This is a genomic window from Enterococcus sp. 9D6_DIV0238 (assembly GCF_002174455.2).
GTDB lineage: Bacteria > Bacillota > Bacilli > Lactobacillales > Enterococcaceae > Enterococcus_L > Enterococcus_L dunnyi.
The window spans coordinates 461,374-519,044 of the sequence record NZ_CP147246.1 but is presented as its reverse complement, the minus strand read 5'-3'; the positions used below and the strand labels follow the sequence as shown (position 1 = coordinate 519,044).

General features: G+C 38.0%; 53 protein-coding genes (2 of these 53 only partly in view). 40 read left to right on the top strand and 13 right to left on the bottom strand.

Features of this window, described 5'->3' with window-relative positions; all coding sequences use genetic code 11:
- From purH to A5889_RS02370, 3 genes are all read left to right on the top strand, one after another.
- Positions 1-1,473, top strand: the 3' portion of a protein-coding gene (purH, locus tag A5889_RS02380; RefSeq protein WP_176372780.1) for a bifunctional phosphoribosylaminoimidazolecarboxamide formyltransferase/IMP cyclohydrolase. It extends 69 nt beyond the left edge of the window; only the last 1,473 of its 1,542 coding nucleotides appear in the window; its start codon lies off the left edge, out of view; it ends in the stop codon at positions 1,471-1,473.
- 12 nt (positions 1,474-1,485) lie between these two features.
- The gene (gene purD / locus A5889_RS02375) at positions 1,486-2,757 is read left to right on the top strand and encodes a phosphoribosylamine--glycine ligase (protein WP_087640271.1); all 1,272 of its coding nucleotides are present in this window, start codon (positions 1,486-1,488) and stop codon (positions 2,755-2,757) included.
- A 103-nt stretch (positions 2,758-2,860) separates the two neighbouring features.
- Positions 2,861-3,349: a type II toxin-antitoxin system Phd/YefM family antitoxin gene (locus A5889_RS02370; RefSeq protein ID WP_087640270.1), complete on the top strand. Its 489-nt coding sequence runs from the start codon at positions 2,861-2,863 to the stop codon at positions 3,347-3,349.
- A 98-nt stretch (positions 3,350-3,447) separates the two neighbouring features.
- On the opposite strand, the gene A5889_RS02365 is transcribed toward A5889_RS02370, so the two are convergent.
- From A5889_RS02365 to A5889_RS02355, 3 genes are all read right to left on the bottom strand, one after another.
- Positions 3,448-4,194, bottom strand: coding sequence for a TIGR03915 family putative DNA repair protein (locus tag A5889_RS02365; protein WP_087640269.1), 747 nt, complete (start codon positions 4,192-4,194; stop codon positions 3,448-3,450).
- Positions 4,184-5,497, bottom strand: a complete 1,314-nt coding sequence (locus tag A5889_RS02360) for a putative DNA modification/repair radical SAM protein (protein WP_087640268.1) — start codon at positions 5,495-5,497, stop codon at positions 4,184-4,186. Before A5889_RS02360 ends, A5889_RS02365 begins: the two co-directional genes overlap by 11 nt.
- 157 nt (positions 5,498-5,654) lie before the next feature.
- Positions 5,655-6,467, bottom strand: coding sequence for a Cof-type HAD-IIB family hydrolase (locus tag A5889_RS02355; protein ID WP_087640267.1), 813 nt, complete (start codon positions 6,465-6,467; stop codon positions 5,655-5,657).
- Positions 6,468-6,651: 184 nt separating this feature from the next.
- Here A5889_RS02355 and A5889_RS02350 point away from each other — a divergent pair, with 184 nt between their 5' ends.
- The 4 genes from A5889_RS02350 to A5889_RS02335 all read left to right on the top strand — a co-directional run bounded on the left by A5889_RS02350 (position 6,652) and on the right by A5889_RS02335 (position 12,712).
- The gene (locus A5889_RS02350) at positions 6,652-7,230 is read left to right on the top strand and encodes a DUF1361 domain-containing protein (RefSeq protein ID WP_087640437.1); all 579 of its coding nucleotides are present in this window, start codon (positions 6,652-6,654) and stop codon (positions 7,228-7,230) included.
- 89 nt (positions 7,231-7,319) lie between these two features.
- Complete coding sequence (locus A5889_RS02345) at positions 7,320-9,596, top strand: 5'-nucleotidase C-terminal domain-containing protein (protein WP_087640266.1); 2,277 nt, start codon at positions 7,320-7,322, stop codon at positions 9,594-9,596.
- A 300-nt stretch (positions 9,597-9,896) separates the two neighbouring features.
- Entirely contained in the window at positions 9,897-11,303 is a 1,407-nt protein-coding gene (locus tag A5889_RS02340) for an NCS2 family permease (protein ID WP_087640265.1), read from the top strand.
- Positions 11,304-11,515: 212 nt separating this feature from the next.
- Positions 11,516-12,712: a multidrug efflux MFS transporter gene (locus A5889_RS02335; RefSeq protein ID WP_087640264.1), complete on the top strand. Its 1,197-nt coding sequence runs from the start codon at positions 11,516-11,518 to the stop codon at positions 12,710-12,712.
- Between the two features lie 281 nt (positions 12,713-12,993).
- Here A5889_RS02335 and A5889_RS02330 read toward each other — a convergent pair whose 3' ends face one another.
- Entirely contained in the window at positions 12,994-13,185 is a 192-nt protein-coding gene (locus A5889_RS02330; protein ID WP_087640263.1) for a YjzD family protein, read from the bottom strand.
- 108 nt (positions 13,186-13,293) lie between these two features.
- On the opposite strand from A5889_RS02330, the gene dnaE reads away from it, so the two are divergent.
- The 15 genes from dnaE (at position 13,294) to A5889_RS02255 (ending at position 31,172) form a co-directional block, all read left to right on the top strand.
- Entirely contained in the window at positions 13,294-16,626 is a 3,333-nt protein-coding gene (dnaE, locus tag A5889_RS02325) for a DNA polymerase III subunit alpha (protein ID WP_087640262.1), read from the top strand.
- Between the two features lie 171 nt (positions 16,627-16,797).
- Positions 16,798-17,760 (top strand): 6-phosphofructokinase, encoded by a 963-nt coding sequence (gene pfkA, locus A5889_RS02320; RefSeq protein WP_087640261.1) that lies wholly within the window; start codon positions 16,798-16,800, stop codon positions 17,758-17,760.
- Between the two features lie 80 nt (positions 17,761-17,840).
- Positions 17,841-19,598, top strand: a complete 1,758-nt coding sequence (gene pyk / locus A5889_RS02315; protein WP_087640260.1) for a pyruvate kinase — start codon at positions 17,841-17,843, stop codon at positions 19,596-19,598.
- 185 nt (positions 19,599-19,783) lie between these two features.
- The gene (gene adhP / locus A5889_RS02310) at positions 19,784-20,803 is read left to right on the top strand and encodes an alcohol dehydrogenase AdhP (protein WP_087640259.1); all 1,020 of its coding nucleotides are present in this window, start codon (positions 19,784-19,786) and stop codon (positions 20,801-20,803) included.
- A 328-nt stretch (positions 20,804-21,131) separates the two neighbouring features.
- Entirely contained in the window at positions 21,132-21,644 is a 513-nt protein-coding gene (locus tag A5889_RS02305; protein WP_087640258.1) for a GNAT family N-acetyltransferase, read from the top strand.
- A 27-nt stretch (positions 21,645-21,671) separates the two neighbouring features.
- Positions 21,672-21,827 (top strand): hypothetical protein, encoded by a 156-nt coding sequence (locus tag A5889_RS02300; protein WP_207114542.1) that lies wholly within the window; start codon positions 21,672-21,674, stop codon positions 21,825-21,827.
- Positions 21,828-22,032: 205 nt separating this feature from the next.
- A complete protein-coding gene (locus A5889_RS02295; protein ID WP_087640257.1) occupies positions 22,033-22,335 on the top strand; it encodes a YlaN family protein in 303 nt (100 codons plus the stop codon).
- A gap of 3 nt (positions 22,336-22,338) precedes the next feature.
- Positions 22,339-23,532 carry an FtsW/RodA/SpoVE family cell cycle protein gene (locus A5889_RS02290; protein WP_087640256.1) on the top strand — a complete coding sequence of 398 codons (1,194 nt, stop codon included), beginning with the start codon at positions 22,339-22,341 and terminating at the stop codon, positions 23,530-23,532.
- A 73-nt stretch (positions 23,533-23,605) separates the two neighbouring features.
- Positions 23,606-27,034 (top strand): pyruvate carboxylase, encoded by a 3,429-nt coding sequence (locus A5889_RS02285; RefSeq protein ID WP_087640255.1) that lies wholly within the window; start codon positions 23,606-23,608, stop codon positions 27,032-27,034.
- A gap of 19 nt (positions 27,035-27,053) precedes the next feature.
- Positions 27,054-28,178: a CAP-associated domain-containing protein gene (locus tag A5889_RS02280; protein ID WP_087640254.1), complete on the top strand. Its 1,125-nt coding sequence runs from the start codon at positions 27,054-27,056 to the stop codon at positions 28,176-28,178.
- Between the two features lie 2 nt (positions 28,179-28,180).
- Positions 28,181-28,612: a YlbF family regulator gene (locus A5889_RS02275; protein WP_087640253.1), complete on the top strand. Its 432-nt coding sequence runs from the start codon at positions 28,181-28,183 to the stop codon at positions 28,610-28,612.
- Positions 28,602-28,952, top strand: a complete 351-nt coding sequence (locus A5889_RS02270; RefSeq protein WP_087640252.1) for a YlbG family protein — start codon at positions 28,602-28,604, stop codon at positions 28,950-28,952. The genes A5889_RS02275 and A5889_RS02270 overlap by 11 nt, the downstream gene beginning before the upstream one ends.
- A 109-nt stretch (positions 28,953-29,061) precedes the next feature.
- Positions 29,062-29,607 carry a 16S rRNA (guanine(966)-N(2))-methyltransferase RsmD gene (rsmD, locus tag A5889_RS02265; RefSeq protein WP_087640251.1) on the top strand — a complete coding sequence of 182 codons (546 nt, stop codon included), beginning with the start codon at positions 29,062-29,064 and terminating at the stop codon, positions 29,605-29,607.
- A 10-nt stretch (positions 29,608-29,617) separates the two neighbouring features.
- Positions 29,618-30,118 (top strand): pantetheine-phosphate adenylyltransferase, encoded by a 501-nt coding sequence (coaD, locus tag A5889_RS02260; RefSeq protein WP_087640250.1) that lies wholly within the window; start codon positions 29,618-29,620, stop codon positions 30,116-30,118.
- Positions 30,111-31,172 (top strand): SepM family pheromone-processing serine protease, encoded by a 1,062-nt coding sequence (locus A5889_RS02255; protein WP_087640249.1) that lies wholly within the window; start codon positions 30,111-30,113, stop codon positions 31,170-31,172. Before coaD ends, A5889_RS02255 begins: the two co-directional genes overlap by 8 nt.
- 48 nt (positions 31,173-31,220) lie before the next feature.
- On the opposite strand, the gene A5889_RS02250 is transcribed toward A5889_RS02255, so the two are convergent.
- Positions 31,221-32,009, bottom strand: coding sequence for a hypothetical protein (locus tag A5889_RS02250; protein WP_087640248.1), 789 nt, complete (start codon positions 32,007-32,009; stop codon positions 31,221-31,223).
- A 29-nt stretch (positions 32,010-32,038) separates the two neighbouring features.
- Positions 32,039-32,557: a sigma-70 family RNA polymerase sigma factor gene (locus tag A5889_RS02245; RefSeq protein ID WP_087640247.1), complete on the bottom strand. Its 519-nt coding sequence runs from the start codon at positions 32,555-32,557 to the stop codon at positions 32,039-32,041.
- A 98-nt stretch (positions 32,558-32,655) separates the two neighbouring features.
- Between A5889_RS02245 and A5889_RS02240 the strand changes: the two genes are divergently transcribed.
- The 5 genes from A5889_RS02240 to A5889_RS02220 all read left to right on the top strand — a co-directional run bounded on the left by A5889_RS02240 (position 32,656) and on the right by A5889_RS02220 (position 37,744).
- A complete protein-coding gene (locus A5889_RS02240) occupies positions 32,656-33,273 on the top strand; it encodes a helix-hairpin-helix domain-containing protein (RefSeq protein WP_087640246.1) in 618 nt (205 codons plus the stop codon).
- Between the two features lie 170 nt (positions 33,274-33,443).
- On the top strand, positions 33,444-33,950 hold the full coding sequence (locus tag A5889_RS02235; protein ID WP_207114543.1) for a ComE operon protein 2: 507 nt from the start codon (positions 33,444-33,446) through the stop codon (positions 33,948-33,950).
- Positions 33,913-36,252 (top strand): DNA internalization-related competence protein ComEC/Rec2, encoded by a 2,340-nt coding sequence (locus A5889_RS02230; RefSeq protein ID WP_242585269.1) that lies wholly within the window; start codon positions 33,913-33,915, stop codon positions 36,250-36,252. Before A5889_RS02235 ends, A5889_RS02230 begins: the two co-directional genes overlap by 38 nt.
- A gap of 49 nt (positions 36,253-36,301) precedes the next feature.
- Positions 36,302-37,333, top strand: coding sequence for a DNA polymerase III subunit delta (gene holA, locus A5889_RS02225; protein ID WP_087640244.1), 1,032 nt, complete (start codon positions 36,302-36,304; stop codon positions 37,331-37,333).
- A gap of 24 nt (positions 37,334-37,357) precedes the next feature.
- Positions 37,358-37,744: an ester cyclase gene (locus A5889_RS02220; RefSeq protein ID WP_087640243.1), complete on the top strand. Its 387-nt coding sequence runs from the start codon at positions 37,358-37,360 to the stop codon at positions 37,742-37,744.
- Between the two features lie 297 nt (positions 37,745-38,041).
- Here the strand turns inward: A5889_RS02220 and rpsT are convergent, their stop codons facing one another.
- Positions 38,042-38,296 carry a 30S ribosomal protein S20 gene (gene rpsT / locus A5889_RS02215; RefSeq protein WP_069662814.1) on the bottom strand — a complete coding sequence of 85 codons (255 nt, stop codon included), beginning with the start codon at positions 38,294-38,296 and terminating at the stop codon, positions 38,042-38,044.
- Positions 38,297-38,509: 213 nt separating this feature from the next.
- Between rpsT and A5889_RS02210 the strand changes: the two genes are divergently transcribed.
- From A5889_RS02210 to A5889_RS02200, 3 genes are all read left to right on the top strand, one after another.
- Complete coding sequence (locus A5889_RS02210) at positions 38,510-39,544, top strand: inorganic phosphate transporter (RefSeq protein ID WP_087640242.1); 1,035 nt, start codon at positions 38,510-38,512, stop codon at positions 39,542-39,544.
- Positions 39,545-39,608: 64 nt separating this feature from the next.
- Positions 39,609-40,232 (top strand): DUF47 domain-containing protein, encoded by a 624-nt coding sequence (locus tag A5889_RS02205; protein WP_087640241.1) that lies wholly within the window; start codon positions 39,609-39,611, stop codon positions 40,230-40,232.
- Between the two features lie 73 nt (positions 40,233-40,305).
- On the top strand, positions 40,306-40,944 hold the full coding sequence (locus A5889_RS02200) for an HD domain-containing protein (protein ID WP_176372778.1): 639 nt from the start codon (positions 40,306-40,308) through the stop codon (positions 40,942-40,944).
- Between the two features lie 68 nt (positions 40,945-41,012).
- Here the strand turns inward: A5889_RS02200 and A5889_RS02195 are convergent, their stop codons facing one another.
- Entirely contained in the window at positions 41,013-42,947 is a 1,935-nt protein-coding gene (locus tag A5889_RS02195) for a heavy metal translocating P-type ATPase (protein WP_087640240.1), read from the bottom strand.
- Between the two features lie 307 nt (positions 42,948-43,254).
- A complete protein-coding gene (locus A5889_RS02190; protein WP_087640239.1) occupies positions 43,255-44,085 on the bottom strand; it encodes an undecaprenyl-diphosphate phosphatase in 831 nt (276 codons plus the stop codon).
- A 180-nt stretch (positions 44,086-44,265) separates the two neighbouring features.
- On the opposite strand from A5889_RS02190, the gene A5889_RS02185 reads away from it, so the two are divergent.
- The 5 genes from A5889_RS02185 to A5889_RS02165 all read left to right on the top strand — a co-directional run bounded on the left by A5889_RS02185 (position 44,266) and on the right by A5889_RS02165 (position 49,429).
- Positions 44,266-44,757, top strand: coding sequence for a PTS sugar transporter subunit IIA (locus A5889_RS02185; RefSeq protein ID WP_087640238.1), 492 nt, complete (start codon positions 44,266-44,268; stop codon positions 44,755-44,757).
- Between the two features lie 171 nt (positions 44,758-44,928).
- Positions 44,929-45,993 carry a DUF871 domain-containing protein gene (locus A5889_RS02180; protein WP_087640237.1) on the top strand — a complete coding sequence of 355 codons (1,065 nt, stop codon included), beginning with the start codon at positions 44,929-44,931 and terminating at the stop codon, positions 45,991-45,993.
- Between the two features lies 1 nt (position 45,994).
- On the top strand, positions 45,995-46,882 hold the full coding sequence (murQ, locus tag A5889_RS02175) for an N-acetylmuramic acid 6-phosphate etherase (protein ID WP_087640236.1): 888 nt from the start codon (positions 45,995-45,997) through the stop codon (positions 46,880-46,882).
- Between the two features lie 24 nt (positions 46,883-46,906).
- Positions 46,907-48,337, top strand: coding sequence for a PTS transporter subunit EIIC (locus A5889_RS02170; RefSeq protein ID WP_087640235.1), 1,431 nt, complete (start codon positions 46,907-46,909; stop codon positions 48,335-48,337).
- A gap of 234 nt (positions 48,338-48,571) precedes the next feature.
- A complete protein-coding gene (locus tag A5889_RS02165; protein WP_087640434.1) occupies positions 48,572-49,429 on the top strand; it encodes a MurR/RpiR family transcriptional regulator in 858 nt (285 codons plus the stop codon).
- 45 nt (positions 49,430-49,474) lie between these two features.
- On the opposite strand, the gene A5889_RS02160 is transcribed toward A5889_RS02165, so the two are convergent.
- Positions 49,475-50,176, bottom strand: coding sequence for a histidine phosphatase family protein (locus A5889_RS02160; protein ID WP_087640234.1), 702 nt, complete (start codon positions 50,174-50,176; stop codon positions 49,475-49,477).
- Positions 50,177-50,200: 24 nt separating this feature from the next.
- On the bottom strand, positions 50,201-50,827 hold the full coding sequence (locus A5889_RS02155) for an MBL fold metallo-hydrolase (protein WP_087640233.1): 627 nt from the start codon (positions 50,825-50,827) through the stop codon (positions 50,201-50,203).
- A gap of 313 nt (positions 50,828-51,140) precedes the next feature.
- Between A5889_RS02155 and guaD the strand changes: the two genes are divergently transcribed.
- The 5 genes from guaD to A5889_RS02130 all read left to right on the top strand — a co-directional run bounded on the left by guaD (position 51,141) and on the right by A5889_RS02130 (position 56,590).
- Positions 51,141-52,517: a guanine deaminase gene (gene guaD / locus A5889_RS02150; RefSeq protein WP_087640433.1), complete on the top strand. Its 1,377-nt coding sequence runs from the start codon at positions 51,141-51,143 to the stop codon at positions 52,515-52,517.
- A 1-nt stretch (position 52,518) separates the two neighbouring features.
- Positions 52,519-53,904 (top strand): uracil-xanthine permease family protein, encoded by a 1,386-nt coding sequence (locus A5889_RS02145; protein ID WP_087640232.1) that lies wholly within the window; start codon positions 52,519-52,521, stop codon positions 53,902-53,904.
- 182 nt (positions 53,905-54,086) lie between these two features.
- The gene (gene guaC / locus A5889_RS02140; RefSeq protein ID WP_087640231.1) at positions 54,087-55,064 is read left to right on the top strand and encodes a GMP reductase; all 978 of its coding nucleotides are present in this window, start codon (positions 54,087-54,089) and stop codon (positions 55,062-55,064) included.
- Between the two features lie 198 nt (positions 55,065-55,262).
- Positions 55,263-55,583, top strand: coding sequence for a PadR family transcriptional regulator (locus A5889_RS02135; protein ID WP_087640230.1), 321 nt, complete (start codon positions 55,263-55,265; stop codon positions 55,581-55,583).
- A gap of 26 nt (positions 55,584-55,609) precedes the next feature.
- The gene (locus A5889_RS02130; RefSeq protein WP_087640229.1) at positions 55,610-56,590 is read left to right on the top strand and encodes a permease prefix domain 1-containing protein; all 981 of its coding nucleotides are present in this window, start codon (positions 55,610-55,612) and stop codon (positions 56,588-56,590) included.
- Between the two features lie 93 nt (positions 56,591-56,683).
- On the opposite strand, the gene A5889_RS02125 is transcribed toward A5889_RS02130, so the two are convergent.
- Both A5889_RS02125 and thiD read right to left on the bottom strand, forming a co-directional pair.
- Positions 56,684-57,232, bottom strand: coding sequence for an ECF transporter S component (locus A5889_RS02125; RefSeq protein WP_087640432.1), 549 nt, complete (start codon positions 57,230-57,232; stop codon positions 56,684-56,686).
- Positions 57,233-57,248: 16 nt separating this feature from the next.
- On the bottom strand, positions 57,249-57,671 hold the 3' portion of the coding sequence (thiD, locus tag A5889_RS02120) for a bifunctional hydroxymethylpyrimidine kinase/phosphomethylpyrimidine kinase (protein ID WP_087640228.1). It continues 402 nt past the right edge of the window; only the last 423 of its 825 coding nucleotides appear in the window; the start codon falls outside the window, past its right edge; it ends in the stop codon at positions 57,249-57,251.

Here is a 57,671-nt window from a genome sequence, read left to right as displayed (position 1 = left end):
ATTGCACAGGGGATCGAAATTATTTCTACTGGAGGGACGAAAGCAACTCTTGATCAAGCCGGTCTTCCAACTCTCTCGATCGATGAAGTAACTGGTTTTCCAGAAATGATGGACGGACGTGTCAAAACATTGCACCCTAACATTCATGGCGGATTATTAGGACGTCGCGACATGCCTTCTCATATGGAAGCGATGGAGCAGCATGATATTCGACCGATCGATTTTGTATGTGTGAATTTATATCCGTTTAAAGAAACGATTCTAAAGGAAAATGTTACAGAAGAAGAAGCAATCGAAAATATTGATATTGGTGGTCCTAGTATGTTACGAAGCGCTGCTAAAAATCATCAGGCAGTCACTGTTGTTGTTGATCCCGCAGATTACCCATTGATTTTGTCTGAGCTGAAAGAAAATGGACAGACAGCTCTTTCTACCAGAAAAAAATTGGCTGCCAAGGTTTTTCGTCATACGGCTGCATATGATGCATTGATTGCGGAATATCTGACAGAGTTAGTCGGTGAGGTAGAACCTGAATCACTTACGTTGACTTATGAATTAAAGCAGTCATTACGCTATGGTGAAAACAGTCATCAACAAGCAACCTTTTATCAAGATGCTTTGCCAACGGCTTTTTCGATCGCCAGCGCAAAACAGCTGCATGGAAAAGAATTATCCTATAATAATATTCGGGATGCGGATGCAGCGATTCGAATTTCTAGAGAATATTCTGAGCCAGCAGTTGTAGCGGTGAAACATATGAACCCTTGCGGAATAGGGATCGGTCAAACGATCGATGAAGCATACCAATATGCGTATGAAGCTGATCCTGTGTCGATTTTTGGTGGGATCATCGTATTGAATCGTGAGGTAGATACACCAGTAGCTGAAAAGATGCATCAGCTGTTTCTTGAGATCATCATTGCACCTAGTTTCTCTGAGGAAGCGCTGGAACTGTTATCAAAGAAAAAAAATCTACGCTTGATGACATTAGACTTTTCTAAAAAAGATCAAGCGCTAAAAGATGAAAAAATCTCTGTTTTAGGTGGTTTGCTGATTCAAAATCAAGACGTTATTAGTGAAACAAAGGGCGATTGGCAAGTTGTAACAAAAAGAGCACCTAGTGAAAAAGAAATAGCTGCTCTTGAATTTGCTTGGAAAGCTGTAAAACATGTAAAAAGCAATGCTATCGTTGTGGCAAATAATCATCAAACACTTGGGATTGGTGCAGGTCAGATGAATCGCGTTGGTTCTGTTCAGATTGCGATCGAGCAGGCAGGCACAGCGATCGAGGAAGCAGTTTTAGCCAGTGATGCGTTTTTCCCGATGGGAGATAGCGTTGCTTATGCTGGAGATCATGGCATCAAAGCAATCATTCAACCTGGTGGAAGCATCAAAGATCAAGAGTCGATCGACATGGCTGATAAATATGGAATTGCAATGGTCTTTACAGATGTTAGACACTTTAGACATTAAAAGGAGAGTAACATGGGATTAAATATTTTAGTGATCGGAAGCGGCGGTAGAGAGCATACGATTGCTCAAAAATTGTATCAAAGTCCAAAGGTTGATTCTGTTTTCTGTGCTAAAGGGAATGCAGGGATGAAAAAAGATGGGATTCAACTTGTTGATATTGCTGAAGATGATCATGTCAGCTTAATCGAATTTGCGAAAGAACAAAAAATCGATTGGACGTTTGTTGGTCCTGAGATCCCTCTTTTAAATGGGATCGTTGATGATTTTACCGCGGAGGGGCTGTTGATTTTTGGCCCGACAAAAGCAGCAGCATTGATTGAAGGGTCTAAGGATTTCGCAAAAGAGCTAATGAATCGATATAACATTCCGACAGCAGAGCATCAGACATTTTCTGACTTCGAACGAGCAAAAGCATATGTTCTTGAAAAAGGGGCGTCGATCGTAATAAAAGCAGATGGATTAGCTGCTGGAAAAGGAGTCGTTGTTGCAGAAACAACTGCTGAAGCAATTGAGGCACTTGAAGATATGCTTAAGGAAAATAAGTTCGGACAAAGTGGCGCCAAAGTTGTTGTAGAGGAATTTCTTGAAGGAGAAGAATTTTCGCTATTGGCTTTTGTTCGTGATCAAGAGGTTTATCCAATGGTGATTGCTCAGGATCACAAGCGTGCATATGATGGCGATTTAGGCCCAAATACTGGCGGAATGGGTGCGTATGCTCCCGTACCGCAAATTCCTCGATCTCTCATAGAAAAAGCAGTATCAACGATTGTACGACCAGCAGCACTTGGAATGATCGAAGAGGGAAAACCTTTTACGGGTATTTTATATACTGGTTTGATCGCTACTTCCGCAGGGCCTAAAGTGATTGAATTTAATGCGCGCTTTGGTGATCCGGAAACACAGGTGGTTTTACAGCGCTTGAATAGCGATCTAGCTCAAATCATTGATGATCTATTACATGGAAAAACACCAGAAATTGAATGGAAGCAAACAGGATATAGCTTGGGTGTTGTCGTTGCAGCAAAGGGATATCCGGGAGAGTATCAAAAAGATCACACAGTTCCAGCTGCTTTTGATGCTTCGGATGAACATATCTATTATGCAGGAGTAAAAGAGACATCAGGCCAGCTTCTTTCGAATGGCGGGCGTGTGTATCTAGTTGAAGCAAGTAGAGATACGTTAAAAGAAGCGCAGGAAGCAGTTTATGAACGGCTGGAAAAAATGGATACGACTGGCTTGTTTTACCGCAAAGATATCGGCTTTAAAGCAATTGATTCAATCTGAAAAAAGACACGATCGACATTTTTCATTCGTACAAGCAATTCATAAAAAGCTCTTCACACAGTTTTTCTGTATGATATAATCGTCTAGGAAGGGAAGTTGACGAATGAAAAGTGAAAAAGAAATTTCTGTCTCGATTACAGATGTGAAGCAATCGCCGATGACCGTTTTTGCTACAGCCAAGAAAGAAGAAACAGGCGTCTATATCTATAATAGAAATAGAGTTGCAGGGGTCATGCTGACAGTAGAGCAGTATGAAGATTTATTAGAAAAACAGTCTGCTCAACAAGATCCAAAGGTGAAAATCGCTCAATTGAACCAGACGATTCGCAAAAAAATTGCTTTTGGTTCATTGATATCAGCCAAAAATTTAGATGAACAGCTGGTTGGTCTAGGTTTCATTACGAAAAAAGCAGAATCTGATAACTACAATGAAATGATGAATGAGCTGAACGAGACAGGAAAAATTGACTATCAGCTTCAGAAAAAAGAGGACCGCACTAATATCTTTGCTGAAGTTATTGGGGAACAAAGCAATCAATCACAGTTACCAGATAAGTTGATCGTGAAAAAGATCCATCTTAGAATCGATTGAATAGAATAGAAAAAGGACTGGGATGTAACTCTACGAGTTACGACCCAGTCCTTTTTAAAACGAATAAACGGTGGAAGCAGAAGTAACTCCTTTTATTCTCAAAAATCAACCATATTTCCGCGAAAACGTTTAGGGAGGTGAGATAATTGGACTTGTTCATTTTTACGTTCTTCGATCGTCACGGCTCGAAGAAACGTTCGCCAATTGTCTTGAACTTCTTGTTCGCAAGACTGAGCGTGAAATACTGGGGGATCTGTATTTTCGATAAATCGAATCTGAGCTTGTTCGATGATTCCCAGTAAACGGTGTGTTTCATCGTAGATCATGAGCGTTTCATTTGGGTATCTTTGAGCAAAGTGCGGACATAAGTAGGGTAAAGAAAAATGTTTAGGTGCGATTTGACTGTACAAGAATGCTCCCACATATTCAAAACGAACAAATCCTGTAAATAAGTGGACTTCACTAAACAAAGCTTTTAAGGATTTTTGTAAAGCGAGGATCGATGGATGCCCCAAATGGTTGGTCAGCGAATCTTTTGTTGATAATGCGATTTGGATCGCATCCAATAAGCAGCGTTCCTTTTCTTTTAACGAACAATAAAAGCCATCAATAATAAACAGAAGATTTTCTTTTTTTAGACGCTGTTCTAGTCGTTGATAGATTTTTTTTGCCAGTTCTTCATCTGTTTCGAACCATTCACTGATAAAGAGTGTTTCAACTGAATTTTCAGGGGTCAAAATCATTTCTGGAAAACAGTTCTTTTTGAATGCATGATAAACAATGGTCAAAAAGCCATAGTAACTGCCGTCATATTCCCAAACTTCATTTGTTTCTTCAATTGACATAACGCATCTCCTTGTGTTTGGTCGCTTCAAAGCGTTCCACATCAAATAAAGACAATTGTTCATGCCTGGATTGCGTATTTACTTTTTTCAATGTGTCATACTGTTTAGAGGAGATCAAAGAAGTGATTATCCATTCAGGCTCTTGAATCAAACCTGCTTGAACGGCTCCGTTACAGCTGATAAAATACTGTGCTCGTTTGACAACGACTCCTAATTTTTTTAGGTCAGACAAGTGTAATTTGTAGTATTTTCTTGCTTTTAAGATATTTTGGGCACTCTTTGGTCCGATTCCTGGTATTCGTAATAAACGCTCGTATGAGGCTGTTTGAACATCAATGGGAAATTGCTCGTAATTTTGAACAGCCCAGTTTGCTTTAGGGTCTAAATATAAATTAAAATTAGGTTTTTCTGGCGATAAAATTTCATCTGCAGAAAAGCGATAAAAGCGTAAAAGCCAGTCTGCTTGATATAAACGGTGTTCTCGTAACAAAGGTGGATCAGTCGTGACGGCGGGTAATAACGAATCTTGATTTACGGGTATATAAGCAGAGTAATAAACGCGCTTCAAGTCATACTTTTGATAAAGATTTTCTGCAATTTTAACGATGGAATGATCGCTTTCCGGAGAAGCACCAATGATCATTTGGGTAGACTGTCCAGCGGGCACAAAAGAACTTGCTCTCTTTAAAGCTGGAACCAAGGATAGCTCCTTTTTCTTATGGGTAATTTGCTTCATAGGTTTGTATAAAGCGAATGGGTCTTTATCCGGTGCTAAAAGCTTGAGACTTTCGCGTGAAGGCAATTCAACGTTCACGCTCATTCGATCAGCAAGAAAGCCAAGCTCTTCGATCAATCGTTCATCAGCTCCTGGAATTGCTTTCACATGGATATACCCTTTAAATCCTTTTTCATGACGTAAGATCTTTAGCGTTTTGATCAAAAGCTCACTTGTGTAGTCAACATTTTTTATAATAGCAGAGCTTAAAAATAAGCCTTCGATATAATTTCTCATATAAAAATCCATTGTTAGATCGGCGACTTCTTGAGGTGTAAAAGTCGCCCGCGGGATCGCGTTGGATTTTCTATTGATGCAATAGTGACAATCAAAAATACAAGCATTTGTAAATAATAGTTTTAGTAAGGAAACACAGCGTCCGTCGCTTGTGAATGAGTGACAAATCCCAGCTTTGGCTGTGCTGCCAACGCTGCCTGTCCGCTGATTATCAGCAACACCACTGCTGGAGCAAGAGACGTCATACTTGGCTGATTCAGCAAGAATCTCAATTTTTCTAGATAAATCCATAGTTATTCCTCTTTTCTAAATTTAACGAGAACGTATGTTCTTATTTTATCAAGAAGAATAAGAATTGTAAAGGTAAAAAAAGATGACTGCACACATTTGGATTCTGCAGTCATCTTATAAAATTTGTAGTTAGCCGATCGATACAGAAAAAGTCATATTAATGATCGTTCAGGTCCAAATACTGAGTTAAATAATCAGCTAAACCATCTTCATCATTCGTCTTTTCTGTGATATCATTTGCGACCGATTTGATTTTATCTGTCGCGTTTTTCATTGCAACGCCCCAGCCAACGTAATCAAGCATTTCTTCATCGTTATGTTCGTCACCGAATGCTAAAATATCAGCGCGTTTAACATTAAGGAAGCTAGCGACCTGTTCAACGCCTTTCGCTTTTTGGATGCCTTTTGAAACGATTTCCAAGATCGGTGTTGGACCTCCCCATGTTCTGACATCGACGTATTCACCGTATTGTTTTATTAAAGAATCCGAAACATTTTTTGCTTGATCGTGTGTTGTACGAACCATCATAGATGTTGGATCAGTTACTAAATTTTTCGTCGTAAGCAAATTGCTTGGTGTTGCCTCGGATGCGAAGAAAGCTGGGTCGAAATAATCTAATGTGTCGATGTAGAATGTTTCTTTATTTTCAGCTGCAACAAAATCAAGGTTCAGCGCTTGTTTCTGCGCTAAAATATCAAATACTAAATCTCTTTTGATGCCTGTTTCTTTTTCATTCGCCCATTTCTTTTCAGGTAAATGAACGAGTGCGCCATTAAAATTGACCATTGGAGTTGTTAAGCCTAATTGGCGGTAAAATTGGCTGCTCATACGGTATGGGCGTCCTGTCACGATACTCACATAGTGCCCATGATCGATCGCTTTTTTCAATGCTTTTTCTGTTGTCGGACTGATAAGGGATTGATTATTTAAAGTAGTGCCATCCAAATCGATTGCAATTAATTTTTTCAAGTTGATTCCTCCATGATATTTTCTTAAAGATAGTCTAGCATAAAATAGGAGAATAACAAGTTTTCAAGAAAATTTTCTATAAATTTACGAGTATGATACACTTGATGAGAAAAGGTGGGTGAAGTAGTTGAGTCAAAAACTTCGTTGGACGATTCGAATTGGGACGGTCTTTTATTGCGTATATATGCTGCTAGTTGCAAATAGCTATCAGTTTATGGCGCTCAATGTATTTCTTGCATATATCCCGATTGAAATTAGTTTTTATTTTGGGCGGGTCAATCGAAAGTCGTTTTATTTTATTGCAGCTTTCTGGCTGATCTTTTATCCGAACGCGCCATATTTATTTACTGATTTCTTTCATTTAGCAGAGCTGACGATCTATCAAGGACAGAATCAGATTTTTCTTCAGTCGATCCATGATTGGAGTAAATTTGTTCTTTTAGCTACGGGCATTTTGGTATACGGTATTTTGGGGATGAGTACATTATTTACGTTAAATTATGAAGCAAGAAAAAAGGGGCTCGTGACTAAAAACTGGCAATTTGGACTGGTCACATTCCTTATCTCTGGTTTATCAAGTCTAGCGATTTTCGTCGGGCGTTTTGATCGTCTACATAGTGCATACCTATTTACCAAGCCAGTTAACACTTTACAGATAATTTTTTTTCAATGGTCACAAGAAAAATGGTTGTTTATTTTCCTGCTTACAGTATTCCAACTGATTTTATTGGGAATGATTTTTACCATAAAACAGCAAAAATAGAATTGATAGAAGTCATTGACAGCGTGTTTGGAACTTGTTACTCTTTAATTAAGTAATTATTAGGGAATAAAAGCGAAGGAGTATACGGAATGAAAAAGTGGCATAATTCTTTAGTAACAATTTTCTTTGTTATTGGAGGAATCAGCAGCGCAATTGTGTGGGGCAATGGAGCAGCGCAAGCAGAAACAACAAACGAACAAGCAAAAGCTGAACAGATAGAATTATCTAATCAAGAAGAACTGATTCCTTTTCAATTATTAGGGATCAATGATTTTCATGGTGCATTGAATACGACTGGATCATTTTATGACGATTTAGGAAATAAAGTTGAAAAAGCTGGAACTGCACCGTTATTAGCAGGGTATCTCAATCAAGCTCAGGAACAGTTTTCAAAAAATAATAAAGGTGGACAAACCTTACGTGTTCAAGCTGGTGACATGGTAGGAGCAAGTCCGGCGAGTTCAGGTTTACTTCAAGACGAACCAACGATCAAAGTCTTGAATCAAATGGACTTTTCAATAGGGACGCTTGGCAATCATGAATTTGATGAAGGTCTGGCAGAATTCAACCGAATCATGACGGGTACAAAACCAGTTGATGATCCATATGGTATTTTGACGGTATACCCAAGAGAAGCCTCTAAAACGCAAATAGTCATTGGGAATGTGGTCAAAAAAGGTACCGAAGAAATTCCATTTGGCTGGCAGCCATATACGATCAGGGAAGTCGGTACTGAGGCTAATAAAGTCAAGGTTGGTTTTATCGGCGTGGTTACAACAGAAATTCCTAATTTGGTGTTGCGAGAGCATTATGAAGCCTATGATTTTTTAGATGAGGCACAAACGATAGCCTACTATTCTAAACAACTGAGAAATCAAGGAGTAAACGCGATCGTTGTTTTAGCTCATATTCCAGCAACAAGTAAAGCAGGAAAAGTGGAAGGCGAAGCAGCAGAAATTCTAAATGAAGTCAATAAAATCTATCCTGAAAATAGTGTCGATGCTTTTTTTGCTGCACATAATCATCAATATACTAATGGTGTAGTCAATAATACAAGAGTCGTTCAATCAACGTCGCAAGGGAAGGGCTATATCGATCTTCAAGGAACATTAGATCCAAAGACCAACGATTTTGTAAAAACGCCGGATGCAACTGTCTCAGCGGTTGACCCTGCAGGGAAAGCAACCCCGAAAGTGGATGAAGCTGTCGATAAAACAGTAAAAGACGCGCAAGTTCGAGTTTCTATTGTGACAAACAAGAAAATCGGAACAGCTAAGGGAAGTCAGTCGATCACTCGTGAAGTCAATGAATGTAAAGAATCACCGTTAGGTAATTTGATCACAGACGGACAAGTGGCAATGGCTAAAGCACAAGGGATCGATGCTGACTTTGCGATGACAAACAATGGCGGTATCCGTGCAGATTTGATCGTAGGTGCCGATGGTGAAATCACGTGGGGAGCTGCACAGGCAGTTCAGCCATTCGGAAATATCCTGCAAGTCGTAGAAATGACTGGTGCGCAGATCCAACAAGTGCTCAACGAGCAATATGACGAAGAAGAACGCTACTTTTTACAAATTTCAGGTTTAAAATATACTTTTGCTGAAACAAGGGATGCGAATCAGCCCTATGCAGTGAAAGAGATGTATAAAAGTGATGGAACACCGATTCAAGCAGAGCAGCCTTATTTGGTTGTGATCAATGATTTTTTATTTGGCGGAGGAGATGGCTTTTCAAGTTTTACTGAGAGCCGGTTAGTCAACGCGATTCAGCCAGATACAGAAACGTTTATTAGTTATATCGAAAGTAAAGAAGCGGCAGGAGAATTGATCGAGGCGTCGATCGAAGGACGTAAAGCATTGGCTGATCCAGTTGAACCAGTCGAACCAACACCTGAGCCGACAGACAATGATCGATTGGAAAAGGCAACGATTTTTGATCCTTTGTACGAAGACGATGAGCTTTTAAGAGGAGTAACATTACCGAATGCTACGATTGTCATTTTTACTGGCGATCTACCTCAAACTGCAACAAGGACATCGGAGATTCCGACAGGTGATCTTCAAGGCCAAGCAGATGGTGAAGGGCTCATCAAATTGAATGTGGCACCATTGAAGCTTGCAGGTAAAGAAAAGCTAACAGCTTTAGTGATTGACAATGAAAATAACCAAGCAGTTTTTACGATCCCTATCTTACCGAAAAAGACTATTTCCGACTCGTCTACAGAAATTTCTACTAAATCTTCTGAGGCCGGTGGAAAAGGTGAATTGCCAAAAACAGGTGAACAATCAACTTCATTTATTGCTGTTGTAGGTTGGTTATCAGTCAGCTCAGGCTTTGTCGTTTTCTTAAAAAAGAGAACGTAGCTTATTATAAATAGAAAAAAGGTACGTGGTAGCAAAAGATACCATGTGCCTTTTTTGTGACTTCCTAAAAACACGAACATTAAAAATAAAAACAGGGTTTAAAGTTAATAATTTGTTGAAAAATGAAATTTTCTAGCTTATACTTTATAAGTATTCATCAGGAAACAAGAACGAGCACTTATTATATTGATCAGCTTTATCGTCTGATTTAATCATTTTCCTGAGATATATTGAGTAAAGAGAAAAGCCTTGACTGAAAAGTGAAGAACTTGGATCGAGAAAAGGGAGAGACATAAGTAAATGGAAAAGTTTTTCAAATTGAAGGAAAACAAGACAAACGTTTCAACTGAAATGATGGCTGGGGTAACGACATTTTTTGCAATGAGCTATATCTTATTTGTAAATCCATCCATTTTATCACAAACAGGAATGCCGTTTCAGGCAGTCTTTTTAGCGACGATCATTGCATCGATCATTGGTACTTTGATCATGGGACTTTTTGCAAATGTTCCATATGCACAAGCACCGGGAATGGGTTTAAATGCGTTTTTTACATTTACAGTTGTTTTTGGATTAGGTTATACATGGCAGCAAGCATTAGCAATGGTCTTTATTTGCGGGCTGATTAATATTTTGATAACAGTGACCAAGATCCGCAAATTGATCATCAAAGCAATTCCAGAAAGTATGCAGCATGCAATCGGTGGCGGGATCGGTATTTTTGTGGCTTATGTGGGAATCAAAAATGCGAAATTATTGGATTTTACTGTACAAGCTGAGCCAAAAAATGGTGCAGTGAATGGAGATAGTATTGTTCCTGCATTAGGAAACTTCAACAATCCTGAAATTATCTTAGCCGTTATTGGTTTGGTTTTAACAACTGTTTTAGTTGTGTTGAATGTTCGCGGTTCTATTTTGATCGGAATTGTTGCAACAACGATCATTGCAATTCCGTTAGGTGTGGTTGATTTATCTGCCATCAACTGGCAGCAAAATTCTTTAGGCAACTCATTAGGGGAACTGAAGACAACATTCGGAGCCGCGTTTGGTTCAGAAGGGATGCAGTCTTTGTTTAGTGATGCTTCAAAAATTCCTCAAGTATTGATGACTGTGATCGCATTTAGCCTGTCTGATACTTTTGACACGATCGGAACATTTATTGGTACCGGACGCCGCACGGGAATTTTCTCAAAAGAAGACGAACTGGCTTTAGAAGACAGCAAAGGATTCTCAACGAAAATGGATAAAGCATTGTTTGCGGATGCTGTTGCCACATCGATCGGTGCAGTTTTCGGGACATCAAATACGACGACTTACGTGGAAAGTGCAGCTGGGATCGGTGCTGGCGGACGGACTGGCTTGACATCAGTAGTAGTTGCTGCAATGTTTGCTTTGAGCAGTTTGTTTTCACCACTGATTGCGATCGTTCCTGCCCAAGCAACAGCGCCAGCGTTGATTCTTGTTGGGGTAATGATGTTAGCTTCCTTCAAAGATATTGAATGGACTAACTTAGAAGAAGCAATTCCTGCATTTTTCGCTTCGATCTTCATGGGTTTATGCTATAGCATTTCATATGGTATTGCAGCTGGTTTTATCTTTTATGTGGTTGTAAAAGTAGCAAAAGGAAAGATAGCAGAAATCTCGCCGATTCTTTGGATCGTAAATGCATTATTTATTTTGAACTTTATTATTTTAGCGATTTTGTAGTCTTGATTTAGAGGCTAAGACAAAAGTCTTTAGCTCCAAGAAATAAGAAGGAGCTGCTTTTTTCCTGCCGTTTATATGGATTTAGAGAGCGAAACAAAACTGATTTTTAGTTTTGTTTCGCTCTTTTGCTTTTTATTTGCTGAAATTTTTTTGAGAGATTACACTTTTTGGAGTATAGTTAATAGTGAAGAACTTGTGAGGTGTAAACGGATATGAAAATTGATTGGAAAAAGAACTTGATGGTTGCTTGGTTGGGGTGTTTCTTTACGGGTTCCAGTATTAGTTTGGTCATGCCTTTTATTCCTGTTTATGTGGAACAACTTGGCACTCCGAAAAGTCAGATAGAATTATTTTCGGGACTTGCGATTTCGGTTACAGCTTTTGCTGCTGCGATCGTGGCGCCGATCTGGGGGAATTTAGCAGATCGTAAAGGACGGAAGTTGATGATGATCCGGGCTGCGGCTGGTATGACGATCACGATGGGGGCGTTGGCTTTTGTACCAAATGTTTATTGGCTATTGATTTTGCGTTTTTTTAATGGGATTTTATCAGGGTATATCCCAAACGCGACAGCAATGATCGCCTCGCAGGCGCCTAGAGAAAAAAGCGGCTGGGCTTTAGGAACGTTGTCGACTGGTGCCGTAGCTGGAACATTGATTGGTCCTTCGTTTGGCGGCGCATTAGCTCAATGGTTCGGTATGGAAAATGTCTTTATCATTACAGGAGTTGTCTTGCTGATCACTACGTTGTTGACCGTTTTTATGGTAAAAGAAGATTTCAAGCCAGTAGAGAAGAAAGATCTATTGAGCACAAAGGAGATTTTTGCTCAAATGGATCATGTATCTGTGTTGATTGGCTTATTTATTACAACACTGATTTTGCAAATTGGTGTAACTAGTATCAGCCCTATTTTAACGTTGTATATTCGTTCGTTGAGCAGCAATACAGGGAATATTTTGTTTGTCAGTGGTTTGATCGTTTCAGTAGCGGGAGTGTCTGCTGTGATTTCATCACCGATCCTAGGGAAGCTGGGAGATAAGATCGGTAATCATAAAGTTTTATTAGCAGGTCTGGTTTTGTCACTGCTTTGCTACATCCCAATGGCCTTTGTTAAAACACCTTTTCAATTAGGACTGCTCCGTTTCATTTTAGGATTTTCAACAGGTGCTTTAATGCCGTCGATCAATACACTGATCAGTAAGCTTACACCGTCTGAGGGTGTGAGCCGTATTTATAGCTACAATCAAATGTTCAGTAATTTTGGTCAAGTATTAGGTCCGATGATTGGATCAACTGTGGCGCACGGGATGGGCTATAGTTCTGTTTTCATTGTGACCGCCTGCTTTGTCTTTGGAAATATTTGTCTATCTTTATTTAATTTTCGAAAAATTTTAACGAAGAAATTGTAACTATCAAGAAGTGGTTTTTGAAGAAAAATGCATAGATGAAAAAAAGATGAATCAAAACAGCCTAGATAGTTGATTAAGTAGTCTGATTGTTGGGCTGCTTATTTTTATCACAACGAAAAATTAAGTAAAAAACCATTCCGTTAGCGAGTAGATCATTGAGAATGAGGATACAAAAAATAGACGACAGAGCCAATCAAACAGTGTATAATCGAGAGTATACTTTACTATTTGGTTGGATCGATCGTCTATTATCGATTGATATCAAAAGAATAAAAAATAATTTATTGCACTTGTTTTGTCGTCTCTTTTTTCGGTAGTGCAAATTGGCCGATCAACAGAATAACAAAACCGCAAATCAATGATATAATAGTTGTTAACATGAAATCATAGGTTCCGTTTGTTAAGGCACCGCCGATATAACCCACGACTTGACCTAGTATAAAGGACCACAACAATACAAGAATGTAACGCATGGCTCACACCTCTTTTCTAGCTTTTAGTTTAGCACAATTTTTCTAAATGTAAAGAATTTGAAAGTGACAATGTTGATTTAAAATGACAATATGAAAAGGAGATGTCTTATGCGCTTTCCACAGTTAAATACGATTACTTCTTATTCCTTGCTTTCTAGTACCATACGTATCCCGGAACTTGTTCGACAAGCTAAAAAGCTAGGGTACAAGACCTTAGGGATCGCAGACATCAATGTGCTGCACGGAGCCATTGAGTTTTATGAAGCGTGTAAAAAAGAATCCATCAAACCGATCATCGGTTTAACTTTAGAATATACTCCCCAAAAAGCAGAACAAGCAGCTAGACTTCTTTTGTATGCAAAAGATCTTCAAGGATATCAAAATCTAATGCAAATTTCAACGGCCAAAATGACAGGCGAAAAAGTTTTTTATATAGAATCAGTCAGCGACTATTTATCTCATTTGTATGCGGTGATGCCTTCAGATACTGGTGAAGTCACTGCAGCTTTTAAAAGAGGTGAACAAGAAGGGACGGAAACGCTGGCACAATTAGTGCAATTATTTGATGATGATTCTTTTTATATAGGAGCATCATTTACCAGCAATCCAGAATCAGATCCTGAACTGTTCGAATTCTATACAAATCAAAAACAACCGCTGATCGCTTTACAAGAGACACGCTATTTACATCGTGAAGACGGCTTTGCTCTAAATGTTTTAGCGCATATCGATGAAGGACAACAGATGTCGTTGAATGTGGAAGAAACAAAGATCGATGGTCCATATTTCTTAAGAAACCAAGAAGATGCGGCAAAACAGCTTGAGGTGAAAAGTGGTAGAACTGCTCTTGAAAATGCAGAACATATCGCTGCCTCATGTTCTTTAGAAATACCTTTACATCAACGATTGTTACCACATTATCCAATTCCTGATGGACAAGATGCTGGGGTGTTTTTAAGAGAATTGTGTTTAAAAAAGCTTCCGGAGAGAGTACCAGGATTTTCTTCTGTCTATGAAGCACGTTTAGAAAAAGAGCTGGACATTATTCATACAATGGGCTTTGATGACTATTTCCTGATCGTATGGGATGTTATGGCATTTGCCCATGAAAGAAAAATTGTCACGGGCGCTGGCCGTGGATCGGCTGCTGGCTCACTTGTTTCATATGTATTGTCGATCACAGACGTTGATCCAATCAAATATGATTTGCTTTTTGAGCGTTTTTTAAATCCTGAAAGACATTCGATGCCCGATATCGATTTAGATATTCCAGATAATCGCCGAGAAGAAGTACTGCTTTATGTTCGGGAAAAATATGGACATTATCACATGGCACAAATCGCGACCTTCGGTACAATGGCAGCAAAAATGGTCTTAAGAGACGTTGCCAGAGTTTTTGGGCTTTCGCAAAGTGAATCGAACCGTTGGTCAAGTGCAGTGCCAAATGCATTGAAAATGACATTGAATACTGCCTATGAAGAATCGAAGAAATTAGTTGAGCTGGTCAATTCATCTGAAACGAACCGCTTGTTATTCGATACAGCTAAACGATTGGAAGGACTTCCGCGTCACGTATCGACTCATGCGGCCGGAGTAGTCATCAGCGATTTGAATTTACTTGAATTAGTTCCGTTACAATCTGGAACAAACGATATTTTGCTTACCCAATTTACGATGAATGATGTTGAAAAAATTGGTTTGTTGAAAATGGATTTTCTTGGATTGAGAAATTTGTCCATTCTGGATGATACGATCAAAACAGTTAAGCGAGTCTATCGAAAAGAGATCGTACTGAATCAAATTCCTTTGGATGATGAAAAAACATTAGCACTTTTCAGACGTGGGGAAACAAGTGGTGTTTTTCAATTTGAATCAGCAGGAATTAGAAATGTATTAAGAAAATTAGGACCGACAAGTATTGAAGATATTGCTGCCGTCAATGCATTGTATCGACCTGGCCCCATGCAGAATATTGATCTGTTTATTCGCAGAAAGAAAGGGTTGGAACCATTAACTTATCCTGATGCAAGCTTAGAACCAATTTTAAAGAATACCTATGGAATCATTGTTTATCAAGAACAAATCATTCAAGTTGCTTCCCAAATGGCTGGTTTTAGTTTAGGGCAAGCAGATATTTTACGTCGAGCTGTTAGTAAAAAGAAGAAAGATGTGTTGGATGAAGAAAGAAAACATTTTGTAGATGGTGCTATCGATCAAGGACACGATGAAAAAACGGCAAATATGATCTATGACTATATTGAACGTTTTGCAAATTATGGGTTCAACCGGTCTCATGCCTTTGCTTATTCTTTTATTGGGTTTCAAATGGCTTATTTAAAAGTTCATTATCCTGGAGCTTTCTATGCTGCAATCTTGCATTCTGTTCGGCACAATCCCAATAAAATCAAAGAATATATTGGAGAAGCAAGAAAGAATAAAGTAACGATACTACAGCCGTCGATCAATACGAGCCAATATAGTTTTTATTTGACCAAAGACGATCAGATCATGTTTGGTTTCAGCTCTCTAAAAGGTATACGAAGAGATTTCATTCAAAATATTTTACAGGAACGCAAAGAACGAGGTGTCTTTCAATCATTCGATCAGTTCTTATTACGTATCGATCGTAAGTGGCTGAAGGCAGAAAATATTCAACCTTTGATCGCAATTGGCGCCTTTGACGAACTGCAGCCAAATAGAAGGCAGCTAGCGGTCGGCTTAGATAGTGAAATTCAAAATATTATTTATAGCGGCGGGAGCATGAATCTTTTAGAAGAAACACTAAAATTGAAAGAAGTAGAAGTAGCCGACTATACACTTGAAGAAAAATTAGAGCAGGAAGAACAATATTTAGGTGTTTATTTGTCAGGACATCCAACAGAAGAATTCAAAAAGACTCGAATTGCTAAACAAACAATGCAAATCAGTGATGTCGTAGAAAATCAAGCTGCCCGTTTGCTGATTTATGTCAAGGATGTTCGTGTGATTCGGACGAAAAAGGGTGAGCAGATGGCTTTCGTTGAAGGGGATGATCTGACGGGGTCATTGTCTCTGACCTTGTTTCCAACTGTTTTTAGATCGTTAAGGCAAAATGTGGAGCAGAATCAGGTCTATTTTGTTGAAGGAAAAGTAGAAAAGAGTAACTATAATCAAGAACTGCAGCTGCTAGTCAATAGGATCGAAAAAGCCAGTGAGATCGAACAAAGTATCAGTGCAACAACCTGTTATCTGAAAATAACAAAGGAAAAAGATCAAAAAGACATCTTGTTCAATGTGAACCAGCTGCTCAAACAAAATAAAGGAAACGTACCTGTAATTATTTATTTTGAAAAAGATGGGAAAAAATTGGTTCTAGGAGAAGAAAATTGGTTGACTGAGACGATTGAGGTAAAAGAACAGCTGATAGAGATTTTAGGAGCTGAAAATGTCGTTTTCAAATGATTTACGGTAAATAATACTAATTGTTTTCATCTTTTTTCAATTTTTTCTTCTTAAATCAAGACATTTTGCACTATTAATGGTAAAATGAGTGACGTAATATTTTTGAGTATTAATAACTGTGACAAAACCTGTTGCAGCTTAAAAGTATATTATTATGAGGTGAAAGAACGAATGAAACGTATCGGTATTTTAACCAGTGGGGGAGACGCCCCAGGAATGAACGCTGCAATTCGTGCAGTGGTACGTAAAGGGATTTATGACGGAATCGAAGTTTATGGGATCAACTACGGTTTTGCAGGCTTAGTGGCTGGTGATATCCGCCGTTTGGATATTGCAGATGTTGGCGATAAAATTCAGCGTGGGGGAACATTTCTTTACTCTGCCCGCTATCCAGAATTTGCAACAGAAGAAGGCCAGCTAAAAGGGATCGAACAATTGAAAAAATTCGGCATTGAAGGTTTGGTCGTTATCGGTGGTGACGGTTCTTATCATGGTGCGATGGCGCTGACAAAACGCGGATTCCCTGCTGTTGGAATTCCAGGTACGATCGATAATGATATTCCTGGGACTGATTTTACGATTGGATTTGATACAGCAATCAATACTGTATTGGAATCAATCGACCGTATTCGTGATACTGCTACCTCTCACGTACGTACATTCGTGATCGAAGTAATGGGTCGTGGAGCAGGAGATATCGCGCTATGGTCTGGAGTTGCCGGTGGTGCAGACGAAATCATCATTCCAGAGCATGACTTTGACATGGTCAATGTAGCTAAACGAATCAGAGAAGGCCGTGATCGCGGGAAGAAACATTGCTTGATCATTTTAGCAGAAGGCGTGATGGGCGGTAATGAATTTGCCGAAAAACTTTCTGAACATGGTGATTTCCATACTCGTGTGTCTATTTTAGGACATGTGGTCCGCGGTGGTTCTCCAAGTGCGCGTGATCGTGTATTGGCAAGTAAGTTTGGTTCATATGCAGTGGAATTATTGAAAGCCGGCAAGGGCGGTCAATGTATCGGTATGCTGGATAACCAAGTCGTTTCAGCTGATATCGTTGATACACTTGAAAACCACAAACATAAACCTGACTTATCACTTTATGATTTAAATCAAGAGATTTCTTTCTAATCAATATTCTAAAGAAACCTTGAGGAAAATAGATAAATCTTCATAATGTACAAACAAAATTGGAATAGGAGCGTTTGGTAATGAAAAAAACGAAAATCGTATGTACGATCGGACCAGCTAGTGAATCCGTTGATATGCTAGTAAACTTAATGAATGCAGGGATGAATGTTTGCCGTTTGAACTTCTCACATGGTGACTTTGAAGAACATGGCAACCGCATCAAAAACATTCGTGAGGCTGCTAAGATCACTGGCAAACGTGTTGCGATCTTACTTGACACAAAAGGTCCTGAGATTCGTACGAACGAAATGGAAAATGGCGCAATCACTCTAAAAACAGGTGATACTATTCGTCTTTCTATGACAGAAGTTTTAGGAACAAACGAAAAATTTTCAATTACTTATCCAGAATTAATCAATGATGTAAACGTCGGCTCACATATTCTTTTAGATGATGGCTTGATCGATTTGGAAGTAACAGATATCGACCGCTCAGCAAACGAAATCGTTACATTAGTTAAAAACGAAGGCGTACTAAAAAATAAAAAAGGTGTTAACGTACCTGGTGTTTCTGTAAATCTTCCAGGAATCACTGATAAAGATGCCGCTGATATCCGTTTTGGTATCGAACAAGGCGTTGACTTTATCGCTGCAAGTTTCGTTCGCCGTGCAACAGACGTTCTAGAAATCACAAAAATTTTAGAAGAAGAAAATGCAACACATATCCAAATCATTCCTAAAATCGAAAACCAAGAAGGGATCGACAACATCGATGAGATCCTAAAAGTTTCTGATGGTTTAATGGTTGCCCGTGGAGATATGGGTGTAGAAATCCCAACAGAAGATGTTCCTGTTGTTCAAAAAGAATTGATCAAAAAATGTAATGCTTTAGGTAAACCAGTTATTACTGCAACACAAATGTTGGATTCTATGCAACGCAATCCTCGTCCGACTCGTGCAGAAGCAAACGACGTTGCTAACGCTATTTATGACGGAACAGATGCAGTAATGCTTTCTGGTGAAACAGCAGCTGGAGATTATCCTTTAGAAGCAGTTCAAACAATGGCTCGCATCGCAGTTCGTACGGAAGAAGCATTGATCAACCAAGATTCATTTGCATTAAAACTATACAGCAAAACAGATATGACAGAAGCAATCGGCCAATCTGTTGGACATACTGCGCGTAACTTAGGTATCCAAACGATCGTTGCAGCGACAGAATCAGGACATACAGCACGTATGATCTCTAAATACCGTCCGAAAGCACACATCGTTGCAATCACATTTACTGAACAAAAAGCACGCAGTTTATCATTATCTTGGGGCGTTTATGCAACAGTTGCAGAAAAACCAGCAAGTACTGATGAAATGTTCAGCTTAGCAACACACGTTTCTCAAGACGAAGGCTTTGCAAGTGAAGGCGATCTAATCATCATCACTGCAGGTGTTCCAGTCGGTGAAAAAGGTACAACAAACCTAATGAAGATCCAAATGATCGGATCAAAATTAGTTCAAGGTCAAGGAATCGGCGAAGATTCAGTTATTGCTAAAGCAGTAGTTGCAAATACTGCTGAAGAAGCAGTGGCGAACGCTGTTGAAGGTTCTATATTAGTTGTGAAAACAACAGATAAAGACTACATGCCTGCAATCGATAAAGCTATTGCTTTAGTGGTTGAAGAAGGTGGATTAACTTCTCATGCAGCAGTAGTTGCTATTGCCAAAGATATTCCTGTTATTGTTGGTGCAGCTGATGCAACAAACCTTATTGAAAATGGTGAATTGATCACAGTTGACCCTCGTCGTGGAATCGTATATCGCGGTGCAACAACAGCAATCTAAAAATTAAAGTATACAATTACAAAAAGGAAAATGAATCGTGCAAAATGATTCATTTTCCTTTTTTATTATGTAGTTTGAACAAAATTTCAAAAATGATGAACAATTTTATCATTTGACTTTTAAATCGATTTCGTACATGGTAAAATGTAAATATTACTATTAATAATAAATGTAGGAGTGATCGTGTGAAAGCAGCTGTTGTAACAAAGGAAAGTAATGGAAAAGTAGAAATCAAAGAAGTAGAATTAAGACCGCTTGAAGCAGGAGAAGCTTTGGTGGATGTTGAATATTGTGGTGTCTGCCATACAGACTTACATGTTGCTCATGGTGATTTTGGCGAAGTGCCAGGACGTGTCATAGGACATGAAGGGATCGGGATCGTTAAAGAAGTTGCTTCTGATGTAGATAATCTAAAAGTCGGCGATCGTGTCAGTATTGCATGGTTCTTTGAAGGATGTGGTACATGTGAGTATTGCATAACCGGTCGTGAAACATTTTGCCGTCAAGTAAAAAATGCAGGTTTTTCAGTTGACGGAGCGATGGCAGAACAGTGTATCGTTAAAGCGAATTATGCAGTAAAAGTGCCTGAGGGATTGGATCCTGCTCAAGCAAGTAGTATTTCTTGTGCGGGTGTTACTTGTTATAAGGCAATCAAGGTGTCGGAAGTTAAGCCTGGCCAATGGATCGCTATTTATGGTATCGGCGGTTTAGGAAATCTGGCTATTCAATATGCAAAGAATGTCTTTAATGCTAAAGTAATTGCAATCGATATCAACGATGATAAATTAGAATTTGCAAAAGAGCTGGGTGCAGATCTAGTGTGTAATCCGCTAAAAGATGGAGACGCTGGTGAGTGGATCCAAGCTAAAATCGGTGGCGCACATGCAGCAGTTGTGACAGCTGTTTCCAAAGTTGCATTCAATCAAGCTGTGAACTCCGTTCGGGCGGCAGGGAAAGTAGTTGCAGTTGGGCTTCCGCCGGAAACAATGGATTTAGAAATCGTGAAAACAGTCTTAGATGGCATTCAAATCGTAGGATCACTAGTTGGAACTCGTAAAGACTTAGAAGAAGCTTTCCAATTTGGCGCGGAAGGAAAAGTTGTTCCTGTTGTAGAAACACGTTGTTTACATGAAGTGAATGATATCTTTGAAGAAATGGAGCAAGGTAAGATCAAAGGTAGAATGGTTGTTGACATGAAAAAATAGAGAGTGACATACTAAGTTCTTTAAATATCGATAAATGATGGAATCAGAAGTAGCACTACGCTATGCTTCGATCATATCAATTTCTAAGTATCAAAGATACTAAGAATTGAAGGACTTGGTTTCCGAAGCTTGACGCTTCTGTTTCATCCACATGTTATATTAGAGATTCTCATAAGTTAGAGCGAATGCTTCTAACTTATGAGAATCTCTTTGTATAAGCTTTTAAATGAATAAAATGGGACAGTGTCTTTGATGGATTCTTAAAATAGATTCTGTTACTATAAGTAGAAAGAATTTAAATACATAACGATTTGAAGGAGGCGATGATATGTTTATTCGTTTGAAGGAAAAACGAGATGTTGATAAGATCGATCGATTCATCAAAGTGGCCTTCGAAACGGCAAAAGTTAAAGATGGTGATGAACATCATTTTGTACAACGTCTGCGACAAAGTTTGGATTATTTGCCTCAATTTGAATACGTTGCTGAGTGTAATGACGAAATCGTAGGACATATCATGCTTACAAGAATTCATTTCGAAAATGAACAAGAGGAAAGCAAATTGCTGCTATTAGCTCCTTTGGCAGTGAGATTAGACCAAAGGAATAAAGGAGTGGGAGCCAGACTTATGGAAACCGCCGAGGCAGCGGCTAAAGATGCGAAAGAGAAAGCGATCATTTTGGTAGGTGATTCTGCTTATGATAACTGCTATGGTTATCAGCAAGCGAGTGAATTTGGTTTGTTGTCGGAACCAGAGATTCCAAGGGAATATCTTCTGATCAAAAAAATCGATGTAAGTGATTGGTTAAAATCAGATGGAAAGATTCTTATTCCATCGTAATAAATGAATAGACTAGGAGGAATCAAGATGAAAGATGGTGCAAAAGCTGGGATATCTTTTGGCTGTGCTTTGGCGATGGTCATTTCTTATGTGAATTGGCATAGTATCATTTGGGCAGTATTTCATGGGCTTTTAAGCTGGATTTATGTAATATATTATGTAATCGTTTATGGATTGAACTAAAATTCTAGAAGAAACTCATTGATTATTTGAGCAAGCTTGATAGATTTGTTGATCTTAGAAAAACAAAGAGAAAAATGAGATTTTTTCCATTCGAATTTGCTAAAAATTAAAAAAAGAGTTAAACAAGTGATTTTCAGAAAATTTCTGTTAATAATCAGCTAAATTATGCTATAATTACATAATTAAGATGGGAGGTTTAGTGCACATGGAATCCATTTCAAAAGAGTTCGCGATTCAGCTGTTAAATGATGACGCACAAAGGATCATGATGCTGATCCGTAATCAAAAAAATAGTTTATGTATTTCCCAATGTAAGGCTTTTGAAGAAGTCGTTGATACGCAAATGTATGGTTTTTCTCGTCAGGTGACTTATGCGATTCGTCTTGGCATTTTGAGTTCGACCCAAGGACACCAATTATTAAGTGATTTAGAGAAAGAACTTAATCAATTATATAGTGATGTTTATGAGGAAACACAAGAAAAAAAAGAGATTGGCAAGGAGGTCTAAACTTTGCCAAACAAGATAAAAAAGCGGCACCTGTTAGATTATAGCATTTTGATTCCATATTTGGTTCTTAGTGCAGTAGGCCTGATCATGGTCTATAGTTCGACTTCTTCACTGTTAGTTACAAAAGGGGAACCGCCGACTAGTATGGTCGTTTCTCAACTGCAGTTTTGGGTTTTAAGCTTAGTGGCAATGTTTTTTATTTACAAAATGAAAACCGCTGTTTTTCAAAATAAAGGCTTCATTATGCTAGCCATCACTGTGATTTCTGTTTTGCTATTGGCAGTTAAGTTTACGCCATTAGGGAAAACGATCAATGGTGCATCCGGTTGGCTATATTTAGGCGGATTTTCTATGCAGCCTGCTGAATACTTGAAAATCATGATCATTTGGTATTTAGCTTACATTTTAGGTAGAAGACAGAAGTATATCGACAAAGAGTTTAAAAAAGCTGTGTTCAGACCAATGCTTTTAGTTGGTTTTTTGATTGCCCTTGTTGCGATCCAGCCCGATCTTGGTAATGCAGCGATTTTGACGCTGATTGCGATCATTATGATTTTAGCTTGCGGTGTGAATTACATGTATACCTATGTGGTTGGAGGAGCAGGGATCTTAGGAAGTATTTTTATTATTGAAGCGTTGATTTTAAGTAAGGGTGCGTTTATTCCTGCGAAATACCAGTATGTTTACAAACGTTTTGCGATTTTTTTAAATCCATTTACGGATGAACGTAATGCGGGACATCAATTAGCGAATTCATACTATGCCATCAACAATGGCGGCTGGTTCGGTAAAGGACTAGGAAATAGTATACAGAAAAAAGGCTTTTTGCCAGAAGCACATTCAGACTTTATATTTGCGATCACAATCGAAGAGCTAGGCTTACTTGTATCGCTGATTATTTTAGCGCTTTTGATGTTCATGATAGCGCGAATTATTTTAGTTGGTGTTCGTTCGAAAAAGCCATTCAATTCTTTAATGTGTATTGGTATTGGTTCGATGTTATTATTACAAGTTTTCATTAACCTAGGCGGAATTACAGGTGTGATTCCACTAACTGGGATTACTTTTCCATTTCTCAGTCATGGAGGAAATAGTCTATTGATCATCTCCATTGCGGTTGCTTTTGTGCTGAACATCAGTGCGGATGAGAAAAAACAAAAAATGACCCAAGAATACCAATTATTTGGGAATCAATAAAAATGAAGGCAGTTAAATAGAATCTATTTTTTATAAATGATGTTTAGCTGAATAAAAAGGTAGGAGTGAAGGAATGAAAAAAGTTTTAGTAGCAAATCGTGGAGAAATTGCAATCAGAATTTTTAGAGCCTGTACGGAGATGCACATCGGGACAGTGGCAATCTATGCAGCAGAAGATGAATATTCAGTACATCGTTTTAAAGCTGACGAAGCTTATTTGGTTGGTAAAGGGAAAAAACCAATTGAAGCCTACCTTGATATGGAAGATATCATTCGCATTGCCAAGAAATCTGGAGCAGATGCGATCCATCCTGGCTATGGTTTTCTTTCAGAAAATCTAGAATTTGCTCGTCGTTGTGAAGAGGAAGGATTGATTTTCGTAGGTCCTTCTTTACATCACTTAGACATATTTGGTGACAAGATCAAAGCGAAAGAAGCCGCAGTTGCAGCAGGTATTGCTTCGATTCCGGGTTCGGATGGTCCTGTTCAAACTGTTGATGCAGTGTTAGAGTTTGGTCGGACACATGGCTTTCCGATCATGATCAAAGCAGCATTAGGCGGCGGCGGTCGTGGAATGCGTGTTGCTCATGATGAAAAAGAAGCGAGAGAAGGTTATGATCGGGCTAAAAGTGAAGCTAAAGCAGCCTTCGGTTCAGATGAAGTTTATGTTGAAAAATATATCTCTAATCCTAAACATATAGAAGTCCAGATTCTAGGCGACAGCCATGGTAACGTTATTCACTTATTTGAGCGTGATTGTTCTGTTCAGCGTCGTCATCAAAAAGTAGTCGAAGTTGCACCGTGTATCTCGATGAACGAAGAACAACGATTGAAAATCTGTGATGCTGCTGTCCAATTGATGCAGCATGTCGGATATATCAATGCAGGTACGGTTGAATTCCTAGTTGAAGGGGATCAATTTTACTTTATCGAAGTCAATCCTCGTGTTCAGGTGGAACATACGATTACAGAAATGATCACGGATATTGATATCGTAGTTTCTCAACTGCAAATTGCACAAGGACTTGATTTGCATAAGGATATGAAAATTCCTCAACAAAAAGATATTGCATTGAACGGCGCAGCGATTCAATGTCGAATCACTACAGAAGATCCGTTGAATCAATTTATGCCTGATACAGGTAAAATCGATACGTATCGTTCGCCAGGCGGATTTGGTGTGCGTCTAGATGTAGGGAATGCATACTCTGGTGCGGTGGTAACACCTTACTTTGATTCACTTTTAGTAAAAGTTTGTACGCATGGTTTTACCTTTGATAAAGCGATTCAAAAAATGGAGCGTTGCTTACGTGAATTCAGAATTCGCGGAGTCAAAACAAATATCCCGTTCCTTCATAAAGTTATTGGTCATCCTGAATTTCAATCGGGGGAAGCAAAGACGACTTTTATTGACAACACACCGCAATTATTCGAATTTCCTAAGTTGAGAGACCGTGGAAATAAAACGATGAAATATATTGGAGAAGTAACAGTCAATGGTTTCCCAGGTGTAGAAAAATCGACAAAGAAATACTTTGATGCACCGCGGATTCCAACTGACTTAGAATTACGTGAAAACTACGTCACAGCTAAAAATATTTTAGATGCAAAAGGCGCTGCTGGTGTGATCGATTGGATCAAGGCACAGGAAAATGTACTATTAACAGATACAACCTTCCGTGATGCCCACCAAAGCTTACTGGCGACTCGTGTGAGAACACAGGACTTTAAAGAAATTGCTCGTCTGACAGGAGAAGGTCTACCTGAATTATTCTCAAGTGAGATGTGGGGGGGCGCGACCTTTGATGTTGCTTATCGTTTTTTAAATGAAGATCCGTGGCAAAGACTTCGCAAGATTCGTAAATTGATGCCGAACACATTACTGCAAATGCTCTTTAGAGGTTCGAATGCAGTAGGATATCAAAACTATCCAGATAATGTGATCGAAGAGTTTATCAAAGAATCAGCAAGACAAGGAATCGATGTTTTTCGAATTTTTGACAGCTTGAACTGGCTTCCGCAAATGGAAAAAAGTATTCAAGCAGTTAGAGATACTGGAAAAATCGCTGAAGCTGCTATTTGCTATACTGGCGATATCAATGATCCTTCAAGAGCAAAATATAACGTTGAATACTATAAAAACATGACGAAAGAGCTTGAACAAATGGGCGCTCATATCATCGCAATCAAAGATATGGCTGGATTACTAAAACCACAAGCTGCTTACCGTTTGATCAGTGAATTGAAAGCAACAACGGATCTTCCTATACATTTGCATACCCATGATACTAGCGGGAATGGTATTATCACGTATTCTGCAGCAACAAAAGCTGGTGTTGATATTGTGGATGTTGCGACTAGTGCAATGAGTGGCGCAACAAGTCAACCAAGTATGAGCAGTCTGTATTATGCCTTAGTTAATGGTGAAAGAACACCTGATATCAATGTTGATAATGCTCAAAAAATCAATCATTACTGGGAAGATGTTCGTATGTATTACAAACCGTTTGAAAATGGATTGAATGCACCGCAAACAGAAGTATACATGCATGAAATGCCTGGTGGACAATACTCTAACTTACAACAACAGGCAAAAGCAGTTGGGTTAGGTCATAAATGGGATGACATCAAAAAAATGTATCATACAGTGAATCAAATGTTTGGCGATATCGTCAAAGTAACACCTTCTTCAAAAGTTGTTGGAGACATGGCGCTATTCATGGTACAAAATGATTTAACAGAAGAGGATATTTTTTCTAATGGAGAAAGCTTGAGCTTCCCTGAATCAGTAGTCACTTTTTTCCAAGGAGACTTAGGTCAACCCGTTGGTGGTTTTCCAAAAGAGCTTCAGAGTATCATTTTAAAAGGACGTCCAGCGTTTACAGAAAGACCCGGAAGCTTAGCGGCACCTGTAAAATTTGATAAAGTTAAGGACGAGCTGGCTGAACTGATTGGCTATGAACCTAAATTGGAAGAGATTTTAAGCTATTTGATGTATCCGCAAGTATTTTTAGATTATCGTACATCTTATCAAAACTTTGGGGATGTGACGTTGTTGGATACGCCAACCTTCTTCCAAGGTATTCGTCAAGGTGAATCAGTAGAAGTCCAAATTGAAAAAGGAAAAACGTTGATCATTCGTCTAGACGAAGTTGGTGAGCCTGATATTGAAGGAAATCGAGTACTCTTCTTCAACTTGAACGGGCAGCGTAGAGAAGTTGTCATAAAAGATACATCCGTTAAATCAGCGATTCAGGCAAAAAGAAAAGCTGAGCCGACGAACAAAGAACAGATTGGTGCAACGATGTCTGGCTCTGTACTTCAAGTGCTAGTCAAAAAAGGTGATAAGGTCAAAAAAGGTGATGCTTTACTGGTCACTGAAGCAATGAAAATGGAAACAACGATTGAAGCACGTTTCGATGGCGAGGTAGAACATATCTATGTTGTCGAAGGTGAAGCAATCAGTTCTGGAGATCTTTTAATAGAAGTCAGCGAAAAATAAGTGAAAAGTGGGGAAAAAGATGAGACGATTTTTAGCTTTCTTGGGCGTATTTTTAGTAGTCCTAACGATTGGCTATTTAGAGCCTGTCTTTTTTCCTGCTGAAAAACCGAAGCAAGTAGCAGATGATTTTGGGAGACAGAACGTCTCCCATACTGCTTTGCCATATGAAGAGCTTTCTGCTTCTGGATATGCGGAGTATGTTGGAAAGCCGATATCGGAATTTGTTGCTAAATTCGGTGAACCTCTTGAAAAACAACCATCGGGTATGCCTTATGAGCTATGGACTTACGGAGAAAAAGATGCAGACTATCTAGAAGTGAATGTCCAAAATGAAAAAATTTCGATGATCAAAGCGTTCAACGATTCAAAAGAATTAGTGCCATTTTCGATTGGAATGAATTTATCAGATGTTTCAGAACGGATGACGATCTATTCAGATTTTGCTTTTACATATAAAGAAACAAACTATAACATAGAGTTGATGGAAGAAGATATGAATTATCGTCCGCTGATTGCTTTCGATAATCAATCGTTCGCCATTTTGTTTTTCAATCAAGGAGATAGTGAACTTGCTGCAGTGGTTTATCTTGATAAGGAATCGTTATTGACGCTGATGCCCTATCAATTGATTGAAGGGGAAGCACTTCCTTTAATACCTGAAAATCAATTGACCGGATTTGATCCAATCAAAAGTAATCAGGTCATTCGTACGATCAATTTATTGAGAATGAAAGAAAAACTTGAAACATACGCTATTTCAACTGAAAGTCAAAAGAATGCTCAAAAACTTTTTGAGCTTTTGCCTAAACAGCAAAAGAATATCTTTTCCGCTGAACGATTGGAAAACTGGCAGTTCAGTAAAGAACAATTGAGCGCAACTGAGACATTTGTCTTGTCTAATGATGAATACCAAAAATTGCTGAAATTAGGACAGATGGACAAAAAAAATACGACTGGCATGTACACAGAACCGATTTACGATCCATCCTTTACTGTTCTTTCATGGTTTTCTGATTCGCTCTATCATTCTCGTTTTGCCCATGAAGGAAATGAAAACATTGGCGTTGCATTCTCTAAAGCAAGTATGTTAGTCTTAATACAAGAGACTGAAAAAGAAATATCTCAGACAGAGGATAGTGAATAAGTATGATCATTACAGAAAAACTTTTTGAAATAGAGGATCAGGTAGAGAATCTTGTTAGTGCAATTTTGGCAAGTGACAGTATTACTTTATATAAGAAAAATCGAGAAGCAATGTATACTTCACAGGATATCATGGAGAAGCAAAAGACTTTTTTGAGTGCTAAAGAGTCATTTGAACGAATTGAGCCCTATGGAAATCATGCACCAGATTTTAGAACAAAGCAGCGTGCTGTGCGACAAGCGAAGAGAGCACTGGATATGAGTGAAGAAGTAGCAGAGTTCCGTTTTTCTGAGACAGAAGTGCAAACGATTTTGGATGTAATCGGACTTTCAGTTGCTAAAACGATTTCTGAAGATATCAAAGTGAACGCTGGGAATCCATTCTTCGAAAAAGGAAAACACTCAGGTTGTGGAGGTAGTTGTCATGCAAGTTAACGAGGAAAAAGAACTGAATATTCAAAAACGTCGTTGTTTAGTTGTATGGGTATATAGCTTAAAGCAACTAAGGACATTAAAACGTTTTGGTTTGATACACTATGTTTCACGACGTATGAAGTATGTAGTTATCTATATGAATGAAGAAGATATCGAAACATCAGAAGCGAAAATCAACGGACTTCATTTTGTACGTAAAGTCGAACGGTCATACAGACCAGACGTGGAAATGAACTTCGCAGAAAAAATCGGGACAAAAGCAGCCTATCAATATAAAGAAGAAGAGGGATTTGAAGTTGAGGAACTAAATACCCAAATTCGTTTAGCTGAAAATGTCTAAAAATCAAGATGAAAAATGTGCACGAACGTCAAACATTTTTCATCTTTTTTCTGTATATTTGGTATACTATTAAGGAAATAGTGAAATAAGCAAAGGAGCGTTAAATGACATGCGCGTGATTTCTGGAGAGTACGGCGGACGCCGTTTGAAAGCATTGGATGGCGACCACACACGTCCAACAACAGATAAAGTCAAAGAATCGATATTCAATATGATTGGCCCTTATTTTGATGGAGGTGTAGTGTTAGATCTATATGCTGGAAGTGGTGGACTGGCAATAGAAGCAGTCTCTAGGGGAATGGATCTGGGAATCTGTATTGAAAAAAATTTTGCGGCAATCAAAATTATTCAAGAAAATATTGCGATCACTAAAGAACCGGAAAAATTTATCATAAAAAAAATGGACGCAAATAAAGCAATCGATTTTCTCAAAGAAGAGCAACGTATATTTGATTTAGTTTTACTAGATCCGCCTTATGCAAAACAAGAAATAGAAAAGCAAATCGAGAAGATGATAGTTCATCGATTATTGAGTGAACAGACAGTCATCGTCTGTGAAACAGATAAATCAGTAACACTTCCAGAAAATATTGGTCCTTTAGCCAAGACACGAGAAGTGATCTATGGTATTACTCAAATCACGATTTATAAATAGGAGGGAAATGATGGGTAGAGTTGCACTTTTTCCAGGAAGTTTTGATCCGCTGACAAATGGTCATTTAGATTTGATCGAGCGCAGTACGAAGATTTTTGATAAAGTCATTGTCGGTGTTTTTGTGAATACAAATAAAAAGGCATTATTTACTTTAGAAGAAAAGCTCTTATTGATCAAGCAATCGACAGCGCATTTAAAAAATGTAGAAGTTGTTACACAAGAAAGCAAGTTGACTGTAGAAAGTGCTGCTGAGCTGGGAGCAAACTTTTTGATCCGTGGAATTAGAAATGTGAAAGATTACGAGTATGAAAAAGATATTGCTATGATGAATCATCATTTGGCTGCCAGCATAGAAACAGTATTTTTACTGGCAGATGAAACATATGGACATATTAGCTCCAGTTTGTTAAAAGAAGTGCTGACATTTGGAGGCGATGTTTCTGCTTATTTGCCAAAGCCAGTTAATGAAGCGCTAAATCAAAAGAATCGTGAGTTGAAGATGAATGAATAATGAACAAGAAGAAAGAATATCTATAAAATCTATGTTGCCGTTTGTGCTTGTCATAGTATTGATCATTGCCATGATTTTTCCGATCCCTTATTATATTGAAGGACCTGGAACGACAGAAAATTTGAAAGACTTTGTGTCTGTTGATAATAAACAAGATACAGAACCAGGAGCATTTTATTTAACCACTGTAGGTGTCCGTAAAGCTACTCTAGCTTCTTTGATAACTGCTTCATTTTCTGATTTTCAAGAAATAGTGAGTAAGAAAGATCTGATGGGATCAAGTACCAACAGTGAATACGAGCGAATTCAGCAATATTATATGGACTCGTCGAAAAATGCAGCAATCGAACAAGCATTAAAGTTAGCAAACGTACCATATGACATGCAATTCAAAGGTGTTTATGTACTAGCAATTGAAGATAACTCAAGTTTCAAAGGAAAAATTTCTGTTGGTGATACTGTAACAGGAATCGATGGGAAAACATTTAAAAGTAGCGAAGAATTTGTTGCATATGTCAAAAAACAAAAGGTCGGTCAAGAAGTCACTGTTAGCTATTTACAAGATGGAAAAGCTAAAGAAGCAACAGGTAAGCTGATTGAACTACCGACCGATAAAAAAGCAGGGATTGGTATCGGCTTGACCGATCATACAGAAATCGATTCGTCGATTCCCGTTGAAATCGATTCTGGTGATATCGGTGGTCCTTCAGCCGGTTTAATGTTTACACTGGAAACGTATGAACAGTTAACACAAAAAGGTATACGTAAAGGCTATAAAATCGCTGGAACAGGGACGATCAATACAGACGGCATCGTTGGAAGAATTGGCGGAATTGATAAAAAAGTAGTGACCGCAAGTAAAAATAAGGCAGATATTTTCTTTGCTCCTGATGATGAAATCACAAAAGAAATGAAAGAAGCAGAGCCGAAAATCAAAACAAATTACGAAGAAGCGAAAGCTACTGCTAAAAAAATAGGAACATCAATGAAGATCGTTCCTGTAAAAAATGTGCAAGACGCTTTATACTACCTTGAAACATTGAAAGAAAAATAAAAAAACAGAGACTAAATCAACCTCGAATTTGATTTAGTCTCTATTTTTTTAATGAACAACAACTGAAGGATGAAGCATTGAAGAGGAACCGAAATCAAATAGGTATTTTGCTGGTCCAAGATGAAAAATACCTCCTAAAGCTAAAAAGAATAGAAATAAAACAGCGGCTCCGATAGAAAAATAGAGAATAAAACGATAGGCAAGTACGGGGTTATTAACGACTTGGTCAAAACGTTTTTTACGATAAATATTTTCTGTCACGAGAATCGTTTTCAGTAATGGAATTTCTGTTAACTGTTGTTTCAAAATATCTGCATCCCGTTCACTTAATAACTCTGAGAAAATATGGTTTTCTGACTCAAAGTCAAATGTATAAGTTGAAAGAAAAGAACGTGTAGGTTTGAAACCATTCCAATTGAAGTACGAGACTTTATTTTGCTTTAGAGTGATTGCTTTAATCGTATCATAAGGATAGCTGAATAAAGGTTGATGATCGAGAAATTCAATGATAGTGGTGTAAATCATCCGCTGATTGGTGAAGATCAGAACACGATTCCCGCGAAGATCGTTGAACTCTTTTAAATATGCTTTGGCTGCCTCAGTTCTAGGATGATACATGCCTAGTAAGCCACTACCGACAGCAGAAACATTCTCTCCGTCAGAAGTTAGTGGTAAGTAAGCACTGATTTCTTCACCTTCATTCAATTGTTCTTTTAGCTGATCGATAAAGCTTTGCAAAAAAATATACATTTTAGTTTGATTATATAAGTCTCTTTTTTGTTGCTTGTTCAGTTCAGTGTTGACTTGGTTTACGGTAGATTTAAATAAATTTACCATGATGACTCCTCCTAATGTCTTTAGTATGATCATTGTTGGATAGATTGTTTAAGTTTTTGTCTCCCGCGAGATAAACGATTGTATATTTGAGAAGTATCCATTGCCAAATCCTTCGCAATTTCTTTAGGTGAATCTTGATAATAGTAATATCTTAAGAAAATCAATTGATCTTCTCCATTTAAACAGTTCAGTAGATCTAAAAACTGTTCTTTCTCAAAATAGTCTTCTTCTAACAAAGTCTCTGGCAGCTGTTCAGTTGGAATTATTTGTTGTTCGCGAATGATCTGGCGCTTTTTATCAAGGCAAATATTTCGGGTGATCGTCATTGTCCAAGTTTTCAAGCTGCTTTTTTTCGCATCATAAGTAGCGATCTTCTGCCAAATACGATAAAAAACTTCATTTTCAGTTTCCTTATGATATATTTTTTCTTTCGGATGATTCAAAATGGAGCGAATACATTTTATGATATCGGTTCCAAATTCATCAATGAATTTTTCCAACCCTAAAAAATCCCTCTTGATCAATTGTGTAATAATGTCCTTTTCCACGTTTTATCACCTTCTTACTTTATTATACGATGGACTTTTTGTTTTTCTATCATGAAAATGAAAAATAATGCGTATTTTATAGATGAAGGAGGGAAAAAATGAATTACAGGGAGATCATCAGTAAATACAAGTATTACTTGATTGCAGGAGGAGTTGGGCTGCTTTTATGTTGTAGTGTTCTTTTATTTTTGATAAAAAAGCCGATTGAAGCAATAGACGAAGATTTTCAGATGGATATTTCTTCAACTCAACAAATAATGTCATCTGAATCAGCTCATGATCAAAGGCAGCTATATGTCGATATAAAAGGCGCAGTTAAGCAACCAGGAATGTATGAAGTGAAAATGAACATGAGAGTTTGGGATGCGGTCATGCTGGCCGGCGGTTTCAAGGAAGGGGCAGATACCAAGCAGGTCAACTTTGCTGAACAGCTTACGGATCAAATGGTGATCTATGTACCGCTCGAAGGAGAAGAACCTCCAATCAAACAAAATATGACCGGTGAAGAAGATACGACTGCAGCATCCAAGGTCAACCTCAATTTAGCGGATGAGTCACAGCTTCAAACCTTATCAGGCATTGGACTAAAAAAGGCACAGGAAATCATTCGCTATCGGGAAGAAAATGGCGGTTTCAAATCAATAGAGGAAATAAAGAATATTTCTGGATTTGGTGAAAAAACATTTGAACGATTAAAAGAGGCCATTACAATATAGCGCTTAATTAAAAGCACACTGTTATGCGAAGTATTTTTATAATATATCGCTTAGATTCTTGACGGGAGTTTTTCTATAATTTACTATTTGTATTAGACTATTATTTTTAAACAACAGCAAATTATTTTGAAAATGAGATAGACATTAGTATATAAAGAAGGAGCACAAAAATGACATTAGAACGGATTCCATGGGATCAATATTTTATGGCGCAAAGCGTATTATTATCTTTAAGAAGTACATGTACTCGATTAGAAGTCGGGGCTACGATCGTCAGAGACAAACGAATTATTGCTGGAGGGTACAACGGTTCTGTTAGTGGAGATGTCCATTGTATAGATGACGGTTGTTACGTTGTAGATGGGCATTGTGTCCGAACGATCCATGCAGAGATGAATGCTATTTTGCAATGTGCAAAATTCGGTATTCCTACAGAAGGTGCAGAAATTTACGTGACCCATTTTCCTTGTCTGCAATGTACGAAAATGATTTTACAAGCTGGAATCAAAAAAATTCATTATTTAAAGGATTATCGCAATGATCCTTATGCGCTGGATTTGATCAAACAGGTTGGTGCAAGTGTGGATCAAGTCACTCTCTCAAAGAAATATTTTGCCGAATTACAGTTAGGAGAAGAGCTTGCTTCAATGGACGAAGCACCTCAAGCAGATCAATAATCACTGGATATTTCCAGTACTTTTAGTAATAGGATCTGTATTTCTCATTATAGAATTTAACTGGCCGTCAGGTTTGATGTGTCTATATTTATGTTGGCGTATTGCTGCAACTCGAAATCAGGTGATCATCGCTGTTAGTTTTTTATGTACGTGTATTGCGATCATCTCCTGTTTTTGGGTGTTGAACAATGAAAAACAGCAAAAATTTGCAGAAGAAACCGAACTTTCTGGTACACTTAGTGTTTTGCCTGATAAAATGAACATTGATGGAGATCGTCTTCAATTAGAAGGAAAATTTTATTCTAAAACGCTCGGCAGAAAAATCGTTGCTTTTTATCAATTCTCCTCAAAGCTGGAAAAAGAAAGTTGGATGGAGCACACACAACCATTACAGTTGCATATGACAGGAACAGTTCAAACGCCTATAGCGCAAACCAATTTGCATGGCTTTGATTATCAGAACTATTTGAGGACAAAGGGCATTTACCAAACAGTGACAATCAAAAGTATCCAGAGTATTTCAGAGCAGCCTGTTCGATGGTATGACTTCAGGTCGTGGATCAGCAGCAATAGAAAAAAAGCGATTGATCATTGCTCGAAGATTTTCATGAAAGAAACTGCTTTACACGTAAAAATACTATTATTTGGGTATCGATCTAGTAATTTTTCCCAAAGAGAAGCTGTTTTGGCGAATTTGGGAATTCTTCATTTGTTTAGTTTGTCAGGAATGCATGTCGCATTTTTTATCGGTAGTTTTAGGTATTTATTTTTAAGGTCTGGACTTACTATAGAAAAATTATTTTGGTTACAACTGTTTTTTGTATTGATCTATGCAGGATTTACTGGTTTTTCTGTCAGTGTAGTACGTGCATTGGTCCAAAGTTCGATTGTCTTGGCTAACCAGCACTTTCGCTGGCAATTATCCAGATTAGATTGCTGGAGTTTAACGCTGATGATAGGCTTGTTTGTTCGTCCATATTTATTGTTTACGATCGGTGGGCAACTGAGTTATGGTTTGTCTTTTTTGATTCTCTTTGTACAGCCGATTGTTGAATGTATCAAGTATAGTCTTTTGAAAAGTTATTGTTTTTCATTACTTTTGAATGTTGCGATTGTTCCATTATTGGGACTTTCGTTTTTTGAGTGGCAGTTGACAGGGAGTGTGTTTACATTTGTGTTGTTGCCAGTTTTTGAACACATGATTTTACCTGTACTGACTATTAGTTTTGTTAGTTCTTATTTTATCAAGATTGATTTTTTTGTTGTTGGATTAGAATCCTATTTTCTTTTACAACAAAAAGTTTTTGAGTGGTTGAGCTATACAAGTACATTTACGATCATTATAGGTCACTTTTCATTTTGGTTATTGATAGCAGTCTTTCTTTCATTAGGGATTTTGCTGGACCGTCTACCTATAAAGCCAAAAAAAGCTTGTTGGTCTGGTGTTTTGTTGTTGTTATTACTTCAAAGTAAATACATTTTCCCCAAAGGAACAGTCGCTTTTATTGATGTTGGTCAGGGAGATTGTATTTTTATCCAAACCCCTTTTCATCAAGAAAATATTTTGCTCGATACTGGTGGTAAACTGATGTTTGAAAAAGAGGAATGGGCAATAAGAAATAAAGAAAAATCTAATGCTGACTATTCAGTTATTCCTTTTCTAAAAAGTAAAGGGGTGAAGTATTTAGATAAAGTGTTGATCAGTCACGGTGATCTGGATCATTGCGGGGATCTTTTAGAAATCCACAAAAAAATCCCGATTCGAGCTCTTTATTATCCAGCAGGTACGGAAAATAAGCAATTGTTTCAAAGGATGTTGAATACTTTAAAACAGTCGGGTGTTAAGTGTTATCCTGTTTTAGCAGGTCAGACGATCGGTCGCTCAATAGCGCTAAAAGTTCTAGCACCAACGACTAAAGGCAATGGAGAAAATCAAGATTCTTTAGTCATCTATTCAAAAATAGCTGATCGACGTTTTCTGTTTACTGGAGATTTGGAAAAGGAAGGTGAGAGGCAGTTGCTTGCAAGCTATCCTAATCTAAAAATAGACAGCTTAAAAGTCGGACATCATGGAAGTAAAACATCAACGGATGATTCATTTGTCAAACAAATTTCGCCTAGTGAAGCAATCATTTCATGTGGGCGGAACAACCGTTTTAAGCATCCTCATGGTGAAACTGAAGAAACATTAAAACAAGAAAATATAACGATTTTTCGAACAGATCAGGAAGGTATGGCATACTATGAATGGACGCCTTGGTCAAAAATGTCACCAGTGCAAACAATGATCAAACAAGACTAGCATTTCTTGAATTGTCATGATAGGATGGAAAAGAGAAATGAGGGGAATTATGAATTTACAAGAAGCGTTGCAGCAGGTTCGCCAACAACAGTTTGCCTCTGTGTATCTAGTTCAGGGGACAGAAGGCTATTTGAGTGAACTATTTAAAACAGAACTAATGAATCAATTGATCAAAACAGAAGATGATCAATTTAACTATTCTTCTTTTGATATGGAAGAGGTTCCTTTATCAGTAGCTATTGAAGAAGCTGAAACGATCCCATTCTTTGGTGATTACCGTTTAGTGTTTATCGAAAACCCTTATTTTTTAACAGCTGAAAGAAAAACAACGGGTCTTGATCATGACATCGATAGTTTATTGAAATATCTGGAAGAACCGTCTCCTACGACTATTTTAGTATTCAATGCAAGCGTTGAAAAATTAGATGAACGAAAAAAAATTACAAAATCATTGAAGAAACAAGCGGCATTCATCGATGTCAACCCAATGGGTGAACGTGAGGTCCGCCAATATATCGAACAAACCATTCAAAGTGAAGGTTATGACATTCGCCCAGAAGCTTTTGATTTATTATTGCAGCTGACAGATTTGAATTTATCCAAAGTAATGGGGGAGCTGCAGAAACTATTCCTTTTTTCTTCAGAAGATAAAATTATTTCTCTTCACGCTGTAAAAGAACTAGTACCAAAATCGTTGGAGCATAATGTCTTTGATTTAACGAATGAGGTCTTGTCAGGAAATGGAGAAAAAACAATACAGCTCTATGAAGATCTTTTGCTTCAAGGCGAGGAAACGATCAAGCTGAATGCGATTTTACTAAATCAAATTCGTTTATTTTTGCAAACAAAAATCCTAGCTAAACTTGGATATCAACAAGCCAATATTGCAGATACACTAAAAATCCATCCTTATCGTGTAAAATTGGCATTGCAGCAAGTGAGACGCTTTGAATTGGAACGATTGGAAGAGATCTATGATGAGCTAGTAGAAAATGATGTTAAAATGAAAACTGGCAAGATGGATAAAGAGCTGCTTTTTGAATTATTTATTCTGAAATTGTCTGCTCAAGGCGTAAGGTAATAGATAGGAAGGGAGCTAGATTGCATGAAGAAGCCAAAAGAGATCGTTGCAGATTTTTTTAGAAATGTCCGCTCAGGGAAAGATGTTGATACTGCATCTATTTATATGCACGAGTGTGTAATTGCCCATCAAATCCAATCTGAGAATGAATATGTAATCGAGCGGTCTCCACAAGATTATATCGAACACGTAAAAGAAATGCAGGATATCTATGGTCAGTTTCACTTAGAAATCCAAGAGTTGTTAGAAGATGGGAATAAGGTGTATGTTCGTTGGAAACAAACTGGAACGATGTCAGACAGAAAAGAAATTATTCAAATTGCCAGTGCAGTTTATTTGGTTGAAGATGAGAAAATCTCTGAATATTGGATCCAAATCGATCGTAAAGGATTGGAGCTTCAAAACAACTAGAATCAATGCATGAATTTTAAATGAGATACAGTATTTTGAAGCCGATCTTCGATGTTGGAATGTTTTTCTTTGATCCAAATTGATATCTATCTAAGCAGAGACAAAAGTCGATTAGGCTTCAATCGGTATGAAAATAGTACAATATGCTTTTATTTTTAGAGAATTGTAGAAGAATCTGATTTTTACCCATCATTTATTACGTTTTAGAGTGCGAGACAAAATGGATTTCTTCGTTTTTTTTCGCACTCTTTTGGTGCAAAAAAAGAAGCTGACCATATGGCAGCTTCTGCAAATTCATTATTTTGCTAATTTTTTGCTTAGACGAGATTTGTCGCGGCTCGCTTTGTTTTTATGGATCAATCCTTTTGATTCAGCCATGTCCACAGCTCTAGCAGCTTCTTTATATAGCTCATCCGCGTTATCAGCACCTGTAGCTACAGCATCTTCAAATTTCTTGATTGCTGTACGCATAGAATTCTTTTGAGATGAATTTTGAGCATTCGCGTTTGCGTTAGTACGTACACGTTTAATTGCAGATTCAATATTTGGCATTTCTTTCACCTCCGATAAAATAAGGTCTTACACAGGAATATCCATATGTAATTCAACACTAATCATTATACCTAATCCAAACTGTCATTGCAATAAAAGATGACAAGTTTTTTTCCTTAACAGTAAATTTAATGTATTTGTAGGGATAAAACAGAGCATATATGAAAAAATGGATACTTTTAACAAATTATATGATATTATTACAGATGAAAAATGAAATGGTGGGGTGTCATAGTGAATATTGCTTTAGTGATTACGGTTACGCTAGTGATGGGAGTTATCTTTGTTAATGGTTGGACAGATGCGCCGAATGCAATTGCAACCGCTGTCTCGACCCGTGTGTTGAAGCCAAATGTAGCGATTTGGATGGCAGTAGTAATGAATTTTTTAGGTGCATTAGTTATGACGTATTTCAACGCTCAGGTAGCGGAAACAATTAGTAATATCGTCAGTTTTGATGCACAGGGAAATGCTTCTCAGGTAGCATTAGCAGCCTCTTTATTTTCAATCGTTGTTTGGTCGGTTGCGGCTTGGTATTTTGGTATACCAACAAGTGAAAGCCATGCTTTGATCGCGGGCTTGACTGGTTCTGCAATGGCTTTAGGTGGTATTGGAGCGGTTAACGGGTCTGAATGGACAAAAGTATTGGTTGGATTAGTGGTTTCAACCGTTATGGGCTTTGGTGGCGGTTTTATCGTAACGAAGTTGATTGTAATCCTTTTCAGAGGTGTTGCCAGAAGAACAGCGGATAAAGTTTTCACCTATGGTCAGGCATTTGGTGCTGGAGCTAACGCTTTTTTGCATGGTGCTCAAGATGGTCAAAAATTTATGGGGGTTTTTATGCTTGGATTATATTATAATAATCTTGCTGAAAAATCTGGAGCGGGTTTCATTATTCCTATTTGGGTCATGGTCTTATGTTCTGTAACGATGGGAGTAGGAACTTCAGTTGGTGGTATGCGTATCATCAAGTCCGTTGGAATGGATATGGTAAAATTAGAACGTTATCAAGGCTTTGCTGCTGATTTAAGTACGGCAGTATGCTTATTTGCTGCTTCAATTGCTGGTATTCCAGTGTCTACGACACATACAAAGACGACTGCGATCATGGGGGTAGGTGCTTCAAAACGCGTGTCAAGTGTAGATTGGCGTATTGTAAAAGAAATGCTGATTGCCTGGGTTTTAACATTTCCAGGTTGTGGTCTGATTGCTTTTATCATGGCTAAGTTGTTTGTAGCCCTATTTTGATCGAGCATAAAAATAGAAAACAAAACCAATAACGATAGAGAGTTAAGCTAAGGGAGAGAGTAAAATGGCAAGAAAGAAACAATTTGACTATTTTGGAGAGTTGGAGCATCTGGCGAGAAATGCCCATCAGGCAGCAGAGATCTTAGAAATGATCGCGATTAATTATTCTTTGGATTATTTAGAAAAAGAAGCAATAAAAATCCATGATCTGGAACGCGAAGGCGATCAAATCGTTAAACAAATTTTAAGTGAATTATATGTCTCTTTCATCACACCTATCGATCGGGAAGACATTGTTGAAATCACAGAACGACTAGATGATGTGCTGGATACAATCAATAGTATTGCTTATTTATTGAGCAGTTTAGTCGTTAAGGAACTGAAAGAAAATGCAATGGTATTTATTACCTATGCTTTAGAAGCTACAGCAGGGGTTTTAACGGCGACAAAAGAGTTTGCAAAGTTCAAAAATTCTAAAACATTACGGACGATGATGGATGAAGTCAGTGAGATCGAAGGCAAAGCTGATAGGCTTTACAGTGAATCCCTGAAAGATTTATTTACAAATGAAGAAAATCCGATTGAAGTCATTCGCTGGAAAAACGTTTATGATCAATTGGAAGATTTACTGAATGCAAGTGAATCAGTCGTAGATGTTATTGGCGGGTTAGTCATAAAGAATAGTTAAATGAAATACAGTGTTAGGTTGGAATAAATCGAATTTGTTTCAGCCTTTTTTCGAGCGATTAGGAGGATGTTAGATGGATATGCAGACAATAGATGTGCTCAAAGCGTTTGTTCGATCAAAATTGAGAGAGGATCAAAGTGGTCATGGCATGGACCATATAGAGCGTGTCGTCCGAAATGCACAAAAAATCATACAAACACAAGCGTGTGATGAATTTGTCGTAGTAGCTGCAGCATATCTTCATGATGTTGCAGATGAAAAGCTTGTTGAGGATCAGGAAAAAGCATATCAAGAGATTAAAGAAGTTTTGCAAGTGAATGGTGTTCCTGTTGAGAAGATCGAGCATATCCTTTACATCATTAAAAACCTTTCATTCAGTCAGGAATTTGAAGGAAAGAAAACGGAATTAAGTATAGAAGGACAAATCGTTCAAGATGCTGATCGGCTGGATGCAATGGGAGCGATCGGGATCATCCGAACTATTTATTATGGTGGGCACAAAGGAAATAAAATTTATGACTCTGCTATTAAGCCAAGATTATTACAAAATAAATCAGAGTACAGGGAAGAAAGTACAGTCATCAATCATTTTTATGAAAAAATTCTACTATTGAACGATCGTTTAAATACGCCCTATGCCAAAAAAATAGGAAAGCAGCGACAAGAATTTTTGGAAAAATTTCTTAAAGAATTTCTTGAAGAATGGGAGTAAGGAGTTATTAGAGGTAGATAAAAAAGGAGATACTCATCCAGCAATGAGCGTCTCCTTTTTTGTCTATTTTAAATACTTGATTCACTACGACTATATGAATTTAGTGGCTTTAATGGTGTTTGTGCTTTGGTCTTTACGTGCTCGATCGGAATCGTCTTAAGTAACCTCAAACCATTTAAAATTACCAAGATCGTGCTTCCTTCATGACCGATCACTCCTAAAGGAAGGCTGATGATTTGGAAAAAATTTGAAAGAACTAAAAGACAAATGACAAAGGCTGAAAATAGTATATTTTGCATGACGATTCGTTTTAATTTTTTTGAAAGCAAATGACTCATCTGTAGTTTTTCTAAATCATTTTGCATCAAAACGACATCTGCAACATCCATTGCAATATCCGTTCCGCCGCCCATTGCAACACCGATCGCTGCATTAGCTAAAGCGGGAGCATCGTTGATGCCATCCCCAACCATTGCATTAACACCGTAACGTTCTTTTTGTTGTTTGATAAGAATCGTCTTATCTTCTGGTAAACAGTTTGCATGAATTTCATCGATTTCTAGTTCATTTGCAACTGCAGCAGCAGTTCTTTCTTGATCTCCAGTGATCATCGTCGTATGAACACCGACTTGTTTAAAATAAGTAATGATCGATTTTGCTTCTGGTTTTGGAACATCTAACAATCCAAGGTAGGCAACGATCGTTTCCCCTTCAAAGAGATAGATGACTGTTTTACCATCTGCTTGTAGTTGTTCAATTTGCTCTAAAATATCTGATGTGATTGAAGAAGTATCCGCAAAAGAAATTTTCCCTAATCGCCAGACTGTAGAATTGATTGTAGTTTCCATTCCGAAACCTACAACGTTTTTGACATCAAGTTGTTCATAATGAGTGGTGCTTTCTTCATCAAAACGGTCGATCACTGCTTGTGCAAGCGGATGAGTAGAGTGGCGCTCCATTGCGACTAAAATATCGACTGCTTTTTGTTTGTCACTCAGAAATATAGCATCTGTTACAATAGGTTTTCCTTTTGTCAGAGTTCCAGTTTTATCAAAAGCAACTGCTTTTAATGCTGCTAAGTTCTCTAAATAGACACCGCCCTTGAATAGGACGCCATTTCTAGCACCATTTGAGATGGCAGCCAAAGTGGCAGGTGTTGCTGAAGCAACCAATGCACAAGGGGAAGCGACAACGAGTAATACCATTCCACGATAAAAGCTTTCGTTCCAAGACCAGCCCAAAAAGAAATAAGGAATCAAAATCATTAGAGGAATAGTGATCAATACAATTTTTACATAAGTGTTTTCCAATTTTTCAATAAAGCTTGCTGTTTGTGAAGGGGTATTTTGTGCTTCATCGACCAATCGAATGATTTTGGCAAATAGAGTATCTTCACTATTTTTTGTAACCGTCATTGTAAAAGCTTCACCAAGGTTGATCGTTCCTCCAAATAATAAATCTGAGGCACTTTTTTCAACAGGTACAGATTCTCCTGTGATCGCCGCTTCGTCAATGGTAGATGTTCCGGCAGCTAATTGACCATCGATCGGAATACTTGAACCTTTTGGAACGAGTAATGTATCTCCGATTTCTAATGTATCGACAGATACTTCTGTTGTTTTTCCATTATCAAATAGTAAAGCAGTCTCTGGCTGTAAATTCATCAGGCTGGCAATTTCTTTTTTACTTTTGTTTGTCGTGTATTCTTCAAGGGCACCGCTCAGACAAAAGATAAACGTCAACATTGCTCCTTCAAACCAATTTCCAATGATACAAGCACCAATAGCAGCTAAGGCCATCAATAAATCTACATTCAAATGTTTGTCTTCAAAAGTGCTGATCAAGCCCTCTTTTGTTTGTTTAAATCCACCGAAAACAATAGCTAAAATAAAAATGATCGGATAAAAAGTAGTACCTGATTTTTCTAACATAAAACCTGCAATCATAAAAATAAGACATAAAATAGTAGATAGAATTGCTTTTTTTTCTTTTGAAAGTTTCATTTTCATCACTCCTCAATAAGAGCATAACATAAACTGATTCTAATTGATAATAAAATATTCTAAATGAGAATGATAGTGATTATCATTTAGGGAAAACCTATTTTTATTAGGGTTTTACCTTATTTTTTAAATATATTAATTCTAATTAAGAGTGATAATCATTATCATTTTAAGTAACAAAAAATAGGACTAAGAAATAACTCTAAGAGTTACAACTTAGTCTCTTTAAAAGCAAATAGATATTGGAAGCAAAAGTAGCTATTATGCTGTACTTCAATTACGTTAGCTACCTGTACAGTATGAATAATCAAGAAAATAGCCAATAGCTAATTAGTAGAACACCTAAAATAATTCGGTACCAACCAAAAATGGTAAAGTCATTACGTTTCAAGTAGTTCAATAAGAACTTGATCACGATGATCGAAACGACAAAAGCAACGATAGAACCTGTTAATAAAACAACAGTCTCATTAAAACTGAATGAGTTGCCTTTTGCAATAAATTTGATGATTTTCAAGAAACTAGCACCAAACATGACAGGAATTCCCATGAAAAATGAAAACTCGGTTGCAACGAATCGCGAAGCGCCAATTAGAATCGCACCTAAGATAGTTGCACCTGAGCGTGAAGTTCCAGGAATTAATGATAAAACTTGGAAAAAACCAACGATTGCGGCAGCTTTGTAAGTGAAACTGTTCAGATCGCTGCATTTTGGTTCGCGTGTTTTGTTTCTTTTCTCGATAATGATGAAAGCAACACCATAAATGATCAACATAAGAGAAACAGTAAAGAAATTGTGAAATTTCGCTTCCAGCCAATCATCTAGCAAAATACCAATGATTCCAGCTGGTACAGTAGCCACAAGGACTTTTGTCCATAAGAGCCAAGTATCTCGCTTTTCATTCTCATCTTTTTGAGGAGAGAAGGGGTTTAACTTATGAAAATAAAGAACGACAACGGCCATGATCGCTCCTAGTTGGATCACGACATTGAACATTTCCATAAAATCAGCGCTAAGATTCATCTTAATAAATTCATCAACTAGGATCAGGTGACCGGTACTACTGATCGGCAACCACTCGGTAACTCCTTCAATAATCCCTAAAAAAATTGCTTTCCATAAATTTGATAAAAGCATAGGTTCAATCCTTTCAATGTAAAAATAATAAAATCACTAATAGTATACCTTTTTGAATGAAAAAAACCAACTAACAATTATGTGACGTTAGAAAAAATTAGAATCCAGCGATTGGTGGTTGTATTTGCTTTAAGAATTTTCTATACTATTACTATTCATAAAATTGGAGGAAAATAAATAATGTTTGGATTTTTAAAAAAGAAAGAACCATCACAAGTAAATGAAACACTATATGCAGTAGCAACTGGGAAAGTAATTCCTATCACTGAAGTAAATGATCCTGTATTTTCACAAAAAATGATGGGTGATGGCTTTGCAGTTCTTCCGGAAACTGGAGAAATTTATGCACCGATCGAAGGGAAAATTTTGAGCGTATTTCAGACGAAACATGCAGTTGGGATGAAAATGGCTAATGGACTGGAAGTTTTACTGCATATGGGAATCGATACAGTAGAATTAAATGGTGCACCGTTTTCTATCAAGGTGACGGAAGGAACAAAGGTTGTACCAGGAACATTGATTGCGACGGTTGATCTAGAAAAAATCATTTCAGCTGGTAAAGCAACCGATATGGTGGTCGTTATTACCAATATGGATGCTGTGAAAGAATTTGATCTAACAAAGACAGGACAGGTCACTGCTGGAGAGATAGTAGGTAGTGCAAAGGCATAAAGAGTGAAATATTATTTCATCAAGTAGAACAGACAATCCACTGTTGTTTGTTCTATTTTTTTATGCGTTCTTTGAAAAAAAATTCCGTTTTTAAAACAAAATAAATATTTAACTTGAAATTTTATTTCAAAAGAATTATAATGAAAGCGTGTTAGAGAGGAGCAGATGGATATGTATGGGATATCAGTTTTTCTTGGTGAAGACCTAACAAAAGAGATGCAAACTTATATACAAGAAATGAGCCGCATTGGAGTAAAAGGAATATTTACTTCTTTGCATATTCCAGAAGACAATAGTGAATTGTACGCACAACGACTAAGAGTATTAGGTGAGATTGCTTCTAAAAATGGAATGAAGCTAATGGTCGATATCTCTGGTGAAGCCTTAAACCGCGCTGGTTTTTCTTTTGAACGTTTGGAAGAAATTATTGCCATCGGTGTGACTGGATTACGTATGGATTATGCGATTTCTAATCAAAAAATCGCTCAAGTATCACATGTTATGGATGTCGGCTTAAATGCCAGCACGATTACATCAAAAGATGTTGCTGAGCTCAAACGATATGAAGCCGATTTTTCAAATTTTGAAGCGTGGCATAATTATTATCCGAGACCAGAGACTGGCTTAGGCAGTTCTTTTTTCTCTGAAAAAAATGAATGGTTGAAGGCATCAGGCTTTAAAGTCTTTGCTTTTGCACCAGGGGATGATCAATTGCGTGGTCCTTTGTTCATGGGGTTGCCAACTTTAGAAAAACATCGTCATGAACATCCTTTAGCGACTATGATCGAATTGAAAGAGCGATTCGCAGTTGATGGTGTCTATATTGGCGATCCAATGATTTCTAAACGTACGATGCGGCAATTGGAGCTATATTTGAGCCAAGGTGAACTGTTTTTGGAAGTTATTGATATGGGCAGCCGCTACTATTCATCGATTTTAGGAGAACATGTGAATCGCCAAGATGACGCGAGAGATGTGATTCGCAGTGCAGATGCTCGCTTTAAGAAAATAGACACGATCGTACCAGAAGAATCAATTGTACGATCATTGGGCAGTGTGACCATCGATAATTCAGAATATGGCCGCTATATGGGTGAAATTCAATTGACAAAAAAAACATTGCCTGCAGATAAAAAGGTCAATGTGGTGGCACGAGTAGTTACTGAAGATCAAGCGCTAATAAAAAGGATCGCCGCAGGTCGTAAATTTAAACTGTTAGATAAGGGGACATTATAAGATGAATTTAGAAAAACTGACAACAGAACGCAGAAATCAAGAAACAATGAATTTAGATGAAATGACTGTAGAAGAAGCGTTGATAAAAATGAATCAAGAAGATCAAAAGGTAGCTATTGCAGTTAGTGAAGCACTGCCGCAAATCGAACCGGCTGTTCACGTGATTATTGATGCTTTCAAAAAAGATGGACGTTTGATATATATGGGGGCGGGCACAAGCGGCCGCTTGGGTGTATTGGATGCGGCAGAGTGTGTGCCGACATTTGGTGTAGATCCTGAAATGGTGCAAGGTTTGATCGCTGGTGGGCAAAAGGCAATGACGATTGCCGTGGAAGGTGCGGAAGATTCTAAGGAATTTGGACAGGAAGATTTAATCGATATTCAACTAACTGATAAAGATGTCGTTGTTGGAATTGCAGCTAGCGGCCGTACTCCTTATGTAATTGGAGGATTGGAGTATGCGGCTTCTATTGGTGCAAAAACAGTTTCGGTTTCTTGCAACAAACATGCTGAAATCAGCCGTTATGCTGACTTTCCTATTGAAGTTGATGCAGGGCCTGAATTTTTAACAGGTTCCACACGTCTAAAATCTGGAACAGCACAAAAATTGATTTTAAATATGTTATCGACGGTGTCAATGATTGGAATTGGTAAAGTTTATAACAACTTAATGGTGGATGTGAAACCAACAAATGAAAAATTAGTGGAACGTGCTAAGCGTATCATTATGGAAGCGACAACTTGCGACTATCAAACAGCCGCTGACTATTTCATCAAAGCGGATGAAAATGTCAAACTGGCTATCGTGATGTTATTGACAAACTCCTCAAAAGAAGAGGCTGAAACAAAATTGATTCAGGGCAATCATTTTATCAAAAATACAATTTAAGGGAAAACTAAGGGGGAAATGACTGTGTCAGAAGAGAAAGTAAAACGTTTGGCAAGGGAAATTTATGAAGAAGTTGGCGGACAGGAAAATGTGTTGAAATTGCGTCATTGTATGACAAGAGTTCGAATGGATATACGGAATTATGATAAAGTGAAGCTTGACGAGTTGAAGAAGATCGATGGTGTAATGGGCGTTGTAGAAGACGATACCTTACAAGTCGTGATCGGACCAGGGACGGTAAATAAAGTTGCTCAAGAAATGGTGGACATGGCTGGTGTTAAGCTTGGTGAGCCGTTTCCAAACAAGCTGTCAGGCAAACAATTAGTAGAAGAAAAAGCGGCTGAAGTAAAGGCTGCTCAAAAAGAGAAAAATAAGAGCACTTCAGGCTTTAAAAAAGTATTGAAATCGATCTCTAATATCTTTGTTCCGCTGATTCCTGCATTTGTTGGTGCCGGAATCATTGGAGGAATAGCCGCTGTTATGTCTAATTTACTGGTTGCAGGAACGATCGGTGACTCTTGGCAGCAGTATATTGATGTATTGAATATCATCAAAAACGGGATTTTTGCCTATTTAGCTTTATATACAGGGATCAACAGCGCGAGCGAATTTGGAGCAACACCAGCGCTTGGTGGAGTAATTGGTGCTGTAACGATGTTAACTGGGATGAATCCAGAGGCGCCGCTGCCGAATATTTTAAACGGTGGTACGTTATCTGCTGGACAAGGTGGTATTATTGGGGTTATTTTTGCAGTTTGGTTACTTTCATTAGTAGAAAAGCAATTGCATAAAATCATTCCTGATTCTATCGACATTATTGTCACACCAACGGTTTCTTTATTGTTCATTGGATTGATAACGATTTTCTTGATCATGCCGATCGCAGGCTTGATTTCAAATAGCTTAGTAGGTGTGATCAATGTAGTTTTGGAAAAAGGCGGGATTTTAGCAGGATTTACCCTAGGAGCGACATTCTTGCCGATGGTTATGTTTGGATTACATCAAATCTTAACCCCAATCCATATTGAAATGATCAATCAAACAGGAATGACATTACTATTACCGATATTAGCTATGGCAGGAGCAGGTCAAGTAGGAGCAGCTTTAGCTTTATGGATTCGTTGCAAAAAAGATGCACAGTTAGTTGAGATGATCAAAGGAGCGTTACCTGTTGGGATTTTAGGAATCGGTGAACCGTTAATTTATGGAGTTACTTTACCTTTAGGTCGTCCGTTTATCACTGCCTGTGTTGGCGGAGGAATCGGTGGTGCGGTAATCGGAGCTTTCGGCAATGTTGGGGCAATTGCGATCGGTCCAAGTGGTGCAGCTTTGATCCCGCTGATCGCTAATAACCAATGGCTTGCTTATGTGTTAGGATTATTGGCTGCATATGCTGGCGGCTTTGTTGCAACGTTCTTCTTTGGTATTCCAAAGGATCTTCAAGAAAATAAATAGAACAGTCGATTAGATCGTTCGATTGTATAGAAATCAGCTGTTTTTTTTTGATAGCGTTGTTGCTAACTATAAAAAAACAGTTGATTTTTTGTTTGGAAAATTTGCTCATCAGGCTTGCTTTTTTAGATTCTTATTCAACATAGGCAAGTCTTTTCTGTTATACTATTCATTGTAGAAATGTATTATCAAGTGCATCTTGAAAAAAGTTTGAGTAGGAAGAAGGGTATGAATATCATGCAGCAAAACATTATTTTAACGATTCAGGATCATTTGAAAACACTCCCAGGATCTGAACAAAAAGTTGCTGAATATATTTTAACTAACACAAATGAAGTAATTACTTTAAGTGCACAAGAGTTGGCGAAAAAATCCGGGTCAAGTCCGGCAGCGATCATTCGTTTTTGCCGTTCGATCGAAGTCAACGGCTTTACCGATTTAAAGCTGCAGTTATCAGCTAATCTTGGCGCGGTTGATACACAGATGTATACAGAGGTCGAAAATGGAGAAACGACAGCTGCGATAAAAGAGAAGTTGCAGCATCGATTGGTCCATGTTCTAGAACGAACGAATGAACATTTAGAAGTTGAAGCAATCGATCGGGCAGTCAGTGAAGTAGAAGAATCAGAGATCGTCTTTGTCTATGGATTAGGTGCTTCATCGCTTGTAGCACAAGATATTTATCAAAAATTTACCCGACTAGGTTTAAGTGTTTTCTTTACGATGGATCTTCATTTGTTCGCTTCTGCTTTAGGAACGAATCAATTGAAAGGCTTATTTATTGGTATTTCAAATTCTGGAACAAATCCTGAAACAAATGCATTGGCAGAATTAGCGATTGAAAAAGGACTGCCAGTCGTTGCTTTGACAGCAGATAGAGAATCTGATTTAGCTCAAAAAAGTAAAATTTTATTATTGACGCCCAAAGGGGAGGAAGCGCCTTTAAGAAGTGCTGCTACAGTTTCTTTGACTGCACAGCTTTATGTCGTAGATGTGCTGTTCTTTGCTTATGGAGCAAAAAATTATGATAAAACACTAGAAAAAATCCAGCACTCTAGGGGAGCCGTTGAGATTTTAAAAAGGTACAAAGTTTGATTAGTAAAAAGGTTTGGCGGAAGAGTTATGTTCCGCCAAACCTTTTTAGTTGTTCGATGATTGTTTTTGGCCATCTTCGATATAATGGATGTCATTGACTGTATCGATCGTAAATCGACCATTTTCATAAATCAATTTAGTTACACTGCCATTTTCCAGACCGATCTGCATTGGCAAACTTGAATCGATCAAAGACAGCAAGAATGAAATCGTCAAGCCGTGAGAAACGATCATAACATTTCCACCGCCATCTTTTTCTCTTCTATGGGCAATATCTTCAAATCCGCTCCAAACACGTTCTTTGATTTTATCATAGGGTTCTGCCCAATCGGCTGTATCTGCTGCGATGATTGCCTCCGCTAAGTCTTTGTAGCTGATCCGATTGGTCATCATGTCTTCATAATTTTTAAAAGCTAATATTCGTGGAACGACCCCCCATAATTCACCATCATAGCCGCCATCTAGAGAACCAAAACACCATTCCCGAATACGGCTGTCTGTAGCATAAGGAATTGCGGCTCCTTTTGAATGCTCTTGTAAAATAATACGGGCAGTCTGCATTGCACGGCCGCTGTCACTAGAATAGGCTTCTTTAAAAGGGATGTCTTTTAATCCGATACCTAAAGCGTGGATGACTTTTTCACCTTCTTTTGTCAAAGGTGTGTCCGACCATCCTTGTGTTCGACCGATCGTATTGAACATAGTTTTCCCGTGGCGGATAATGTATAGCACCGTTGGTTTGTTCATGGTACGTCCTCCTAGTAGATTATTTTAATTGAAAAAAGGATTGGTTTTCTTCTCATGCTCGATCGTTGTCGCATCGCCATGTCCTGGGTAAGCTGGGAATTCATCAGGCAAAGTAAAAAGATAGGTTCTAATGCTGTGAAGCAGCTGTTCCATATCGCCTGTATGCAAATCAGTTCGGCCGATACTTCCTTTGAATAAAGCATCTCCGGTTACAACAAAATCATCAAAAATCAAACTAACACTTCCAATGGAATGACCAGGGGTTGGCACAACAGAAAATTTGATTCCGCCAAGTTCATAGTCAGTCATTTCAAATTCCATTTCCGCAGGTTGAACCACGATATCTGCAATATCATCATGTCTACCTAATCCAGATAGATTTAAAACAGGGTTCGATAACCATTCTTGTTCAAGCGAGCTTACATATACGGGGATATGATAATGATGGCGCAACTCCTCAACAGCTCCGATATGATCATAATGTGTATGTGTAAGTAAAATAGCGATCGGTTTTTTCTCTGTTTTTTTGATCAAGGAAATGATTCGTTCTGCTTCTGCACCTGGATCGATGATCAAAAGATTTTCTTCATTATAGATCAAATAGCAATTTTCCTGAATGACACCTGTCAGGATACGTTCGATAGTTAACATAGTTTGTAGCCTCCTAATTCACAATTTCTCTCATTTAAGTATAACGCAATTTCATAAAGAATCAAAAGTCGGAAGTATTTTTTTGAAGGATTTTATATTTTGACATGAGGCATAGTATAGGATTGAAGAAAATATTTATTTGGATATAAAGTGAAAATATTCGATTAATACTATTTTTATTTTTTGTTCACCGAAATAAAGTTCGTGTTTTGTTAGTTATGAACTTAATTCGTATTTTTTTATAAAAAAATATGGAATAAAGACGAATAATAATATATAATGTGTTGGTATTGTTATGGAAGGGGTAGCTGATTTGTTTAAATTTGTTGTAAAAGGAACGGCGTTCACTAGTCGTGACCAAAAAAATGTAGAGGTTTTACAAGATTCGTTATTTTGTATTTCAGAAGATGGGCTGATTGCAAAGATCATTCAGCCGGATGAAGCAGGCTACAAAGAGACGATCCAGGAATATTCAACCAAAGGACAATTGCAGGAGTTGGCATCGGATCAATATATTTTACCAGGCTTCGTCGATCTCCATATTCATGCGCCTCAATGGGCACAAGCAGGAACAGCATTAGATCTTCCTTTGTATGAATGGCTGAATACTTATACGTTTCCGCTAGAGGCGAAGTTTTCTGATCAGGCATTTGCGGACCGAGTGTATTCAGATTTAGTCTCACAATTATTGAAAAATGGTACGACGACAGCTTTATATTTTGCTACGATTCATCAAAAAGCAAGTCTTCGTTTAGCAGAAATCTGCAGTGAAAAAGGGCAAAGAGGTCTAGTTGGAAAGGTTGTCATGGATGATCCTGAACAAAATCCGGACTATTATCGCGACGATGATGCTAAAGTGGCGATTGCCGAGACAGAAGCGTTTATTCAGGAAGTGTTGGAACTTAACAAGCACACGCCGCAAGGAGTCTATCCAGTTGTTACGCCAAGGTTCATTCCTAGTTGTACAGATAAGTCGTTAGAAGGATTAGGCGCTTTAGCTGCAAAATATGATGTCCATATTCAATCCCACTGCAGTGAAAGTGATTGGGCTCATGAGTATGTTAAGGAACGCTTTGGTAAAAATGATGCAGTTGCACTAAACGAATTTGGTTTACTTAGTGAAAAAGCGGTTATGGCTCATTGCGGCTTTCTTTCTGATGAAGACATGCAGTTATTTGCTGAAAAAGGGACAGCAGTTGCTCATTGCCCTATCTCTAATGCTTACTTTGGTAACGCGGTGACGCCAGTTGCCAAATTGCTCAATGAGTATCAGGTAGAGGTAGGGTTAGGGAGTGACATATCTGGCGGTTTCTCTCCAAACTTATTTGACAATATCAAACAGGCAGTTATTTCTTCTCGAATGTTAGAAGATGGAGTAGATAAAGATTGCTGCAGTGATAAACGTGGCGTGAAAGGCTCTAGTTTAACGTTAAATGAGGCGTTCTATTTAGCTACTGCAGGTGGCGGTGAATCATTGAGTCTTCCGATTGGCAAGTTGGCCGTTGATTATGCTTGGGATGTTCAATTTGTTACAACGAAAGGGCTGCCGATTTTTTCTGAAACAGAACCTTTATTGGATGTATTCCAAAAGATTATATATTTGTCTCGTCCTGAATGTATTCAAGAAGTGTGGGTCCAAGCTAGAAAAGTTTACGACAAAACAGTTGAACAACGAAAGGAAGAAATATAAGATGTCAGAATCACACTCTAAAAAATCGGCATTGACGGTTGGTCCGAATGATGAACTTTCTATAGGGCAGTCTTTGCTTTTGGGCATTCAGCATGTGTTAGCGATGGATGTTTATGTCGTTCCATTTATTATTGCTTCAATTATTGGTTTAACTACAAAAGAATCATCAGCATTGATTCAGTCTACCTTTATTGCAGCAGGACTGGCAACGATCATTCAATCTTATTTTTGTATGAAATTACCTGTAGCGCAAGGACCGTCTTTTATCCCAATCGGTGCGGTAGCCGGTATTTACTTTGCAAATAGTCAAAATGGTCAAGGCTGGGGAACTGTTTTGGGAGCTGGTCTGATCGGTGCAATACTTGTGATCATTTTAGGACTTACAGGCATTTTCAATCGTTTGATCAAAGCTTTCGTGCCGCCGATCGTGGGAGGCACGATCATTTTTATCGTAGGCTTATCTTTGATGCCTGTGGCTTTAAATGACAATGTTTTCAACGCGTCTGGTGATTTAGGGCAAAATATATTATTGGCTATCATTGCAGCAGCTTCTCTTATTTTGTTTGCTATGATCGGGTCACGTTTTCCTGGTAAAGGCAGGATTTTTCGAATCTCATCTGTGATATTAGCATTGATCATTGGCTCTTTCGCAGCTGAAATGATGGGTGTACTAGATTTATCAGCAGTTTCAAAAGCATCATTGATCAGCGTTCCTAGTTTGCCTTTTGTTGATTTCAGTTTTTCATTTGATTTATCTTCGATTTTAACAATGGTCATTATTTATGTTGTGTTGATGGCTGAAACGACAGGTACGTGGTTTGCAGTCAGTAATGTCTGTGAAGAACCATTGACAGATGAAAATATCAATCGAGGAGTTGTTGGTGAGGGGATCGGTTGTTTGATTGCTTCGTTACTGGGAACGACCCCCGTTACTGGATATTCAACAAATGCTGGAATTATTTCAATTACTGGCGTAGCTAGTAAAAAAGTGTTTGTAGCTGCTGGTGCTTGGTTTGTTGTTTTTGGTTTATCTGGAAAGCTATCTACATTGATTTCGTCTATTCCATCTCCTGTCATTGGTGGAGTATTTGTTATTGTGTGCGGGATTATTTCAATCAGTGGTATCAAAGTGATCAAGGAAGTGGAGATCAATGAAAAAGAAATGTATGTGATCGCGATTCCAATGATTTTAACGTTAGCATTGACCTTGATTCCTGAAGAGTTTATTCAATCATTACCGCAATTTTTACAATATTTATTCGGTTCATCTGTTGCAACGGCTTCGATCGCAGCGATTCTCCTGAATCGGTTACTGCCTTCTGAAAAATCAGCAAAGCCGGAAGAGATAACACAAATGAATTCTGGTGAGGCAGCACAGCTTAATTGATTAGATAATTGAATAAAACACGAACATTCGATGAGTTGTTTTGTATTTTTCGTCTTTTACCTTTGACTTTCAAATGGTTATAGTGTAAATTAGCATAGGCGCTTGTGAAATACGAACGATAAGGATTCTAATGTTCGTGTTTTTGCGTATTTTTAATTGAACTTGCTAGGAGGCAGTAAAGTATGAAAGTTTTTGATTACGAAGATGTCCAGTTGATCCCGAATAAATGTATCGTGGATAGTCGCTCAGAATGTGATACAACAGTGAAGCTAGGAGACCATAGCTTTAAAATGCCAGTTGTACCGGCGAATATGCAAACGATCGTGGATGACAAAATCGCAGAATTTTTAGCTGAAAATAACTATTTTTATATCATGCACCGTTTTGATGAAAGTGCACGAATTCCTTTTATTGAGAGAATGCAAGCTAAAGGGTTGATTACTTCGATCAGTGTTGGCGTGAAAGAAGGAGAATACCAGTTTGTTGAAGAATTAGCTCAACGTAACTTAGTTCCGGATTATGTAACGATCGATATTGCTCATGGTCATTCAAATGCGGTGATCAATATGATTCAACATTTAAAAAAGCACTTACCAAAGACCTTTGTAATTGCAGGTAACGTGGGGACACCTGAAGCAGTCCGTGAGTTGGAAAATGCTGGAGCAGATGCGACAAAAGTCGGAATCGGACCAGGAAAAGTCTGTATTACTAAAATCAAAACAGGCTTTGGGACTGGCGGCTGGCAATTAGCAGCGTTACGTTGGTGTGCCAAAGCAGCTAGAAAACCGATCATTGCGGATGGCGGGATCAGAACGCCGGGAGATATTGCAAAATCAGTTCGTTTTGGTGCGACAATGGTCATGATCGGTTCATTATTTGCTGGACATGAAGAATCTCCGGGAGAAACAAAAGTGGAGAATGGTGTCGTTTATAAGGAATATTTTGGTAGTGCATCAGAGTTCCAAAAAGGCGAGAAAAAGAACGTCGAAGGGAAAAAAATCTGGATTCAGCATAAAGGAAGCTTAGTTGATACGTTAGTTGAAATGCAGCAAGATTTACAATCTTCGATTTCATATGCAGGCGGTCGAGACCTAGAAGCGATTCGTAAAGTCGATTATGTTATTGTGAAGAATTCGATTTTTAATGGAGATACCATTTAGAAACAGAATAGAGCTATCTACTCGTAAGAACTTTGCGTTTTTAAAGAGCAGATGCTAGATAAAAATACTGAGAAAAAGCGAATATGCTCTTTCTCAGTATTTTTTTACATATTTTACTTTACCTGTCGTAGTAATAGTGATATGATAATTACAACGACAGACGTAGTACGTTAGATGAAGTAATTTGGAGGTGATTGAATGATCGGCAGCGACGCAATTAGAGGATACAACGATACGTTCATTTTATCTGTTTTACAAGAAGGCGATTCTTACGGATACGCTATCTCTAAGCGAATCACTGAAATTTCCGATAACAACTATTCGATTAAAGAAACAACATTGTATTCAGCATTCAATCGGCTGGAAAAAAATGGATTCATCACATCATTTCCTGGACAGGTAACTCACGGGAAAAAGAGAACTTACTATAAAATCACCCAAGCTGGAAAAGAATATTTAGCAGAAAAAATAGCAGAATGGCAGCTGACTAAGAAAGTTGTCGAACGTTTTATCGACTAAGCGAGACGACCTGAGGAGGAAAAATAATGAAAACAATCAAAGACTATATCGACAGCTTATTTCTTGGAGTAGTTGAAACAAGCCAAACGAAACAATTGAAAGAGGATTTGTTGGCGAATGCCGAGGATCGCTATGAAGATTTAAAAAGTCAAGGGAAATCTGAAAACGAAGCCATTGGCAGTGTGATTGCCGGATTTGGTTCAATTGATGAGTTGCTGGATGAAATGAATATCAAGCAAGAATACATTGATGAAAAAGGCTATGAAATCGATGAAATCACTCTTGAAGAAGCGAATGATTTCTTGAGCGTCAGACACAGAGGAGCGACATTGATCGGTATAGGTGTTATGTTGATCATGCTGGGAGCGGCACTTTGTTTTGCTTCTGCTGGAATAACAGGAAGTACAGAAAATCTAGGGTTTGGTCTGTTGTTTCTATTCGTTGGAGCAGCCATTGGCGTGCCGCTATTTATTATTGCGGGAACAAGTATGACCAGCTCAAATAAAAAGCTGGATGATCGATTTATTTCTTTACAAGTTAAAAGTGCAGTGAAAAAACGAAAAGAGCAGTTTCAGCGTTCATTTGTCTTTTGTATCGTGATTGGTGTTTCCTTGTGTATTCTATCGATCATTCCAGTTGTGTTTATGTCTTTGGCTGATTTTTCAGAGGCAAATGAATTTATCGGTGTCGGCGGTATGTTTGCGGTTGCTGCTTTTGGTGTTTTCTTCCTTATTTTTGGCGGTGTGATCATGGGCAGTTTTACTAAGATGATCGAACAAACCTATTTTATTTCTGATGAGGATAAACCAGGACCTAAAGCTATAGCTGAACGAAACAAAAAAATGCCAAGTTGGCTGCAAACGATAGAAAAAATTTATTGGCCCATCGTAACAGGAATTTTCTTTATCCAAGGATTTTTCTTAGGAAATTGGGGAACTGCCTGGACAATTTTCCCAGTAGCGGGGATACTCTTTTGGATTTTGGAGAGTATTTTCGGTGAGGAATAAAAAGTTAAAGGGACGGTGTCATAACTTTATGAGTTATAACACCGTCCCTTTTTTCTCGAAATTGAATACTACTGTTCAACTTCTTTTAAATAGCTAAAATGATTGCTTTGAAAAAATAGCCGACATGGCTTTTTTTAATGGAAAGTAAACAAGCGTTACGATAATGATCGTTGTTGCGACATTTACTAAAGTAGCTGGTAATTTGGACAGAGCACTGGCAAAAGCTACATTAAAGTTTGCTCCTGCCATCAGACCCATCACTGTATTTTTTAACTGAGTCATAATGATTTTAGCAAGACCAGTCACGCTGGCAATTACGATGATTTTACTGATCGTATCTACGTTTTGCTTGAAAAAAAGGATCATCAATGCTGCTGCTCCTCCAACGATGAAGCTTTCTAAGATAAAATAGGGAGCTTCAGCAGCAAAGCCATTCAGTAAATCAAAAATAGCAAAGCCTAAGCCGCCAGCTAAAGCACCTTTTTTATAGCCGATCAACAGAACGGCCAATAGTAAAACAGCGTTGCCTAAATGAACGAATGCCCCTGTAGGCAAAGGGATTTTCAGCATCGTACCTAAAACAGTCAGAGCGGTAAATAAACCTATCAAAACGATAGAGGTCGTTGAATGTTGTTTTGTCATCACAAGTCTCCCTTTGCTACTTTTCATTCATCCGGTCTTCTGCACGGTTATAAGCACCGTGCCAAACATGACCAAGGAAAGGATTGATTTTTTGTCCATTTTTAATAGCAGCCGCTACAAATTTTTTCGCTAAAGCAACTGATTTTTCTACAGAATAACCTTTTGCAAGACCAGTTGTAACAGCCGCAGCAAATGTACAACCTGCGCCGTGGTTAAAATCAGTGGCAAAAAGTTCTTCTTCAAATATTGTGAACTCAGAGCCATCGTAAAACAAATCGATCGCTTTATCTGTATTCAAACGGTGTCCGCCTTTGATAACAACATTTTTAGGTCCTAAGTTTAAGATCTTTTTTGCTGCTTCTTTCATTTGTTCAACAGAAGTCAGATCTCCCATTTCGGAAAGAATCCCAGCTTCTACTAAATTAGGTGTAGTGATAGT

What these genes read in the sequence shown, in the direction of transcription:
- murQ (WP_087640236.1), top strand. Translation starts at nt 45,995, where the DNA reads ATGAATTTAGAAAAACTGACAACAGAACGCAGAAATCAAGAAACAATG.
- A5889_RS02205 (WP_087640241.1), top strand. Translation starts at nt 39,609, where the DNA reads ATGGCAAGAAAGAAACAATTTGACTATTTTGGAGAGTTGGAGCATCTG.
- A5889_RS02145 (WP_087640232.1), top strand. Translation starts at nt 52,519, where the DNA reads ATGTCAGAATCACACTCTAAAAAATCGGCATTGACGGTTGGTCCGAAT.
- A5889_RS02190 (WP_087640239.1), bottom strand. Translation starts at nt 44,085, where the DNA reads ATGCTTTTATCAAATTTATGGAAAGCAATTTTTTTAGGGATTATTGAA.
- A5889_RS02185 (WP_087640238.1), top strand. Translation starts at nt 44,266, where the DNA reads ATGTTTGGATTTTTAAAAAAGAAAGAACCATCACAAGTAAATGAAACA.
- A5889_RS02340 (WP_087640265.1), top strand. Translation starts at nt 9,897, where the DNA reads ATGGAAAAGTTTTTCAAATTGAAGGAAAACAAGACAAACGTTTCAACT.
- A5889_RS02165 (WP_087640434.1), top strand. Translation starts at nt 48,572, where the DNA reads ATGCAGCAAAACATTATTTTAACGATTCAGGATCATTTGAAAACACTC.
- A5889_RS02235 (WP_207114543.1), top strand. Translation starts at nt 33,444, where the DNA reads ATGACATTAGAACGGATTCCATGGGATCAATATTTTATGGCGCAAAGC.
- A5889_RS02370 (WP_087640270.1), top strand. Translation starts at nt 2,861, where the DNA reads ATGAAAAGTGAAAAAGAAATTTCTGTCTCGATTACAGATGTGAAGCAA.
- A5889_RS02270 (WP_087640252.1), top strand. Translation starts at nt 28,602, where the DNA reads ATGCAAGTTAACGAGGAAAAAGAACTGAATATTCAAAAACGTCGTTGT.
- pyk (WP_087640260.1), top strand. Translation starts at nt 17,841, where the DNA reads ATGAAAAAAACGAAAATCGTATGTACGATCGGACCAGCTAGTGAATCC.
- A5889_RS02335 (WP_087640264.1), top strand. Translation starts at nt 11,516, where the DNA reads ATGAAAATTGATTGGAAAAAGAACTTGATGGTTGCTTGGTTGGGGTGT.
- A5889_RS02330 (WP_087640263.1), bottom strand. Translation starts at nt 13,185, where the DNA reads ATGCGTTACATTCTTGTATTGTTGTGGTCCTTTATACTAGGTCAAGTC.
- A5889_RS02255 (WP_087640249.1), top strand. Translation starts at nt 30,111, where the DNA reads ATGAATAATGAACAAGAAGAAAGAATATCTATAAAATCTATGTTGCCG.
- A5889_RS02275 (WP_087640253.1), top strand. Translation starts at nt 28,181, where the DNA reads ATGATCATTACAGAAAAACTTTTTGAAATAGAGGATCAGGTAGAGAAT.
- rsmD (WP_087640251.1), top strand. Translation starts at nt 29,062, where the DNA reads ATGCGCGTGATTTCTGGAGAGTACGGCGGACGCCGTTTGAAAGCATTG.
- A5889_RS02210 (WP_087640242.1), top strand. Translation starts at nt 38,510, where the DNA reads ATGAAATGGTGGGGTGTCATAGTGAATATTGCTTTAGTGATTACGGTT.
- A5889_RS02360 (WP_087640268.1), bottom strand. Translation starts at nt 5,497, where the DNA reads ATGGATTTATCTAGAAAAATTGAGATTCTTGCTGAATCAGCCAAGTAT.
- A5889_RS02180 (WP_087640237.1), top strand. Translation starts at nt 44,929, where the DNA reads ATGTATGGGATATCAGTTTTTCTTGGTGAAGACCTAACAAAAGAGATG.
- rpsT (WP_069662814.1), bottom strand. Translation starts at nt 38,296, where the DNA reads ATGCCAAATATTGAATCTGCAATTAAACGTGTACGTACTAACGCAAAC.
- holA (WP_087640244.1), top strand. Translation starts at nt 36,302, where the DNA reads ATGAATTTACAAGAAGCGTTGCAGCAGGTTCGCCAACAACAGTTTGCC.
- pfkA (WP_087640261.1), top strand. Translation starts at nt 16,798, where the DNA reads ATGAAACGTATCGGTATTTTAACCAGTGGGGGAGACGCCCCAGGAATG.
- A5889_RS02295 (WP_087640257.1), top strand. Translation starts at nt 22,033, where the DNA reads ATGGAATCCATTTCAAAAGAGTTCGCGATTCAGCTGTTAAATGATGAC.
- A5889_RS02160 (WP_087640234.1), bottom strand. Translation starts at nt 50,176, where the DNA reads ATGAACAAACCAACGGTGCTATACATTATCCGCCACGGGAAAACTATG.
- A5889_RS02350 (WP_087640437.1), top strand. Translation starts at nt 6,652, where the DNA reads ATGCTGCTAGTTGCAAATAGCTATCAGTTTATGGCGCTCAATGTATTT.
- A5889_RS02280 (WP_087640254.1), top strand. Translation starts at nt 27,054, where the DNA reads ATGAGACGATTTTTAGCTTTCTTGGGCGTATTTTTAGTAGTCCTAACG.
- A5889_RS02300 (WP_207114542.1), top strand. Translation starts at nt 21,672, where the DNA reads ATGAAAGATGGTGCAAAAGCTGGGATATCTTTTGGCTGTGCTTTGGCG.
- dnaE (WP_087640262.1), top strand. Translation starts at nt 13,294, where the DNA reads ATGCGCTTTCCACAGTTAAATACGATTACTTCTTATTCCTTGCTTTCT.
- A5889_RS02135 (WP_087640230.1), top strand. Translation starts at nt 55,263, where the DNA reads ATGATCGGCAGCGACGCAATTAGAGGATACAACGATACGTTCATTTTA.
- coaD (WP_087640250.1), top strand. Translation starts at nt 29,618, where the DNA reads ATGGGTAGAGTTGCACTTTTTCCAGGAAGTTTTGATCCGCTGACAAAT.
- A5889_RS02285 (WP_087640255.1), top strand. Translation starts at nt 23,606, where the DNA reads ATGAAAAAAGTTTTAGTAGCAAATCGTGGAGAAATTGCAATCAGAATT.
- A5889_RS02365 (WP_087640269.1), bottom strand. Translation starts at nt 4,194, where the DNA reads ATGTCAATTGAAGAAACAAATGAAGTTTGGGAATATGACGGCAGTTAC.
- A5889_RS02155 (WP_087640233.1), bottom strand. Translation starts at nt 50,827, where the DNA reads ATGTTAACTATCGAACGTATCCTGACAGGTGTCATTCAGGAAAATTGC.
- A5889_RS02125 (WP_087640432.1), bottom strand. Translation starts at nt 57,232, where the DNA reads ATGACAAAACAACATTCAACGACCTCTATCGTTTTGATAGGTTTATTT.
- A5889_RS02195 (WP_087640240.1), bottom strand. Translation starts at nt 42,947, where the DNA reads ATGAAACTTTCAAAAGAAAAAAAAGCAATTCTATCTACTATTTTATGT.
- A5889_RS02240 (WP_087640246.1), top strand. Translation starts at nt 32,656, where the DNA reads ATGAATTACAGGGAGATCATCAGTAAATACAAGTATTACTTGATTGCA.
- A5889_RS02200 (WP_176372778.1), top strand. Translation starts at nt 40,306, where the DNA reads ATGGATATGCAGACAATAGATGTGCTCAAAGCGTTTGTTCGATCAAAA.
- A5889_RS02220 (WP_087640243.1), top strand. Translation starts at nt 37,358, where the DNA reads ATGAAGAAGCCAAAAGAGATCGTTGCAGATTTTTTTAGAAATGTCCGC.
- A5889_RS02305 (WP_087640258.1), top strand. Translation starts at nt 21,132, where the DNA reads ATGTTTATTCGTTTGAAGGAAAAACGAGATGTTGATAAGATCGATCGA.
- A5889_RS02250 (WP_087640248.1), bottom strand. Translation starts at nt 32,009, where the DNA reads ATGGTAAATTTATTTAAATCTACCGTAAACCAAGTCAACACTGAACTG.
- A5889_RS02130 (WP_087640229.1), top strand. Translation starts at nt 55,610, where the DNA reads ATGAAAACAATCAAAGACTATATCGACAGCTTATTTCTTGGAGTAGTT.
- A5889_RS02345 (WP_087640266.1), top strand. Translation starts at nt 7,320, where the DNA reads ATGAAAAAGTGGCATAATTCTTTAGTAACAATTTTCTTTGTTATTGGA.
- guaC (WP_087640231.1), top strand. Translation starts at nt 54,087, where the DNA reads ATGAAAGTTTTTGATTACGAAGATGTCCAGTTGATCCCGAATAAATGT.
- purD (WP_087640271.1), top strand. Translation starts at nt 1,486, where the DNA reads ATGGGATTAAATATTTTAGTGATCGGAAGCGGCGGTAGAGAGCATACG.